This window comes from Synechococcus sp. W55.1 (assembly GCF_047461655.1).
Classification (GTDB): domain Bacteria; phylum Cyanobacteriota; class Cyanobacteriia; order Thermostichales; family Thermostichaceae; genus Thermostichus.
This window is the reverse complement of the sequence record NZ_JANSHN010000013.1, coordinates 1-55044: the sequence shown is the minus strand read 5'-3', so window position 1 is coordinate 55044 and position 55044 is coordinate 1. Positions and strand designations below refer to the sequence as shown.

The 55044-nt window shown below is 59.8% G+C and carries 56 protein-coding genes, 1 pseudogene and 1 riboswitch; of the genes and pseudogenes, 35 read left to right on the top strand and 22 right to left on the bottom strand.

Going from position 1 to position 55044, the window contains the following annotated elements:
• Window positions 1–226 precede the first annotated feature (226 nt).
• Window positions 227–1075 carry an ABC transporter ATP-binding protein gene (locus NW816_RS08085; RefSeq protein ID WP_414408854.1) on the top strand — a complete coding sequence of 283 codons (849 nt, stop codon included), beginning with the start codon at window positions 227–229 and terminating at the stop codon, window positions 1073–1075.
• A gap of 56 nt (window positions 1076–1131) precedes the next feature.
• Here NW816_RS08085 and NW816_RS08080 read toward each other — a convergent pair whose 3' ends face one another.
• Window positions 1132–1851 carry a response regulator transcription factor gene (locus NW816_RS08080; protein ID WP_011433617.1) on the bottom strand — a complete coding sequence of 240 codons (720 nt, stop codon included), beginning with the start codon at window positions 1849–1851 and terminating at the stop codon, window positions 1132–1134.
• A 475-nt stretch (window positions 1852–2326) separates the two neighbouring features.
• On the opposite strand from NW816_RS08080, the gene NW816_RS08075 reads away from it, so the two are divergent.
• The 11 genes from NW816_RS08075 (at window position 2327) to NW816_RS08025 (ending at window position 12079) form a co-directional block, all read left to right on the top strand.
• Complete coding sequence (locus tag NW816_RS08075) at window positions 2327–2710, top strand: hypothetical protein (RefSeq protein ID WP_414408826.1); 384 nt, start codon at window positions 2327–2329, stop codon at window positions 2708–2710.
• 221 nt (window positions 2711–2931) lie between these two features.
• Entirely contained in the window at window positions 2932–3702 is a 771-nt protein-coding gene (locus NW816_RS08070; protein ID WP_414408825.1) for an SH3 domain-containing protein, read from the top strand.
• 299 nt (window positions 3703–4001) lie between these two features.
• Entirely contained in the window at window positions 4002–4799 is a 798-nt protein-coding gene (locus tag NW816_RS08065; RefSeq protein ID WP_414384032.1) for a hypothetical protein, read from the top strand.
• Window positions 4800–4950: 151 nt separating this feature from the next.
• Window positions 4951–5472, top strand: coding sequence for a hypothetical protein (locus NW816_RS08060; RefSeq protein ID WP_414408824.1), 522 nt, complete (start codon window positions 4951–4953; stop codon window positions 5470–5472).
• A gap of 8 nt (window positions 5473–5480) precedes the next feature.
• The gene (cbiM, locus tag NW816_RS08055) at window positions 5481–6143 is read left to right on the top strand and encodes a cobalt transporter CbiM (protein ID WP_414408823.1); all 663 of its coding nucleotides are present in this window, start codon (window positions 5481–5483) and stop codon (window positions 6141–6143) included.
• Complete coding sequence (cbiQ, locus tag NW816_RS08050; RefSeq protein ID WP_414408822.1) at window positions 6130–6951, top strand: cobalt ECF transporter T component CbiQ; 822 nt, start codon at window positions 6130–6132, stop codon at window positions 6949–6951. Before cbiM ends, cbiQ begins: the two co-directional genes overlap by 14 nt.
• Window positions 6952–7084: 133 nt before the next feature.
• Window positions 7085–8485 (top strand): 30S ribosomal protein S12 methylthiotransferase RimO, encoded by a 1401-nt coding sequence (gene rimO, locus NW816_RS08045; protein ID WP_414408821.1) that lies wholly within the window; start codon window positions 7085–7087, stop codon window positions 8483–8485.
• Window positions 8486–8535: 50 nt separating this feature from the next.
• Complete coding sequence (gene rpiA / locus NW816_RS08040; RefSeq protein ID WP_414408820.1) at window positions 8536–9252, top strand: ribose 5-phosphate isomerase A; 717 nt, start codon at window positions 8536–8538, stop codon at window positions 9250–9252.
• Window positions 9253–9537: 285 nt separating this feature from the next.
• A complete protein-coding gene (locus tag NW816_RS08035; protein ID WP_414408819.1) occupies window positions 9538–10875 on the top strand; it encodes a UDP-N-acetylmuramoyl-tripeptide--D-alanyl-D-alanine ligase in 1338 nt (445 codons plus the stop codon).
• Window positions 10876–10982: 107 nt separating this feature from the next.
• On the top strand, window positions 10983–11207 hold the full coding sequence (locus NW816_RS08030) for a DUF3134 family protein (RefSeq protein WP_414408818.1): 225 nt from the start codon (window positions 10983–10985) through the stop codon (window positions 11205–11207).
• A 404-nt stretch (window positions 11208–11611) separates the two neighbouring features.
• Window positions 11612–12079 (top strand): fasciclin domain-containing protein, encoded by a 468-nt coding sequence (locus NW816_RS08025; protein WP_414357395.1) that lies wholly within the window; start codon window positions 11612–11614, stop codon window positions 12077–12079.
• A 124-nt stretch (window positions 12080–12203) separates the two neighbouring features.
• On the opposite strand, the gene NW816_RS08020 is transcribed toward NW816_RS08025, so the two are convergent.
• A complete protein-coding gene (locus NW816_RS08020; RefSeq protein ID WP_011433628.1) occupies window positions 12204–12446 on the bottom strand; it encodes a hypothetical protein in 243 nt (80 codons plus the stop codon).
• Between the two features lie 188 nt (window positions 12447–12634).
• Here NW816_RS08020 and NW816_RS08015 point away from each other — a divergent pair, with 188 nt between their 5' ends.
• Window positions 12635–13543 (top strand): cyanophycinase, encoded by a 909-nt coding sequence (locus NW816_RS08015; protein ID WP_148202746.1) that lies wholly within the window; start codon window positions 12635–12637, stop codon window positions 13541–13543.
• A 10-nt stretch (window positions 13544–13553) separates the two neighbouring features.
• The gene (menD, locus tag NW816_RS08010) at window positions 13554–15374 is read left to right on the top strand and encodes a 2-succinyl-5-enolpyruvyl-6-hydroxy-3-cyclohexene-1-carboxylic-acid synthase (RefSeq protein WP_414408817.1); all 1821 of its coding nucleotides are present in this window, start codon (window positions 13554–13556) and stop codon (window positions 15372–15374) included.
• On the opposite strand, the gene miaA is transcribed toward menD, so the two are convergent.
• A complete protein-coding gene (gene miaA, locus NW816_RS08005; protein ID WP_414408816.1) occupies window positions 15298–16311 on the bottom strand; it encodes a tRNA (adenosine(37)-N6)-dimethylallyltransferase MiaA in 1014 nt (337 codons plus the stop codon). The genes menD and miaA overlap by 77 nt on opposite strands.
• 265 nt (window positions 16312–16576) lie before the next feature.
• On the opposite strand from miaA, the gene NW816_RS08000 reads away from it, so the two are divergent.
• Window positions 16577–17356, top strand: coding sequence for a hypothetical protein (locus tag NW816_RS08000; RefSeq protein ID WP_414408815.1), 780 nt, complete (start codon window positions 16577–16579; stop codon window positions 17354–17356).
• A gap of 149 nt (window positions 17357–17505) precedes the next feature.
• Here NW816_RS08000 and rpe read toward each other — a convergent pair whose 3' ends face one another.
• Window positions 17506–18216, bottom strand: a complete 711-nt coding sequence (gene rpe / locus NW816_RS07995) for a ribulose-phosphate 3-epimerase (protein WP_414408814.1) — start codon at window positions 18214–18216, stop codon at window positions 17506–17508.
• 105 nt (window positions 18217–18321) lie between these two features.
• Window positions 18322–18633 carry a hypothetical protein gene (locus NW816_RS07990; protein ID WP_011433635.1) on the bottom strand — a complete coding sequence of 104 codons (312 nt, stop codon included), beginning with the start codon at window positions 18631–18633 and terminating at the stop codon, window positions 18322–18324.
• 149 nt (window positions 18634–18782) lie between these two features.
• On the opposite strand from NW816_RS07990, the gene NW816_RS07985 reads away from it, so the two are divergent.
• The gene (locus NW816_RS07985; RefSeq protein ID WP_414342431.1) at window positions 18783–19184 is read left to right on the top strand and encodes a VOC family protein; all 402 of its coding nucleotides are present in this window, start codon (window positions 18783–18785) and stop codon (window positions 19182–19184) included.
• A gap of 2 nt (window positions 19185–19186) precedes the next feature.
• A complete protein-coding gene (locus tag NW816_RS07980; RefSeq protein ID WP_414408813.1) occupies window positions 19187–20773 on the top strand; it encodes an NAD(P)H-hydrate dehydratase in 1587 nt (528 codons plus the stop codon).
• 23 nt (window positions 20774–20796) lie between these two features.
• Here the strand turns inward: NW816_RS07980 and NW816_RS07975 are convergent, their stop codons facing one another.
• The 5 genes from NW816_RS07975 to NW816_RS07955 all read right to left on the bottom strand — a co-directional run bounded on the left by NW816_RS07975 (window position 20797) and on the right by NW816_RS07955 (window position 24393).
• Window positions 20797–21630, bottom strand: a complete 834-nt coding sequence (locus NW816_RS07975) for an undecaprenyl-diphosphate phosphatase (RefSeq protein WP_414408812.1) — start codon at window positions 21628–21630, stop codon at window positions 20797–20799.
• A 231-nt stretch (window positions 21631–21861) separates the two neighbouring features.
• Entirely contained in the window at window positions 21862–22380 is a 519-nt protein-coding gene (locus tag NW816_RS07970) for a DUF2808 domain-containing protein (RefSeq protein WP_238376751.1), read from the bottom strand.
• Window positions 22381–22716: 336 nt separating this feature from the next.
• A complete protein-coding gene (psbZ, locus tag NW816_RS07965) occupies window positions 22717–22902 on the bottom strand; it encodes a photosystem II reaction center protein PsbZ (protein WP_011433643.1) in 186 nt (61 codons plus the stop codon).
• Window positions 22903–23044: 142 nt separating this feature from the next.
• Window positions 23045–23737 carry a queuosine precursor transporter gene (locus NW816_RS07960; RefSeq protein WP_414408811.1) on the bottom strand — a complete coding sequence of 231 codons (693 nt, stop codon included), beginning with the start codon at window positions 23735–23737 and terminating at the stop codon, window positions 23045–23047.
• Window positions 23737–24393 (bottom strand): response regulator, encoded by a 657-nt coding sequence (locus NW816_RS07955; RefSeq protein ID WP_414408810.1) that lies wholly within the window; start codon window positions 24391–24393, stop codon window positions 23737–23739. Before NW816_RS07955 ends, NW816_RS07960 begins: the two co-directional genes overlap by 1 nt.
• Window positions 24394–24641: 248 nt before the next feature.
• Here NW816_RS07955 and NW816_RS07950 point away from each other — a divergent pair, with 248 nt between their 5' ends.
• From NW816_RS07950 to ribB, 13 genes and pseudogenes are all read left to right on the top strand, one after another.
• Complete coding sequence (locus NW816_RS07950) at window positions 24642–25760, top strand: class I SAM-dependent methyltransferase (protein ID WP_011433647.1); 1119 nt, start codon at window positions 24642–24644, stop codon at window positions 25758–25760.
• A 161-nt stretch (window positions 25761–25921) separates the two neighbouring features.
• Complete coding sequence (locus NW816_RS07945) at window positions 25922–26392, top strand: hypothetical protein (RefSeq protein ID WP_414408809.1); 471 nt, start codon at window positions 25922–25924, stop codon at window positions 26390–26392.
• 73 nt (window positions 26393–26465) lie between these two features.
• A complete protein-coding gene (locus NW816_RS07940) occupies window positions 26466–26810 on the top strand; it encodes an MgPME-cyclase complex family protein (protein ID WP_414329330.1) in 345 nt (114 codons plus the stop codon).
• A 27-nt stretch (window positions 26811–26837) separates the two neighbouring features.
• Window positions 26838–28502, top strand: a complete 1665-nt coding sequence (locus NW816_RS07935; RefSeq protein ID WP_414408808.1) for an MFS transporter — start codon at window positions 26838–26840, stop codon at window positions 28500–28502.
• Between the two features lie 139 nt (window positions 28503–28641).
• Window positions 28642–29811: a glycosyltransferase family 4 protein gene (locus NW816_RS07930; RefSeq protein ID WP_414374574.1), complete on the top strand. Its 1170-nt coding sequence runs from the start codon at window positions 28642–28644 to the stop codon at window positions 29809–29811.
• A gap of 96 nt (window positions 29812–29907) precedes the next feature.
• Complete coding sequence (locus NW816_RS07925) at window positions 29908–31605, top strand: PP2C family protein-serine/threonine phosphatase (protein WP_414408807.1); 1698 nt, start codon at window positions 29908–29910, stop codon at window positions 31603–31605.
• 471 nt (window positions 31606–32076) lie between these two features.
• A complete protein-coding gene (locus NW816_RS07920; protein WP_414356446.1) occupies window positions 32077–32295 on the top strand; it encodes a hypothetical protein in 219 nt (72 codons plus the stop codon).
• A 153-nt stretch (window positions 32296–32448) separates the two neighbouring features.
• The gene (gene argH, locus NW816_RS07915; RefSeq protein WP_414349809.1) at window positions 32449–33882 is read left to right on the top strand and encodes an argininosuccinate lyase; all 1434 of its coding nucleotides are present in this window, start codon (window positions 32449–32451) and stop codon (window positions 33880–33882) included.
• 458 nt (window positions 33883–34340) lie between these two features.
• The gene (locus tag NW816_RS07910; protein WP_414408806.1) at window positions 34341–34628 is read left to right on the top strand and encodes a DUF6464 family protein; all 288 of its coding nucleotides are present in this window, start codon (window positions 34341–34343) and stop codon (window positions 34626–34628) included.
• A 170-nt stretch (window positions 34629–34798) separates the two neighbouring features.
• Entirely contained in the window at window positions 34799–35287 is a 489-nt protein-coding gene (locus NW816_RS07905) for a M67 family metallopeptidase (RefSeq protein ID WP_011433657.1), read from the top strand.
• A gap of 246 nt (window positions 35288–35533) precedes the next feature.
• Complete coding sequence (locus NW816_RS07900; RefSeq protein ID WP_011433658.1) at window positions 35534–35815, top strand: MoaD/ThiS family protein; 282 nt, start codon at window positions 35534–35536, stop codon at window positions 35813–35815.
• Between the two features lie 2 nt (window positions 35816–35817).
• Window positions 35818–36987, top strand: a complete 1170-nt coding sequence (gene moeB / locus NW816_RS07895) for a molybdopterin-synthase adenylyltransferase MoeB (protein ID WP_011433659.1) — start codon at window positions 35818–35820, stop codon at window positions 36985–36987.
• Window positions 36988–37130: 143 nt separating this feature from the next.
• Window positions 37131–38279 (top strand): annotated as a pseudogene (gene ribB / locus NW816_RS07890) (3,4-dihydroxy-2-butanone-4-phosphate synthase); the annotation flags it as partial.
• Window positions 38280–38339: 60 nt separating this feature from the next.
• On the opposite strand, the gene NW816_RS07885 reads toward ribB, so the two are convergent.
• The 3 genes from NW816_RS07885 to NW816_RS07875 all read right to left on the bottom strand — a co-directional run bounded on the left by NW816_RS07885 (window position 38340) and on the right by NW816_RS07875 (window position 41227).
• Window positions 38340–38822 (bottom strand): hypothetical protein, encoded by a 483-nt coding sequence (locus NW816_RS07885; RefSeq protein WP_414408805.1) that lies wholly within the window; start codon window positions 38820–38822, stop codon window positions 38340–38342.
• Window positions 38823–38936: 114 nt separating this feature from the next.
• On the bottom strand, window positions 38937–39983 hold the full coding sequence (locus NW816_RS07880) for a GntR family transcriptional regulator (RefSeq protein WP_414408804.1): 1047 nt from the start codon (window positions 39981–39983) through the stop codon (window positions 38937–38939).
• Window positions 39984–40135: 152 nt separating this feature from the next.
• Window positions 40136–41227, bottom strand: coding sequence for an ABC transporter ATP-binding protein (locus NW816_RS07875; protein ID WP_414408803.1), 1092 nt, complete (start codon window positions 41225–41227; stop codon window positions 40136–40138).
• Window positions 41228–41534: 307 nt separating this feature from the next.
• Here NW816_RS07875 and NW816_RS07870 point away from each other — a divergent pair, with 307 nt between their 5' ends.
• On the top strand, window positions 41535–42113 hold the full coding sequence (locus tag NW816_RS07870; protein ID WP_414383449.1) for a DoxX family protein: 579 nt from the start codon (window positions 41535–41537) through the stop codon (window positions 42111–42113).
• Between the two features lie 80 nt (window positions 42114–42193).
• Here NW816_RS07870 and ppk1 read toward each other — a convergent pair whose 3' ends face one another.
• The 3 genes from ppk1 to NW816_RS07855 are packed head-to-tail and all read right to left on the bottom strand — an operon-like array spanning window position 42194 to window position 46255.
• Window positions 42194–44368 (bottom strand): polyphosphate kinase 1, encoded by a 2175-nt coding sequence (gene ppk1, locus NW816_RS07865; protein WP_414408853.1) that lies wholly within the window; start codon window positions 44366–44368, stop codon window positions 42194–42196.
• Window positions 44369–44426: 58 nt separating this feature from the next.
• Window positions 44427–45386: a branched-chain amino acid ABC transporter permease gene (locus NW816_RS07860; RefSeq protein WP_414408802.1), complete on the bottom strand. Its 960-nt coding sequence runs from the start codon at window positions 45384–45386 to the stop codon at window positions 44427–44429.
• On the bottom strand, window positions 45386–46255 hold the full coding sequence (locus NW816_RS07855; protein WP_414383445.1) for a branched-chain amino acid ABC transporter permease: 870 nt from the start codon (window positions 46253–46255) through the stop codon (window positions 45386–45388). The genes NW816_RS07860 and NW816_RS07855 overlap by 1 nt, the downstream gene beginning before the upstream one ends.
• A gap of 155 nt (window positions 46256–46410) precedes the next feature.
• Here NW816_RS07855 and lptC point away from each other — a divergent pair, with 155 nt between their 5' ends.
• Together lptC and NW816_RS07845 are read left to right on the top strand one after the other, a co-directional pair.
• A complete protein-coding gene (lptC, locus tag NW816_RS07850) occupies window positions 46411–47409 on the top strand; it encodes an LPS export ABC transporter periplasmic protein LptC (protein WP_414408801.1) in 999 nt (332 codons plus the stop codon).
• 81 nt (window positions 47410–47490) lie between these two features.
• A complete protein-coding gene (locus NW816_RS07845; RefSeq protein ID WP_414408800.1) occupies window positions 47491–49263 on the top strand; it encodes a sulfatase in 1773 nt (590 codons plus the stop codon).
• On the opposite strand, the gene NW816_RS07840 is transcribed toward NW816_RS07845, so the two are convergent.
• Entirely contained in the window at window positions 49264–49758 is a 495-nt protein-coding gene (locus NW816_RS07840) for a DUF3531 family protein (RefSeq protein ID WP_414408799.1), read from the bottom strand. It lies immediately after the preceding gene.
• A 321-nt stretch (window positions 49759–50079) separates the two neighbouring features.
• Here NW816_RS07840 and fabG point away from each other — a divergent pair, with 321 nt between their 5' ends.
• Window positions 50080–50841, top strand: a complete 762-nt coding sequence (fabG, locus tag NW816_RS07835; RefSeq protein ID WP_011433672.1) for a 3-oxoacyl-[acyl-carrier-protein] reductase — start codon at window positions 50080–50082, stop codon at window positions 50839–50841.
• Window positions 50842–50846: 5 nt separating this feature from the next.
• Here fabG and NW816_RS07830 read toward each other — a convergent pair whose 3' ends face one another.
• From NW816_RS07830 to NW816_RS07810, 5 genes are all read right to left on the bottom strand, one after another.
• A complete protein-coding gene (locus NW816_RS07830) occupies window positions 50847–52484 on the bottom strand; it encodes a gamma-glutamyltransferase family protein (RefSeq protein ID WP_414408798.1) in 1638 nt (545 codons plus the stop codon).
• 37 nt (window positions 52485–52521) lie between these two features.
• Window positions 52522–53262, bottom strand: coding sequence for an HAD family hydrolase (locus NW816_RS07825; RefSeq protein WP_414408797.1), 741 nt, complete (start codon window positions 53260–53262; stop codon window positions 52522–52524).
• 26 nt (window positions 53263–53288) lie between these two features.
• The gene (locus NW816_RS07820; RefSeq protein ID WP_414408796.1) at window positions 53289–53951 is read right to left on the bottom strand and encodes a YqiA/YcfP family alpha/beta fold hydrolase; all 663 of its coding nucleotides are present in this window, start codon (window positions 53949–53951) and stop codon (window positions 53289–53291) included.
• Window positions 53952–53963: 12 nt separating this feature from the next.
• A complete protein-coding gene (gene secG, locus NW816_RS07815) occupies window positions 53964–54203 on the bottom strand; it encodes a preprotein translocase subunit SecG (protein ID WP_011433676.1) in 240 nt (79 codons plus the stop codon).
• A 292-nt stretch (window positions 54204–54495) separates the two neighbouring features.
• Window positions 54496–54669 carry a DUF4278 domain-containing protein gene (locus tag NW816_RS07810; RefSeq protein ID WP_083757650.1) on the bottom strand — a complete coding sequence of 58 codons (174 nt, stop codon included), beginning with the start codon at window positions 54667–54669 and terminating at the stop codon, window positions 54496–54498.
• Window positions 54670–54748: 79 nt separating this feature from the next.
• Window positions 54749–54830: riboswitch (Glutamine riboswitch) on the bottom strand.
• On the opposite strand from NW816_RS07810, the gene NW816_RS07805 reads away from it, so the two are divergent.
• Window positions 54822–55044 (top strand): hypothetical protein (locus tag NW816_RS07805; protein ID WP_414408795.1); only part of this gene is annotated, 223 nt, incomplete at its 3' end. (Overlaps the previous riboswitch by 9 nt.)

Here is a 55044-nt window from a genome sequence, read left to right as displayed (position 1 = left end):
GTATGCTATTTGCAGAGCTTAGAGAAAAACCCCAGAGAACGAAATCACAGCCACGCAAAAGCTCAAGAGACAACCCAGACTGCTGCCAGCAGCAGGGATCCCTGATAAGACCTGCAGCTTGCTGACACGGCTGGCGTATGCTGGAGAATAAAGATTTCTTTACACTTTACCGGAGCGGACTGTGACAGCTCTTTCGACGGCCCCAACCTTGCCCCAAACCAAGACGGTGGCGGTGGAAATGCAGGGGGTGTGGAAACGCTTTGGGCAGCAGGTTGCCGTTCAGGATTTGAGCCTGCAGATCCCGCAGGGGGAAGTGTTTGCCCTGTTGGGGCCCAACGGCGCCGGCAAATCCACCACCATTCGCATGCTCACCAGCCTTACCCGACCCAGCCAGGGATCCATCCAGGTGGGGGGGTATGACGTGATGCGGGATCCGGTGGCGGTGCGGCAGCAAATTGGCGTAGTTCTGCAGCCTATCACCCTAGAGGCAGAGCTGACCGTTTGGGAAAACCTGGAGTTCCACGGGCGTATGCACCACATCCCCAACCCAGAGCGGCAACGGCGCATCGATGAATGGCTGGAGTATGTGCGGCTGGCGGATCGCCGGCAAGACAAAGTGAAAACCCTCTCAGGGGGAATGAAACGACGCTTGCAGGTGGCCAGGGCGTTACTGCATCGCCCCCAGATTTTGTTTTTGGACGAGCCCACCGTCGGGTTGGATCCCCAGGCGCGGCGGCTGTTGTGGGAGATCTTGCGGGATCTCAATCGGCAGGGCATGACCTTGCTGATTACCACCCACTACATGGAGGAGGCAGAAGAGCTGTGCGACCGCATTGGCATCATGGATGGGGGAAGGTTGATCGAGTTGGGCAGCACCGAGCAATTGCGGGCTAAGTACGGAGAGGCTCTGTTGGTGCGCTCCTGTCCTGGCCGGGAGGTGAACTACACCTTTTTCCCCAGCTTGGCGGAAGCTCAGCGGCAGTTGGAGGCAGAACCCGACAAAACCGGCCTCATGGTGCGCCCGGCCAACTTAGAAGACATTTTTGTGCGTTTGACGGGCCGCCGCTTGGATTAACGGGCCCTCACCCCTGGCCCCTCTCCCAACGTGAAGAGGGGAGAGTTATTTGGGGGTTAAGGTTTTTCCTCTCCCCATCCCTCCTTCGGAGCGGGGGGCTCAAACTTGTAGCCAACTCCGCGCACGGTGCGGATCAACTCCGGTTGGCTGGTATCGGTTTCCAGCTTCTTGCGAATTTGGCCAATGTGGACATCGACCACCCGCTCATCTCCCTCGTGGTTGAAATCCCACACCTCTTGAATCAGCTCAGCCCGTCGCCAAACCCGCCCCGGATGTCGAGCCATAGCATAGAGCAAATCGAACTCCAGTGCTGTTAAGTTGATCAGGCGCTGCTCGCGGATGACTGCTCGGGTTTCCGGGTCGATTACCAAAGAGGCAAAGGTCAAGACCGGTGCGCTGGCAACTTCGGTCTTCATGCGTTGCCGCCGCAGAATGGCTTGCACTCGCGCCTGTAACTCCGGCAGGCTGAAGGGCTTGGTCAGGTAGTCATCTGCCCCCAACTGGAATCCGTGCAACTTATCAGCAGGGCTGACGCGGCTGGTCAACATCAACACGTACACGCCGGTCTCTTTTTGCATTTGCTGGCAGAGATCGTAGCCGCTCACATCCGGCAAGTTCAGATCCAAAATTACCAAGGCCGGCTGAAAAGCGCGCAACTGCTGTAAGCCCTCGGCCCCCGTCATCGCCACCTCAACCGAATACCCCTGCCGCTGCAAGTACCGCTGCAGTAGAGCACAAATGCTGGGATCATCATCGATGATGAGGATGCGTGACATGGCAGCTTGGCACTCTCGAAGTCAGCAGGAGACAAGGTTGCAGGGCGTTGGGGTGTGGGGATCCCTTCGGCAGCTCATGGGCAACAATCGTGCAGAGGCGATGGGCCCTCGGCTCGCGGGTGAATAAAGAGCCCTCTCAACAGGGCAAGCTTGACCCCAACCTCGGCTGGAAAGGGCCACAGGCGCAGGCAATTCATGAGTGATTGAACACTTAAATCTTATTTCAAGTCTTTACGTATGGGGTCACAGGGGGAGTTCATCCTTGTCAAGGCTGCCCTTCTCTCCAAATTAACGGAGGCTTATCCAAGAATCTTGGGCATTATCTTACTGAGTTGCCCAAGGGGAAAAGTAGCGTAAGGAGGATCCGTCAAGCAAGATCCTTAGCACCTGGAGTTAATCTGGAAGCTGTGACGCTGCTGTTCCTGTCTCAAAGTCTCGCTTTAGTGTGGCAGGTGGCGGTTTATCCCGGAGGCTTATGTACACCAATCCCGATGAAGTCTTCCGCAAAGATGTCCGGTTGGCCCTCTTCACCTGGGGGATCCTAGAGTTGGCTTGTTTCGTGATTATCCCCTTTACCGGAGCCTACGCATTCTCGCAAGTGGAGGCTTGGCTGTGGCCCTCTTTGGTTTTGGGGCCGGTGGGGGCGGTGGTGGTGGCTTTTTGTTCTAAAGTGGTGCTGGCTGCCAACAACATCCCGGATCCCAGGAGAAAACAAGCCCAGCGGCAAGTGGCTCAGGTGGTCAGTCTTTTTGGCTTTCTGGGCTTGGCATTGCCCCTCCTTCTGGCAGGATGGGTATTTGGCCGAGAGATTTTGACGACCGACTGGCAGAATAAGTTCACCGACACCAATAATAAGTAGAAGTTGTAGAAGTTAATCTCTAACGCCCTTGCCCTCTGGAGTCCCGTCGGTGCCTCCTGCAGGTATAGCAAGAGCGCTGCGCAACAATGCTATAGATTGGGATGCAGTCACGTCAGCGTTGCGGAGCCATGGTGCTCTGGCTTTCGTAAGTCCCCGGTTTTGAGGAGGATTCCATTCTTCTTGCGGATTCTTGCCTGCAGCGTTGCGGGGAGGTGTTTTGGATGGCTAACTACCCAATGCGAGGCCGTTCTTCTCCTGCTTCTGGCAGTTTTCCCTTGGGCACCTTGGTGGTGGTGAGTGTCTCGGTTGGGGCTCTGGCCGCCTTGGGTTGGCAGTTGTGGCAGCTTGTTGCCCCGATGTTGGCCCCCCCTGCCCCGCCTCAATTTCCGCAGGCCGTGCGCTTGGATCCCTTGCCCAGCCCGGCAAGTTTTCCCTCTCCCTTGCCTGGCCCTGCTGCAGGCACTGTTGACCCTGAGGGATTTCCCCCCGGCAGCCGCGGGCGGGTGATCGAGCCAATTGGCCTGGCAATCCGCAGCCAACCTTCTGCCGATGGAGCCTACCAAGGGGGAATTGTGGTGGGGGAAACGGTGACGGTGTTGGAGTACAGCGCCGATGGTCGTTGGCAACGGGTGCGGCGGGAGTTGAACGGACAAGAGGGCTGGGTGCGCGCCGGCAATTTGGGCCCTGTGGATGGTGCTTCAGCTTCAACTTCTACAGCTCCCACGGTTGAACCCAACCCTGAATCAACTCCTTTGCCGACTCGACCCCCCACGGCAGCAGTGGTTTCCCCAGGTGAGCGGGGACGGGTGATCGAGCCCATTGGCCTGGCGCTGCGGGCCACTCCAGAGCGGGAGGGAACCTACATTGGCGGTGTGCCCATGAACGAGGTGGTGACGGTGCTGGGCCTCAGCGAAGATGGTCGTTGGCAGCGCATCCGCCGTCAGAATGGGCAGGAAGGTTGGGTGCGGGCGGGGAATTTAGCGCAGGAGTAGCCCTTGCCATAGACATAGCCCTACAGATGCCCTGGTGGGGGATTGTAACACCAGGGAAGCCTGTGTTTCGGTAGAGCAGTGCCGTTTGCGTCATCGGGACCGAGTCCTTGGCAGGGGAACTGGTGAAACACACTCCATTTCGGCTTGGTGCTTCAACAAGGGATCCCTGGGGCAAGGGGTTAGCTTTACCCTTTCTGGCCCTTGGGTTGGCCTTCTCTCTAGGCGCCTGCCGACCGGCTTCTAACGCTGGAGCGGAAAAGGTCAGGCAGGAAGCACCCCTAGCCCAAGCAAAGGCAGAGATGGGTACTCTGGAGTTTTGGGCCAACGGCGAGGACTTCATTCGGGAGGGGTTTGTCTCCAAAGACGGCTGGGAACTGAGCTTTGAGCACGTGTACGTGACGCTGGCGGACATAACCGCCTACCAAACCGATCCGCCCTTTGATCCGGAAGGAAATGCAGATTTGCTGGCACGGGCATTGGTCAGCCTCTCCGGCCCCATCACGGTTGATTTGATCACGGCTCCCCCGGCGGAGCGGGCCTTACTGGGATCCCTAGAGGCACCCCCTGGCCACTACAACGCCCTGGGGTGGCGGCTGGTGCCAGCACTGGAGGGGCCGGCAAAGGGCTATTCCCTCTGGATCGAAGGCCAAGCCCGACCGACAAAGGAAGGGGCTGGGGAGATGCCGTTTGTGCTCAAGTTCAGCCCTGAGGTGGCCTTCACCTGCGGAGAGTATGTGGGGGAGGAGCGCAAAGGCTTTGTGCGCGTCGGCCAGGTGGCAGATCTGGAGGTCACCTTCCATTTCGACCACCTGTTTGGAGATGGAAGCTTGCCCCCCAACGACAGCCTCAATCAAGCAGCTCTGGGGTTTGCCCCTTTGGTGAAGTTGGATCCTGTCTCCCTGGAGCAGCGGCTGGCCGCGTCAGCGGCGCGGAGCACTGGGGGGGGATCCGACCTTCTGGAAGTGGACTGGGGGGATCTGCAGGAGGGATCCCCTGCGGCTAAGGCCGCATTGGAGCTCCTGCACCACTTGGGCCATGTGGGGGAAGGCCACTGCCGCGCTGCCTCTGGCCCTGCCCAGACAGAGTCTTCGCCCTGAAGTCTTGGCTTTTCTAAGACCGGTCGCCTGCAGAGCGTAGAGATTGTCGTCTGTCCTCAGCTAACCAATGAACCGAGTCTGGCCAAAACTTTGGATCCCTTCCTGCCGACTGAGCCTGATTGCGGCGTCGCGTCAGCGATGCGGAGCACGGTTGAGCTTGCTGGCTTTCGGCCTGCTCCTGTCTGCTCCCGCTTGGGGCCACGGGGTGGAGGCCTCTTGGCGGGCAGTTCCCGCTTTTGAGATCCAGGCCCGCTACGATTCTGGCGAACCGATGCGTTCTGCGCAGGTAACGGTGTTTGCGCCAACGGATCCCACTACCCCTTGGCAAGAGGGACAGACGGATGCACAGGGACGATTTTTGCTGCAGCCGGATCCCAACCTGACGGGCCTCTGGCAGGTGCAGATTCGCCAGGCCGGGCATGGGGTATTGGTCAATGTGCCGGTGGGCGAGGAGTTTGCTCAGGCAGAAGGGATCCCCAGCGCTTCCCCACCCTTTGGGCCTTTGCAGCGGGGGGTTATGGCCGCCTGTGTCATTTGGGGCTGTCTGGGCACAGCTCTGTTCTTCTCCAGGCCCCGTCAATCTGGTTACGCAGCGGTGGAGAGCCCACCGGTTTCGGGATCTCCAGGGTCAGGAATCTCAGGCTCCCAGGCTGGCTCCTCTGCTCTGGAGTAGGACTGACCATGCACATCAGCGATGGCATTTTGCCAGCACCGCTTTGGCTAGGGGGTTATGGCATCACCGCCCTGATCACCAGCTACAGCTTGCGGCTTCTCCGTCGCGCCGGCGTTGCCGAGCAATGTCCTTGGTGGGAACGGGATCCCCGCCATCAGTTGCCCAAGGGGGCTCTGCTCACGGCTGCCTTTTTTGTGGCCTCTTCGATTCACCTGCCCTTTCCCCCGGCCAGCCTGCATCTGGTGCTGAATGGGTTGATGGGCCTGATGTTGGGGGCTTTGGCCTATCCGGCCATTGTGGTGGGCTTGTTTTTTCAGGTGGTGGCCTTTGGCCATGGGGGACTGACCACGTTGGGCATCAACGCCGCCATCATGGGGATCCCGGCGCTCTTGGCCGGTGGGATTTTTCGGGCGGGCCGTCGCGTGATGGGGGCCGGGGTGTCTGCCTTCTTGGCGGGAGCTGTGGGGGTGGGGCTGGCGGTGCTGTTGTTTTACGGGGTGGTCATGGCTGCTGTGGTTGACCCCGGCAGCGAAACCAAGCACCTGGCTCTTGGTAGCTTGGTGGTGGCCCACATCCCCCTGATGGTGGTGGAGGGGTTGTTCGCCAGTTGGGTGGTGCTGTTTTTGCAGCGGGTACAACCGGCGCTGCTGGGAGAGTATGGCAAGAGATGAAGCCGGCTCAGGGATCCCTTGCTGCTGGCGCGGTCAACAATCCCATCCTCACCCCTCCAAACCCCTTTCCTGGCTGCACCGGTGGCAACCTCTGCCCAAGGTGCTGGGCCTGATGGCGCTGATGGCGGCTTTCGCCTCGGTGAGGTGCCTGGCCCTCTTGCCGCTCATCTGGGCGCTGGTGGCTGGACTGTGGAGCCTGTCGGGATTGCCTTGGAGCCTCGGGCTGAGGCGGCTGGCAGCCCCAGGGCTGTTGGTGGCAGGGTTGATGGGGATCCTACCCTTCTGGGCGGGGGAAACCATCCTGTGGCGCTGGGGATCCCTGGCTCTGCGTTGGGAGGGGCTGCAGATGGCGCTTCGCATTGGGGGGAGAGGGCTGGCCCTGTTCGCTCTCACCATGCTGCTGCTGGAGACCACTCCCACGTCGGAACTGTTGGCAGCGTTGCGGCAACTGGGGATCCCAGATCTGCTTTTGGAACTGGCCTGGCTCACCCAGCGCTATCTGCAAGAGATGGCTGCTCAGTGGGAGCAGATGCAACGGGCAGCCCGGTTGAGGGGTTGGCGACCGCGGGGATCCCTGTGGCGTCCTGGGCCGTCTCTAAGACAAGATCTGCCCTTTCTGGCCGCTGCGGTGGGCACCCTGTTGGTGCGCAGCTACGAGCGCTCCGAGCGCACCTATCAGGCGCTGCGACTGCGGGGCTACGGACGGGCACCTCTGTTTTCGACGGCGGCTGGCGGGGATCCCTGGAGCTGGGCGGCCAGCGGCCTGGCAGTGGTGGTGTCGGTGGGCTTGGTGTGGACGCAATTTTAGGACTAGCCGCTTGGGCTTAGAAACAGAGGGCCATCTGCTGCCCCCCTGCAAAAGCGAGGGGAAATCCAACTGGGACTAGAATAGGAAAGCCCCATCGATTGTTGTCCGTTTCTGCCAGCTTCTTGGCCTCCTGATGAACCGGTTAGAAAGCACCCTGCCTACGCCCTTCCGCAGCCCCTCCCGTTTGGCGCCGGAGGCCCCGGCCGTTGCCATCTTGCACCTGGGCTGTGAGAAAAACCGGGTGGACACCGAGCACATGCTGGGCCTGCTGGCCCAAGCGGGCTACCGGGTGGATGGGGACGAAGAGAGCGCTAACTATGTGATTGTCAACACCTGTAGCTTCATCGAGGCAGCGCGACGGGAGTCGGTCAGTACCCTGATGGAGCTGGCGGTACAAGGCAAAAAGATCATCATTGCCGGCTGCCTGGCGCAGCACTTCCAGGAGGAGCTGCTGCAGGAGATCCCGGAGGCGGTGGCTATCGTGGGCACGGGCGACTATCACCAGATCGTCCAAATCATCGAGCGGGTGGAGCGGGGAGAGCGGGTCAATGCCGTTACTTCTAGCCTGGATTACATTGCCGATGAGACTGTCCCCCGCTACCGCACCACCCACGCGCCGGTGGCCTACCTACGGGTAGCCGAGGGCTGTAACTACCGCTGCTCCTTCTGCATCATTCCCCACTTGCGGGGCAACCAACGCTCCCGCTCCATCGAGTCCATCCTCCGGGAAGCAGAACAGCTGGCCGAGGAAGGAGTGCGGGAGCTGATTTTAATTTCCCAGATCACCACCCACTACGGGATCGACCTCTACGGGGAGCCGCGCTTGGCTGAGCTTATCCGCGCCCTGGGCCAGATCCCCATTCCCTGGATCCGCATGCTCTACGCCTACCCCACCGGCATCACGCCTGCAGTGGTGGAGGCCATCCAAGAAACTCCCAATTTCTTGCCTTACCTGGATTTGCCCCTACAGCACAGCCATCCTGAGATCCTCAAGGCCATGAATCGCCCCTGGCAAGGGCAGGTCAACGACCGGGTGATCGAGCGGCTGCGCCAGGCGTTGCCCAATGCTGTGCTGCGCACCAGCTTCATTGTCGGGTTTCCCGGGGAAACGGAGGAGCATTTCCAGCATCTGCTGGCCTTTGTGCAGCGTCACCAATTTGACCATGTGGGGGTGTTTACCTTTTCCCCCGAAGAAGGCACTCCCGCCTACCATCTCCCCCATCAGGTTCCAGAGGCCGTCAAACAGGAGCGCCGTGCCCGCCTGATGCAGGTGCAGCAGGGGATCACCTTCCGCCGCAACCGCGAGCAGGTAGGCCGGGTGGTTCCCGTTCTCTTGGAGCAGGAAAACCCCAGAACCGGCGAGTGGATTGGCCGTTCCCCCCGCTTTGCCCCCGAGGTGGATGGAGTGGTGTATGTGCAGGGGCAGGGATCCCTGGGATCCCTGGTGCCGGTGCAGATCACCCGCGCTGAGCCCTATGATCTCTTTGGCCAAGTGGTGGCAGCGCCGGTGGACTTTGACTGGAGCGGGCGGTAGCGGTGCAAAGCACTTTGGTAGGATCTTCATCCACGGGAGAGGAGCTGGGAATGACTACCCTTCGCGTCAGCGGGACAGAGTCTCTAGATGATCTGAAACAAGCAGCAGCCCGAGCCGCGGTTCAAAAGGTGCAGTCGGGGATGGTGGTGGGGCTGGGCACGGGATCCACAGCCGCCTTTGCTGTCAGCGCCCTAGCAGAGCGGATGCAAAGCGAGGGTCTGCAGATCCTCGGTGTGCCCACCTCCGAGCGCACGGCTGAACAGGCCCGCTCCCTGGGGATCCCGCTGGCTACCCTAGAAGAGCAGCCGCGCCTGGATCTGGCCATCGATGGGGCCGACGAGATTGAAGTGGGATCCCTGAACCTGATCAAAGGGGCAGGAGGGGCCCTGTTGCGGGAAAAATTGGTGGAGGCCAGCGCTGCCGAGCTGATCATCATCGCCGATGCCTCTAAAAAAGTCCCGCAGTTGGGCATTCGCTTCCCGGTGCCGGTAGAGGTGGTGCGCTTTGGCTGGAAAACCACCTTGGCCCGGGTGGAGGCCATCGGCTGTGCAGCCACTCTGCGGCTGAATGCCCAAGGGGATCCCTACCTGACGGATGAGCAGCACTACATCCTCGACTGCCAATTCGGCCCCATGGCGGATCCTGCCAAGATCGCCGATCAACTCAAAGGGACGGTGGGGGTTGTGGAACATGGCCTGTTCATCGGCATGGCCAAAGAGGCAATCATCGCCCTCCCGACTGGGATCGAAACGCTGCAACCCAGCTGACAACTTCCTATACCCAGTCGTGTATTGGCGTTGCCCAGGAACTGGGTTTACAGCTTTTTCCGACTTCATGGGAGTTCCGTAGCCAAGCGGGAGCCTTCCCACGCAAGAGATTGATTGACACTGGCTGTGGTAAACAACGCTGAAAAAAGCTGTACAGCTATCCCCAACTCCCCTCTCCCCCTGGGAGAGGGGCTGGGGGTGAGGGGGAGCGCTTGGGAAATGTCTCAATCGGGTCTGAAATGACCATAGACGAAGAGGCTGTAGGCGAATTGGAGTTTCTGCCCGATGCTGACCTTACGAACTGTGGCTGACCTGCTGCAAACTCCCCTGCAGGGGGATCCCCATTTGTTGGGTCTTCCCGTCCAAGCCATTTGCACCGACAGCCGCCAATTGCAGCCGGGGTCAGTCTTTGTGGCGCTGCGGGGGGAACGGTTTGATGGACACGACTTCATTCCGCAAGCTTTGGCCGGAGGGGCCATTGCCGTCATCAGCCAGCGTCCGGTGGCCGGGCCCCATTTTCAAGTCTCAGATACCCTAGCTGCCTACCAGCGCATCGCCAGAGGCTGGCGGGAGCAGTTTCCCCCCTCCGTAGTAGCCATCACGGGCTCAGCAGGCAAAACCACCACCAAGGAAATGTTGGCGGCTGCCCTATCCCGCTACGGCACAGTTCTCAAAAGTGAGGCCAACCACAACAATGACATCGGGGTTGCTCAAACCCTGCTCCAGATGCAACCGGAGCATCAGTTTGTGGTTCTGGAAATGGCCATGCGCGGCCCCGGAGAAATTCGCCGGCTGGCTCAGATGGCTCAACCCACCCACGCTCTGATCACCCATATCGGCACCGCCCACATCGGCAGGCTGGGATCCCGCGCGGCCATTGCTGCTGCCAAGTGCGAGCTGCTGCAGGAGCTAGGGCAGGGGGTGGCTCTGCTGAATGGAGAAGATCCCTTGCTGTTGTCTACCGCCGCCAGCCTGTGGTCGGGACAAACCCTTACCTATGGCCTGGATCAGGGGGACTTACGAGGAGAATGGGATCCCCAAGCCCAAACGGTAACCGTGGAGGGCCTAACGCTGCCGGTGCCCTTGCCGGGAAGACACCATGCCCTCAACTGGATGGGGGTGCTGGCTGCTTTGCGCAGCTTGGGGCTGGATTGGGAGCGGCTCCGAGAACCCATCGCCTTGCCTACCCCTCTGGAGGGGCGCAACCGCCATCTCAAGCTGGCGGGAGATGTGGAAATCTGGGATGAAACCTACAATGCCTCGCCGGAAGCGATGATCGCGGCTCTACACCTGCTGGCCCAAACCCCGGGGAAACGGCGCTGGGCTATTCTCGGCCCGATGCGGGAATTGGGAGAGCATGCACCTCAGCTCTATGCGGAGGTGGGTCGGGCGGCTGCCCCTTTGGGGCTGGATCGGGTCTTGCTCTTGGATCCCGAAGGAGAAATGCAACCGCTGCTCGACCAAAAACCGGCAGCCCAGACAGAACGCTGCGAGGAGGTATCCGAACTGCTGGAAATCTTGCTCCATCACGTGCAAGCCGGGGATCGGCTGCTGTTCAAGGCAGCGCGGGCTGTTGAACTGGAGCGGGTGCTGCACCGCTTTTTGCAGGAGTGGCAGGCATAGGCTAAACTGAGGGATATATCGATGGAAAGCCCGCGTCCCTCGGTTGAGAGGAGATCAATCCAAGCCGAGTTCATTCCTCGTCGATAACTGCCCTTTTTCCGTACGGCATGTACTACCACAATCCCTCTCTGCGCGAAGAACCCCGCGATCAACCGCCAGCGGTGGTGCCCTCCCCCAGCAGCCTTTCCATTCTCGATTGGTTGCGCCAGGAAGGCCGGTTGATTGAGCAGCCTATTGAAGTCCCTGAGATGGCTTTGGAAGAAGATATCGATGATATCGACGATTTGATCGGGGACGACTACGACGAAGACTTCGAGCCCGAAGAAGAATAGCTGCAGTTGTTGAATGCCTCTTCACCCCCTTTGCCCGGCACAGCAAAGCCGCCGGTTCTTAGTGTGCCGGCTCTTGCAATGAAAATGTAAATAAATGTAATAGATTTCTCGGCTTGAAAGGATCCCTTTTCAGGTCGTTGTGGTTGGCTGGCAAACGTACCGGAGTTGTTGTTGCAAATCTAAAAGCAGTGGAGCATAATCCCAAAATCCTTGCGTAGATTACGTTTCGCACGTTGAGAGTATCTTTTTCCAAGATTTTTTTGATTTTTAGGAACTCGAACAGGCTCCCCTACGTCTCTAAGGAATGTAAACCTAATCTTTACGAAGGGTTACAGCATATGATTCGCAATCTCTTCACTCTCTCTTTGGCCGTTGCCTCGGCCACCACGTTGGTTGCAGCCCCTATGGTCAATGCCAGCAGCCAGGGCGCGACTTCTGAAAGCGTGAAAACCGCTGCTGCTAGTAGAACCATTGTGGATGTTGCTGCTGAGGCCGGCTCTTTCACCACCCTGATCCAAGCTTTGGAGGCTGCCGACTTGGTGGAAGTGCTTTCTGGGGAAGGCCCCTTCACCGTCTTTGCTCCCACCGATGAGGCTTTTGCAGCTCTGCCGGAAGGCACTTTGGAGGAGTTGCTCTTGCCGGAAAACCGTGAGCGATTGATCCAAATCCTCACCTACCACGTGGTGCCCGGCAAAGTTCTCTCCACCTCTTTGGAAGCTGGGGAAGTGGTTACGGTCGAGGGATCCCCTGTGGAGATCTCTTTGGCTGATGGTGTCAAGGTCAACGATGCCAATGTGGTAACAGCCGACATTGAAGCTTCCAACGGCGTGATCCACGTGATCGACAAGGTGATCTTGCCTCCACAAGGGTGACCTACCAACGCCATGGATTCTAGGCCCTTCAGGGTCTAGCCCTCTGGCAGCCCCTGCTCTGGTGGCGGGGGTTTTGTATTGGGATCCCCAGCTATTCCGTTCTTTGGGCAAGGGATCCCCAATTTCATAGGTCGATGCCAACGCTGGAAGCGTAGATCGCCTCCACCGACACGCCGGACACCCGTTGAGGACGCACGATCATGTACTCATTGTCCATTTGCTTGGGCAAGGTGATGAACTCTTCGCCGCCCACCATGAGGTTGTTGATCAGCTCGGTGTATTCTCTGGCTTCTTTGACCCGTACCTGCATGGTTTGTCCACCTTCCAGCATGATGTGGACAAGATATCCGTCAGGTTTTCTGGCCATGGATGCTCCTGCTGGGTGAACCGAAGGACGAGACGAGGGGTGTTCTTATGAACATTATTCCCCCTTTTGAGACCCCTAACCAACCCCTGACTCTTCCGTGAAATCTGGAATTGAGCTGCGCCAAACCGAATCCCAAGCCGTAGCATAGTGAAAGTGAAATGTGCTCATTTTAATCTTCCTCGCGCTCCATGCCCCATTTGCCTGATGTCTCTGCTGCCCACCGTGAGCTGGAGTGGAACGGAGTTCCTTCCACCCCGACAAACGACGCCCAACCCCTGAGCCGCTCTACCGTGAAGGATCCCATCACCGCCCGTTCCGACATCATCGCCGTCGGGGGAGCAGAGGATAAGGAAAATGAGCGCCACATCCTTTGGGAGTTCTTCCGCCGAGCGGGGGGAAAGTCTGCCCACATCACCATCGTGCCCGCGGCTTCTGGGATCCCGGCGGTGCTGGGGGAGATCTACGCCAACATTTTTCAGCAGATGGGGGCAGCCAGCCTCCAAGTTCTGGATATCCGCAGCCCGATGGAGGCAAGGGATCCCGATAACGTTGAGAAAATCCGCTTCTCCACCGGCATCTACTTTACGGGTGGGGATCAGGAGCGGCTGGCGGAGGTGCTGGCCCACAGCGAGCTGATGGAGGCCATTCGACAGCAGTGGCAGCGGGGGCAGACGGTAATTGCCGGAACCAGCGCCGGAGCTTCTGCGTTGGGGCAGCAGATGATCTCCCGCGGCTACAGCGGAGAACCGCCCACGCCGGCAATTGTAACGGTGAAGACAGGCCTGGGCCTTTTGCCTCGCGTCATCATCGATCAACATTTCCATCAGCGCAATCGCCTGGTGCGGCTGGTTACGGCGGTGGCCCACTACCCCCAATGTCTGGGCATCGGCATTGACGAGAATACGGCGGTGGTGATCCAGGCCGACGATGTGATGGAGGTGATCGGCTTGGGCACAGTGACAATTGTGGACGGGACACAACTGTACTCGACTGTTCAGGAGGCGGCAGCGGATGAGTATTTTCGGCTGCACAATGCCCGCATTCACTTTTTGCCGCCGGGATCCCGATTCGATCTCAACACCTTGTCTCCACTCTGACTGCTGAAATGTGACTGCTGAAAACTTTGTCCTGCCAAGGCGGCTGGACTGGCGCAACCTCAACACCCTCTGGGGATCCCTGTTGGCCGAAACCTTGAGTCGGCTGGGTTGCCGTTTGGCGGTGGTGTGTCCGGGATCCCGCTCAGCCCCCCTGACCTACGCCCTGGCCCAGCACCCCGACATCGAGGCAATTCCCGTGCTGGATGAGCGGTCGGCAGCCTTTTTTGCGCTGGGATTGGCCCAGCAAACCCGGCGGCCCATTCCCCTGGTGTGTACTTCCGGCAGCGCTGGCGCTCACTTTTTCCCAGCTCTCATCGAGGCGGCAGAAAGTGGCTGGCCGCTTTTGGTTTTGACGGCGGATCGGCCCCCGGAGCTGCGCCACTGCCGCGCCGGCCAAGCGATTGACCAGGTGAAGCTCTACGGCCATTACCCCAACTGGCAGGCGGAATTGGCCGTGCCCAGCGCGGCTCCAGAAGCCCTGGCCTACCTGCGCCAAACCCTAGTGCACGCCTGGGAGCGCACCCTTTACCCCTTCCCCGGCCCTGTGCATTTGAATGTGCCCTTCCGGGATCCCCTGGCTCCCATTGCTGACGGCAGCACTGCGCCTTTGATTCATTTGCAGGAAGATCCGGAGTTTGAGAAGACCTTTTTTCGTGGAGTTGTTCCGCCATGCACCGGCTCTTCCTTCCAGGCGGTGCGGAGCCCTCTGCAGACGGAGACAGCTTCTTTTTGGCAGGAGTGGCGCGGCTGTGAGCGGGGGGTGATCTTGGCGGGGCCGGCTCAACCGGCGGATCCCCAGCGTTATGTGGAGGCAGTGGCCCATTTGGCGACGGCTTTGGGGTGGCCGGTTCTGGCCGAGGGGCTCTCTCCCCTGCGCAACTACGCTTCCCTCAACCCCTATCTCATCACCACCTACGATCTCATCCTGCAGCGGGATCGGCCGCAGCTTTGGCCGGAGCAAGTCATCCAACTGGGATCCCTGCCCACCAGCAAAGCGCTGCGGCAAACCCTGGCCAAGGTTGCTCCCCGCGTTTGGCGGTTGGATCCCCGTCCCGACAATGGGGATCCCCTGCACAACCCCACCACCCATTTGCCTTTTGCCGTGGAAGAGTGGGTCTCCGGGATCCCAGAAGCACCGGCCAAGCAAACAACTTTTCTGCAGGGCTGGCTGACAGCCGAAGCGCAAATCCGGACCGCCTTAGACCAGGCTATGGCTGACCTGCCGGAGTGGTTTGAGGGTAGGATAGCCTGGTGGCTGGCCCGCCACCTGCCGCCAGAGACGCCGCTATTCATTGCCAACAGCACGCCGGTGCGGGATGTGGAGTGGTTTTGGCCCCCCAACGACCGCCGCATCCGTCCCTACTTCAATCGCGGCACCAACGGCATCGATGGCCTTCTCTCTACCGCCTTCGGGGTGGCCCACCGGCAGCGCCCGACGGTGTTGCTAACCGGGGATCTGGCCTTTTTGCACGACTGCGGCGGCCTGCGGCTTGGCCCTCACCTGCAGGGATCCCTGACCATTCTCCTCATCAACAACCAGGGGGGTGGGATTTTCGAGCTGCTGCCCATTGCTGAAGTGGGCCGTCAAGGGCCAGATCCGCCCTTTGAGCCCTACTTTGCTACTCCCCAGTCGGTGGATCTTGCCCTCCTCTGCCAAGCCCACGGCATTCCCCACCGGCGGGTGGAAAGCTGGCAGGAGCTGGCCCAAGCTTTGGATCCCTTGCCTGCCCAAGGGGTGCGGGTGTTGGAGATCCTTACGGATCGCAAGGCCGATGCTCGGCGGCGGCGGCAGTGGTTTCAGCAGGGGTCTGAGCGGTCATCCAGGCGGTAACCCGATCCCAGATCTGCTCCGGCAGATCCTCGACCTCGCAGTCCAGCCACTGGATCCCTGGCAGGGCCCGGAACCAGGTCATCTGCCGCTTGGCAAATTGGCGGGTGCGCCGCACAATCAGGGGCTGCAGCTCGGCTTCCGGGATCCGCCCCTCCAGATAAGCGCCGATTTCCGCGTAGCCCAAAGTATTCAAAAGGGGCAGGTGGGGCCCATAGCGCTCCCGCAGGGTTTTCACCTCCTCGATCCACCCCCGCTCCATCATCTCTGCCGTGCGCCGGGCAATGCGTTGTTCCAAACGGGGCATTGGGCAGCTCAGACCCAAGATCAAGATGGGGTAGTGGGGGGGATGGGCCTGCCGTAGGCTGGAAGCCGGCTTCCCGGTGGTGTAAACGATCTCCAAAGCACGCAGCGTGCGCACTGCGTCATGGGGATGAATGTGCTGGGCGGCAACGGGATCCAACTGCTGCAGCCAGGCGTAGCGGATCTCAGGGGGCCAAGTTTCCAGTTGTCTTCTCAGTTGGGGCTGCGGGGGTACAGCAGGGATCCCCAGGCCGGCAGTCACCGATTGGATGTAGAGACCGGTGCCCCCCACCAAGATGGGAGTCTGTCCCTGCCGATGGGCCGCAGCGATGCGGGCTTGGGCCGCCCGTTGAAACTCAGCCACCGTGTAGGTGTGGCAGGGATCAACAATGTCGATCAACTCGTGGGGCCAGAGAGCCCGCTCAGCAGGGGTAGGCTTGGCTGTGCCGATGTCGAACTCGCGGTAGACCTGGCGAGAGTCCGCATTCAACAACGGGGATCCCAGCCGTTGGGCCAAAAGCAGTGCCTGTCGAGATTTCCCGGTGGCCGTGGGGCCGGCAATGACGATCACTCCCGGCCATCCTGGCCGGTCGGAAGCTGCTGCAGCGGGAATGCCATTCTCGAGAGTTGCACTCATTTCGTTCGCGTCAGCGGCGCGGAGTACCTTAGTTTCGAGACATTCAGGATCTGCAAGAAAATTCACACAAGGCAACAGGTTAAAATTTTCAAGAGGCTTTGGCTCTTTGGCTACAATAGAGCTTCCATCGCGTCAGCGGTGCAGAGCACTCTAGCTTCACCTTTTTTCTGGCTTTTCGGGGTTCTCGGTGATCTCATCTTACGTCCCTGCTTCTACTGGGTTGGGCGGCAGTTGCCCACAGCTCAGGCTACCTCTACAGATACAGATGCTCACCCCTCTGCTGCTTGCTTCGGCAAGACGTGGTCTTAGCTGTCTTGGCCGGGCGGTTGGGGCAGGGATCCTGACAGTTTTGTTGGCGTGGGAACCTTGCCCGGCGCTGGGGGAAACCTTGGTGCTCAAGCAGGGAGAAGTGCGCACTCTGCCCCTGCTGCAAACCCGGGCTCGGCTGCCCTTGCAAATGGAAATGCTCTATCTGGGCATGGTCGAGGAGCGCTTCTTGAGCTACGCCCGCGCCAACAATTGGGAGACCATTTCCAGCGACCGGGAGGATCCCCGCTGGAGCCGCTGGCAACTGCGTCCTGGGGGTGAAGCCCTTTACCTGCCCGATTCCCCTTCATCTCAGAACTCCTTGGAGCCCCCCATCTATGCCCGTGGGTTTTATGTGCAAGCCTATTTTGTCGGCGGGCGCCTGGCGGGAATGCACCTGATTCGCAATCCTGAAGAGCCGGGCTTCAACTTGAAGGCCCTGCAAAGGCTTATCCGCGCCTGGTTTCCCGATAATCGCCTGATGTTGCATTACCAAATACTGCCAGAGGATCCCGAGCAGCAGGTGCTGGGCGCCTATTTGGGCACCATTCCTCCTCCCTACCTTGCCGATATTCAGCGCAATCGCGTGCCTTTTTGTCAGACTTTTTTCAGCCCCACTTTGCCCCAGCCGATCATCCCCCCCTCCGTCGATGTGCCTCCCCATTGCTTGGGCACGACTGCTGCCAGCAGCGGGACGGGGCCTCACGCTGCCCAGAAAGAGACTGCGGCTATGCGCTAGTTGCAACAGTGTTGCGTAGCAATAAGGTTGTGAGGCTAAAACCATTCCCCCTCTGTGGACGAAGAGCCGGGAGTGGGGGGCCAGATTAAGTCAGCGGCGCAAAGCGCCAGGGCCAAGCTGGATTTTAGAAGGGAGCAATTTCCTTCAAATCAAACTGTCACCAGCTCGGGACGGCGGCTGTTGCGAATGCTGCGAATGGCTTCTGCATAGTCTTTGGCCTTGAACACTGCCGAACCGGCCACAATGGCATTGGCTCCTGCCTCGATCACCTGCCAAGCGTTGCTTCCCTTCAAGCCACCATCCACCTCGATCCAGGGATCCAGGCCCCGCTCATCGCACATGGCCCGCAACTGGCGAATTTTGGGCACCACTGCCGGAATGAAGCTTTGCCCGCCAAATCCGGGGTTGACACTCATGATCAACACCAGATCCACCAGATCCAGCACGTATTGGATCAGCTCCAAAGGGCTGGCCGGATTGAGCACCACGCCCGCTTGCTTGCCCAGATCCTTGATTTGGCTGAGGGTGCGGTGCAGGTGAATGGTGGAGCTGGACTCTGCGTGCACGGAAATAATGTCGGCCCCTGCCTTGGCAAAATCCGCCACATAGTTCTCCGGCTCTACAATCATCAGGTGGACGTCCAGGGGCTTGGCCGTCACCGGGCGCAGGGCTTCCACCACCAACGGGCCGATGGTGATGTTGGGCACAAAGCGGCCATCCATCACATCCACATGGATCCAGTCGGCCCCCGCCTCATCCACTGCCCGTACTTCCTCCCCCAACCGGCTGAAATCGGCTGAAAGGATGGAAGGGGCGATCACAATCGGCTTTTGCCCAGAGGTCGCTGACGGCTGCACCATGGTGAGTCCTGGGGATTGAAAACAGAGAAACGGAGAAACCTGCTCCTCTATGGTACGGGGTTTGATCCCCTTTGCAAAGCGTCATATCCCCTCTCAGCTTGGCACTCAAGGCTCCAGGGGGGACGTGGACTCTCGCGACAGGATCCCGTTCGCGTTGGCGGAACGGAGTCCTTTCAAGCTCGCATCGCCGGGCCACAGACCCTGCAAGACTTGGGCAACACGGTGCCAGGGATCCAGCCGTTCCGTTCGCGTTGGCGGGACGGAGCCCTTGCTGCTTTGAGGCTCTGGAGAAGACTGCTCAGAGGGAGCGGGATCCCTTTCTTCCAACTGCAGAGAAAGCTGCTGCAACTGCATGTAGATGCTGTTCACGGCCAACATGGCCAAGACCGTGCCGAAAAACTTGGTGCGGGATCCCATGGGCCAACCCCTGTGCGAAAACAAAGATACGGTTGTCGCGGGTGCGCTAGCTCCACCTTAGCTTACGGGTTTGGCTTGCCGTTCGGAGAAAATATTGATGTTCGCGTCGGCCTTGCAAAGCCCCACGGTCAAGATTTCCCAACAAGACAATGACTGCCCCCCAAAAGCCAACCTATCATCACCTGCACACCGCCCTTTGGGTGAGCGATCTGGCCAGAGCCGAACATTTTTACGGAACGGTGCTTGGGATCCCCAAGGTGGAACGGTTGCCGTTTGACTTTCCCGGCGCTTGGTATCAAGTGGGTTCCTCCCAAATTCATTTAATCGTGGCCGAGGAGCCGATGGATCCACGGCAGCGAAGCGGAACGGGATCCTCAAAGTGGGGGCGTAATCCCCATGTGGCGCTGGGGGTAGATGACTTGGAAGCGGTGAAGGCTCGCCTGCGGCAGGAAGGGTATGAGGTGCAACCGAGCGCTTCCGGGCGAGCGGCAGTGTTCGTCCGGGATCCGGATGGGAATGTGATAGAGCTAAGCTCGATTAGCGCAACTTAGCCATGAGCCATCTCCCCTCAGCAATGCCGCCGGTTGCAACAGCGTTGCGTAGCGATATGGGTTCTCGTTGCCAGTTCGATCCGGCCATCAGCCTGGTCAGTTCCGCACAGATGCAGCGCATTGAGGAGCAGATCTTCTCTGCCGGCATGCCCGTTGCCGCTCTGATGGAGAAGGTGGGGCTGGCCGTTGTTGCTCAGTTGCAGAAGGATTTTCCGCAAGCCCATCGCATTGGGATCCTCTGTGGGACAGGGCACAACGGTGGCGATGGGTTGGTGGTTGGGCGGGAGCTATGGCTGGCCCAAAAGTCGGTGAAGGTGTGGCTGGGCAAGCCGGATCTCAAACCCCTGACGGCAGACCACGCCCGCTATCTCAAGGCGCTGGGGGCAGAGTTTGTGGAGAGTCTTGAAGAGCTGGCCGATTGCGATTTGTTAATTGATGCCCTGTTTGGGATCGGTCTGAACCGGCCTTTGGGGGAGCCTTGGGCGGGGGCGGTGGGGTGGGCCAATGGCAGTGGGATCCCCATCCTTAGCCTGGATTTGCCGTCTGGCCTCAACGACCAAACCGGGGAAGTCTGGGGCTGCTGCATTCGCGCCAGCCATACCTATACCCTTGGCCTTTGGAAACGGGGGCTGTGGCAGGAAGCAGCTCTGCCTTGGGTAGGACGGTTACATCGCGTTGATTTTGGGATCCCCGCTTGGGCCTGCCCAGAGGATGAGGTTCCCCGGTTGTTGCTGCGGCCTTGGCAGCACTTTCCTGCGGATCCCCCTTTGGATACCCACAAATACCGCCAGGGATCCCTGTTGTTGGTGGCAGGCTCGGCAGCCTATGCTGGAGCAGCGGTGTTGGCGGGGCTGGGATCCCGCGCCAGCGGGGTGGGCATGGTGACGATGGCGGCGCCGGCGGAGTTGAAAGGACTGATCCACAGCGCCCTGCCGGAAGTCTTGGTCTATGCCTGGGAGGGGATCCCCGCTTTGCCCCAGGTGGCCGAGAAACCCTTTCAGGCGGTGGCCGTGGGGCCGGGCTTGGGAGAAACCCGTTTGCCCCTGCTGGAGATCCTGCTGCGGGATTGGGCCGGGATCCCCTGGGTGATCGATGCGGATGGCCTCAATGCTCTGGCGGAGATGGGGGTAGAGCGCCTGCCAGAAAACGGGATCCAGGCCATCCTCACCCCCCACCTGGGGGAATTTCGGCGGCTTTTTCCGGGGATCCCGCTTGGGGATCGCATCGAGGCAGCCCAAAGGGCGGCAGCCCAGAGTGGAGCAGTGGTGGTTTTGAAAGGGGCGCGGACGGTGATCGCCTCTCCCACTGGGGAATGCTGGGTGAACCCGGAGAGCACACCGGCTTTGGCCCGCGGTGGCAGCGGCGATGTCTTGACTGGCCTGATTGGTGGCCTGGTGGCCCGCCGAACGGCCCAAGTGGGTCGGCCCTTGGAGATTGCTGAGCTGCTCAGTTGCGCCTGTGCCGGGGTGTGGTGGCATGCCCAAGCGGCTATCCAGCTGGCGCGGGAACGCGGTCTAACAGGGGTGGATCCGGCCCACCTGGCGGAGCACCTGCCCAAGGCGCTGCAGAGCCTGCGGGAGCAAGGGTGAAGGAAGGAGCTGCAAAACCCAGCCTAGGGTTTCAGGAACCCCAGGGCCAACCCCAAGAAAATGAACAGGCCAAAGCCAATCCGATAGACGATGAACAGCCAGGTGCTGCTGCGCTGCAAAAACTGAATCAGCCAATCGATAGAGAGATAGGAAAAGACAAAAGCAGAAAGAGTGCCCAACCCCTGCGACAGCAGCGCCTCTGCCCTGAACTCAGAGATCAACTCTTCTACCCCCGCCAAAAAGAGCGCCGGGATCCCCAGCAAGAAGGAGTAACGGGCGGCAGCCGGGCGTTGCAAATGGAGAAACAGCCCCGCCGTCAGCGTCGAGCCGGAGCGCGACACCCCAGGGATCAGGGACAAAGCTTGGGCCAGCCCCACCCAGATCCCATCCCCAATGCCCAAGCTGTGAAGGTCTCGCTGGCGTTTGCCCGTTTGCTCTGCCCAGCCCAACAACAAAGCCAAGCCAATGGCTGCAGTGGCGATCACCCACAACTGGCGGGGTGGGGATCCCCAAATGGCCTTGATGGCCCAGCCGGCAACCACAATTGGCACTGTTCCCACCAGGATCCCGACCGACAGCCGCCAAGGCTCCTGCTGAAAATCTCGTTCTCGCCAAGCCTTCCAAGAGCCGAGGATCAACTGGCGCAGGTCAGAGGCAAAGTAGATCAGCACCGCCCCCAAACTGCCCAACTGGATCACCGCCGTAAACGAAGCTCCCGCATCCGGCCACCCCACCAAAGCCGGAAACACCCGCAGATGGGCCGTGCTGCTAATGGGCAGAAATTCGGTGATCCCCTGCACCATGCCCAAAATCAGAGCCTGCCACCAATTGGGATACCAGGTGTCAGCAAGCAACAAGGTAAACACTCCCCCACCCAAACTTGCCGGATTTGCACAATCCCCATTCTTAGAAAAACTCAGAACTCCGGCTTTTTCCAGCAGCCCATACCACGGCGAACAAACACTTGCAGAGGGATCCCACCCCAACTGGCCGGGAACTTGGGTGTCGCTGTCCCAGACCCGCAAAAGGGCTGTGCCTATAGGATCGCCGCAAAGATCAACAGTAGGTCAGATCATCGGGTCAATAGATCAGAAGCCAATCCGCTCTGGGTCTTCAATGGTAATCAGCCAGTTGCCCACATTCCGGAAGAGGGGGTTGGGTTCCGTACCCCGTACCCGCGCCTCCACACGGTAGATACCGGCAGATGAAGGGTTGCGCACGTTGGAGAGCACCAGACGGATCTCCTGACCGGCAGCAATGGGTTGACGGGCCACCACCTCTAGAGAGCGAAACTCCTCGTTCCAGTACACTTGATCCAGCTCTACAGGCCGGCCTTCTACCTCCAGGCGGACACTTTCCGGATCGATGCGGCCATCGAAATTCCTGTCCCCGTTGATCTGCACTTCTGCCACCGCCACATTCTGGGGGGGAATGGTCAGGCGATAGCGATCCAAACGACTGCGAACCCCGCCAAAATCGAGCCGATAGCTGAGGACAGGTACCCCTTCACTGCCGGTGATCACCAAACCCGACTGCGCCTCTGCAGAATGGGGCATCACCAGGGATCCCAGGCTCCCCATCACCAGAACCGCCAAGGCCAGCCTCATGCCTCGCCGGGCAAGGCCAAGTTCCTGCGAACATTTCCCTGCTCTCATCACTGCTCTCAACACCCAAACCTCCGCTGGTTGAAACACCTCAGCACCTTCAAAGCTCACTAGCGCGGCCTGTAGACAGCCTGACCGATGGCAAGCAAGGCCGACGCCTCGCCGTCCATTGTAGAGGATGGGATCCTCTCTACCGAGAGAGCCTAGGGCTCACCGGGGTGCGCAAGTACGCAGTTCTGGCAGAGATCTCAACAAGAACTTTGGGCCACTATACCCACAGTGCAGCCCCCCACAGCGCCGATTGTAACGGCAAGATGCCCCTGCCCTTCTACTGCTTCTTCACTTGAGGAAACTCAGCACCCCCACCCCAATCACCATCAGCACCCAGAGCAGGGATCCCACCAGAATCACATTCTTGGCCCGGCTCCAGTCACTGGCTGAGCTGTAGAGCACCGGCACCGCCACCACCAAGAGCAAGCTGTAAAGCACCAACACCAACAAAGCAATTTGGAAAACGAGCATCATCTTGCGGATCCCTCACAAAAGTCTTGTCTTGGATAAAAGCTCCCGGTAACACCGGATGGCAGCAGGATAAATAGGATGACGCTCTGACTATACCAAAATAGGATCCCTCCCAAGGCCAGATCCGTTGAGGCGGCTGATGGATTCATCTAGACACAGGCTGGAGGCGGAAGGGGTTAAAGTCGGTTGCCACATCGAAGTAGTCTTCTTGTTCTTGCTGCTTTAGCCAGCCGGTAATGGCATAGGTCAGGGGCGTAAACGCCACCTCAACGGCACACTTGAACACATAGTTGGAGAGTATTAAGCTGCCCAGGCCAGGGAACACCCCCCAGAAGGCCAAGGTGACAAACAGTCCAGTATCCACCGCTTGGCCCACCAGGGTAGAGCCGATGGTGCGTGTCCACAGCCACCGTCCCCGCGTCCACACCTTCATGCGGGCCAGTACATAGGCGTTGGCAAAGCTGCCTCCCCAATAGGCGATTAAGCTGGCCAGCACAAGGCGGGGCGTCAGGCCCAGAATCTGGTCGTAGGCTTCTTGATAGGGCCAGTCGGGGGCGGCCGGCAGGGATCCCACGATCATGAATGTCACCGACATGAGGGCCGCCGAGAGAAATCCCAGCCAGATCACCCGCCGCGAGCGGGCATAGCCATAGACTTCGGTGAGGATGTCGCCAAAGATATAGCTGAGGGGGAAGAGAATGGTGCCCCCGTCAAAGGTAAAGGGCCCCAGAAGAACGATCTTGGTCGAGGCGATGTTGGAAATCAGCAGCACGGCCACAAATAGAGCCGTCACCGCATCTAGGTGTCGATAAGCTCGCTCAAAAACCCTCTCAGACATCAGGATCCCCCCAACAACTTACGAATGTGCCGCAGCTCCTTGACGATCAAGGCCAAACCCTGGGCATGTCGCTCCACTTCGCCGGCGAGCTTGCTGATCTGGGCCTCCAGATTGCTGCTGCGGGATTCCTGACGCGCCAGGCATTGGTTGATCCCAGAAAGCCGCGCCACCACCTCCCGCTGGATCAAGTTTTCCGTACCTTGAATCAGCAGCGTCTCGATGGCGGTGAGCCGGTTCAGAATCAGTTGGGTGTTGGTTTCGGATCCCGGCTCCGGTGCAGCGGCAGGGGCAACCTGGAGGACCTTTTGGATAAGAGCCAAAAGGGCATCTGCCTCAAACGGTTTCTCGATGAAATCAAAATCGACAAAGGGCTCAGGAATGCGGGCAGTCACCTGTTCCTTCAGCCCCGACATCATGATGATAGGAGTATTTTTCAGACTGTCTTCGCGGCGGATGGCCTGCAAGGTGTCGTAGCCATCCATCTTGGGCATGACAAAATCCAGCAGGATCAGGTCGGGGTGATGTTTTTTGGCCGCTTCCAGCCCTGTCAACCCGTCTTTGGCCTCCACCACTTGGAACTGATCGGCCAAGATGCTGGCCACCATCTTGCGAATCATGATGCTATCGTCAATGACCAACACCGTCTTGGTTGTCATGCTGAGGCGCTCCCTCTTCCCATTATCAAATCGACCTGAGCAGCCCCTTCCTCCAGCTCATAGGGCAATCGGGGACATCCTTTTGAGGACACCACTAGAGTACTCCCCTGCTTGGCCAGATGGGGTGTGCTCAGGGATCCCATTCTGCTGGGTTCTCTTCGATCCCGGCGGTTGTCGGCTTGGCGTGGCTGCCTTGCTATAATTGAGTGTAAACAAACGTTAAGCATTTATTCGCACCTTGCAGGGTTATGAGCCTACAACTGAGTCCTGAGCTGTCGCTGCCGATCCCATCTCCGGTCGGAGAAGCTGCCTACCGCGCTTTTCAGTGGGGCAAAAACATCTTTGGCTTCGCCCACAAAGCGCTCTCCACCCAAGCTTCGGATCTGATGCTCTCGGTGCTCAGGGATCTGCAAAGCTTCTCCTCCGGGAGGACCCCGCCGCCGCGGGCCAAGGTGCGGGTGAGCGCTGACACGCTACAGGTGTTGCGGGCCCGTTACGAACAACTCCTGCAAGCGGACTGGCAAGATGCTGAGGCAGGGTACTACCCTCACGCGCTCCTGTTCGACAACCCCTGGCTGGACTTTGCCCGCTATTACCCACAGGTGTGGTTGGATTTGCCGCAAATTACTCGGCGGGTTCACAGCAAGCGTTACCAAGAGTTTTCTCAAGACATCTCCACCGAGGGCTATCCGAAATACTACCTGCAAAATTTCCATTACCAAACCAACGGCTACCTGAGCGACAGCTCGGCTGAGCTTTATGACCTGCAGGTGGAGCTGCTGTTTGGGGGCACAGCGGACGCGATGCGCCGTCGGGTGATTCGCCTGCTCAAAGATGCCTTGGATCCCACCTTGGTCAGCCCCCACATCCTCGATGTAGCTTGTGGCACGGGGCGGATGCTGCGCCTACTGCGGGGATCCCTGCCCAAAGCGGCTTTGTACGGTCTGGATCTTTCCCCCGCCTATCTGCGCAAGGCCAACCGACTGTTGCAGGAGCTGCCGGGGGAGCTGCCCCAGCTTATCCGCGCCAACGCCGAGGCCATGCCCTATGCCGATGCCACCTTTGACGCCGTCATCAGCGTTTTTCTCTTTCATGAGCTGCCTGGCCCGGCCAGACAAAATGTCATCAACGAGATGAGTCGGGTGGTGAAGCCAGGGGGCGTGGTGGTCATCTGCGACTCGGTGCAACTGCTGGATTCGCCAGAGCTGAAGGAGACGATGGAAGCCTTTATGCAAACCTTCCACGAACCCTACTACCGCGACTACATCCACGACGATCTGGGGGTGCGCCTGCAACAGGCAGGCTGTGCGGTGCTGCGCCGGGAGACTCACTATGTCAGCGCCTACACCCTAGCCCGTAAGGGTTGAGCGCCCTTTCCACAAGCTTAAGAGGAAGAGTAAATCGGCGGTCACTTGTCCAGAGGGTGTATAGTAGTTTTAGACACGAAACCTTGGATGAGAAGACGGGCCACTGACTGGATAACCTTCAGGTGCAAGTCCGTCCGAACTCTTTTCTTGTACTTAGGCTCATGTCCCACTCCCATGGATCCCTCCGCGCCGGTATCACTGCTCTCAAGCAGGAGCGCTACCTGGAGGCGATCAACCTTCTCGAGTCCTTCTGCTACTGCTGTTCCATCCAAGAAAGACAAGAGAGTTTGTCCCGCCGCCTGAGCGAGCGCAATGGCTCTAGGGCAGATCCGGAAGAATGCGTTTTGGCTCGTGTAGCTCTGATCATGGCATATCAGGGCAGTGGTGACTTGGAGCGCTCAACTGCCCTTTGCCAAGAGCTGTTGGAGGAGAAGGAAACTCCTGAGTCCGCTCCCTGGGCTCGGGAATGGGCAGCTCAGGCTCTACCTACCCTCAAGCAGGCTTCAGAACACTCCATGCCCCCTGAGGAAGTCATGGCGCGGCTACCCGTTCTCCGGCAGTTGGAAGACTGTCAGCCGCTGTGTAGCTCCCGCGATCCGGCTCCGCATCTGCTCAAATCTGCCTCTCTCTGAGGGAGAGGATCTGCAAGGAGCGGTGGACGCCCGGCTCTAGCCTTTATTCTCAACACAGTTCCACAGCAATCTTATGTCTGCTGCCGAACCGACTACCTATCATTTTGTCGTTGCCAGCCTGTCTTTCTTACGTTCTGAGCCTCTGGAAGAGGTGCTGGAGGAGCGTCGTCGATACTGCGAGGAGCGCCATTGCCCTGTCGATTTCTTCTGGGTGCCCCAGCCGGCCTTCATGGAAGCTCCAGAGTTAAAGCCCCTGCGGGACAAGTTGAAGGAGCCCCTGGGGGCAGTGGTATCCACCAACGCGGATTTTATTCGTTGGCTGAGCCTGCGCTTAACCTTTGTAGAGAAGGGCAGCTTTGTGGCTCCAAGCGAGTCGATCCCGGATCCCTTGCGCTCCTTGTCTGCCGCAGGAAGCTAGGCCTGCCGATTCCCAAGATTTGGGTTGGTGGATTGGAAGGCGGGCCAAGATAAGATCGGGGCACCCCATTTCCACTTTTGTTTGCTGACGGGATCCCATTCTGTTGTGGGGCCGACGTCGGGGAAATGGGCAGGTCACCTGGGGAGCATGATGACTTTGGAGCAACGATGGGGCTGGCCGGAGGGAGGGGCAGGGATCTGCCACCCCAGTTCCCCTCTCCAGAATCCCCCACCTGCGTCAACGCCAACTTGGGGGCTGAAGTCAGAAGCTCTCTTGCCTGAGCCGACAGCAAGCCCCGCCCTCAGCTCGCCGGAGTGTTCTCCTGGGGATCCCCTGCCGGAGCCACCTCCTGAGGATCCCGAAAAAGGGCAAAAGGAAGAGGAAGATCAAGGTCTGGCTGAGCCGGGCCTGAGAAACTTTCTTGCCGTGCTGCGCCGACGCAATTTCCTGCTGCTGTGGATGGGGCAGGTGTGTTCGCAGTTGGCGGACAAGGTGTTATTGGTGCTGCTGATCGGCTTGGTTGCCCGCGAATTTCAACCCGAAGGGGCTTCCATCAGCGGTCAGGTTTCGGCCATCATGCTGGCTTTTACGCTGCCGGCGATGCTACTGGGCAGCCTGGCGGGGGTGTTTGTGGATCGCTGGCTAAAAAAAGGAGTGTTGGTGCTCTCCAACCTGGCGCGTGGGATCCTAGTGCTGCTGTTGCCGCCGCTGCTCTGGCTCACTGCCGGGCGCGACCTTTGGCCGGGGATCCCCTTGGGGTTTGCGGGGCTGTTGCTGGTGAGCTTTGCCGTCTCGGTTCTGACCCAGTTTTTTGCTCCTGCCGAGCAGGCGACTTTGCCCCTGATCCTGCCGAAGCGAGAGCTGCTGGCGGCCAACTCCCTGTACACCACCACGATGATGGCTTCGCTGATCGTCGGGTTTGCCGTGGGGGAGCCGCTGTTAACCCTGGCAGATCGTTGGGTACGCCATTGGTTGCCGGGCTGGGAAGTGGGGCCGGAGCTGTTGGTGGGGGGAGCCTACCTCTTGGCGGGATCCCTGCTATTGCTGCTGCAACCCCACGAGAAGCTAGAGCCCCGGCGTTGGGAAGTCCCCCACCTCTGGGAAGATCTCCGCTTGGGCCTGCAATATGTCAGCCAGATGCCCCTGATCCGAGCTGCCTTGGTGCAGGTGGTGGTGCTCTACTCGCTGTTTGCGGCGCTGGCAGTGTTGGCGGTGCGCATGGCAGAAGTGATGGCAGAGCTGAAGCCAGATCAGTTCGGGGTGTTGTTGGCCGCTGCCGGCCTGGGCATGGGGATCGGCGCCTTTTGGGTGGGCCATACGGGCCGACGGGTGAGCCGCCGCGCCTGGATTGGGCTGGGATCCCTGCTGCTCTGTGGGGCTCTGGCAGCCCTATCCTGGACGACCCACTGGTTGCTGCCCAGCTTGGGCTGGATTGCCCTGTTGGGCTGTGGGGGGGCTTTGGTGGCGGTGCCGATGCAAACCTTGATCCAAGAGGAAACGCCTGACCATCTGCGAGGCAAGATCTTTGGGCTCCAGAACAACGCCGCCAACATTGCCCTCAGTTTGCCGCTGGTGTTCACGGGATTGGCAGAAGCCCGCCTTGGCCTTCCCTGGATGTTTGTGGCCCTGTCTGTTCTGGCGGGGCTGGCGGGGCTGTACACCTGGAGCCTATTGGGCAGAGAGGTCTCGTAAATCCTGCCGCAGCGCGAGGTTGGATATCCTCTTCCGAGGGGACGGGCCAAGGCAGGAGCTAACTCTGCTACTCTTGTAGAGGCTTGAGCATCGAGACTCCCTTTGCAGCTCAGCGTTTTAGCTCCGCGGGGATCCGCCCATGCACATCGCCTGGATAGGCAAAAAAACACCTTTCTGTGGCAACGTCACCTATAGCCGCGAGGTGACCAACGGCCTTTTGGATCGGGGACATCAGGTTAGCTTTTTTCACTTCACCAACGACGGCCAATCGCCCGCTCTGGATCCCGGTGGTGAAGGCTGGAGGGCGGAGCTGGACCGTCGAGACGTTTCCCTCCCCTGTCTGTACAAATCGCAGATTTACACGATCCCGGCCCCCAACGCCAAGCGGTTGCTCACCCAGGCTCTCAAGGAATTGCAGCCGGATCTGGTGCATGCCTCCTTGACCATTTCTCCCATCGACTTTGTGTTGCCGGAGATCTGCGCTGAGCTCAACCAGCCGCTGGTGGCTACTTTCCACCCTGCCTTCGACCGACGGCGGCGCAACATCGCCTCTCGCACCCAATACTTGGCCTACCAGCTCTACGCACCGTGTTTGGCCAACTATCACCGCACCATCGTCTTCTCGGAAACGCAGCGGGAGATCTTGGTCAAGCTGGGGGTGCGCCCCCAACAGGTGGTGGTCATTCCCAATGGGGTCGATGTGGACAAGTATGCGCCTGGGCCCTCCACCCTCAAACAGCGGTTGGGACTGGAGCGGATCTTCGTCTATCAGGGGCGGGTTTCGCCGGAGAAAAACCTGGAGGCCCTGCTCAAGGCTTGGAAACACTCCCAAATGGGGGAGAAGTGTGGTCTGCTGATCGTGGGGGATGGGCCGCTGCTCAACACCCTCAAGCCCTTCTACACCCTTCAACATGGGATCCACTGGCTGGGCTATATTGCCGACGAGCAGCAACGCATCGAGATCTTGCGAGGAGCCGATGTGTTTATTTTGCCCTCTTTAATCGAGGGGCTCTCTTTGTCCCTGTTGGAGGCGATGGCCTGTGGGCTGGCAGCAGTGGCCACCGATGTGGGTGCCGATGGCGAGGTTTTGGCCGATGGAGCCGGGATCCTGCTGGATCCGACACGGGTGACGGCGGAGCTGCAAACGCTGTTGCCTTTGCTGCGGGATCAACGGGAGTTTACCCAACTGCTGGGGATGAAGGCCCGCCAGCGGGTGCTGGAGCGCTATACCCTCAGCCACAACATCAACCAGGTGGAACAGCTCTACCGGGAACTGTGCCAGGGATCCCGTCAGCCTCGCCGGGTGTGAGGGAAAATGAGGATCTTGATCTTTGTGTGATAAAGCTTGTGAGATTTTTGCTAAGCTGTTTCGTTACGTTTCCAAGGGATTAAGCCAGCCTTCCCGATGGATGATCACAGCCCCCAAAAGGCCGTTTTAGGGCAGCCCCCTGCCGGGCTGTCAGATTCTTTGTGGTCAGAGTCCTTGCTGGCCCAGGATTCGGGCAAAAATCCCCTCCCCCCCAATGCTCCGTCGCTGTCGCCCACGGACAATTCGGGGGACTTGCGCTCAGCTCAGACCGGCCAGGATGAGGATCCCACCTCTTCAGGTGCCGTTGCGTCCGATGATAGAGAGCTGCCGGAGGTCAAGCCGGCCATTGTGCCTGCCCCTGCAATGCCGGATCGGGTGGCAGAACTGGAGAGAGAACACCATCGGATGCAGTATCTGCTGGCGTGGCTGGCTTTTGCTCTGCGCTCTTTTAACAACTTGAACCAGATCCTGGAGCTGACGGCTTTTGTGGCCAGCCAACTGACCGATGCCGAAGGCGGAGCCCTGGTTTTGTTCAATCCCAACGGCACCATCCAGTTGGATCAACTGCATTGCTCTGATCTCAATCACCGCGAGCAGATTCGGGCTGAGATGGAGCAAATTACCCAGACCCTCTCGGCTCAAGAGCCCATTCTCAAAACGGAGGGATCCCTCTCTGTTAAGATCCCTGCCCTTGAACACCTCTTGGACGAACGGTTCCGCCAGAGCTTGGGGCCGGATGTACGCCTTTTCGGCACGCCGCTGCTGATTCGCAACTCTGTCCAGGGTCGCTTGTACGTCTTCAGCCGTCAGCCTGGCTACCACTGGGATGAACGTCGCCAACAACTGTTGCGCTTGGTCGCCGATCAGGCAGGGGTGGCCATCGAAAATGACCGCTTGACGGCAGCCTTGCGCCGCAAGATGACCCTGGAAAAAGAAATGGAGATTGGCTCTTACATCCAGACCCAACTGCTACCTCGGGAGTGCCCTCAAGTCAAGGGGATTCGCTTGGCAGCCCGTTGCCGGGTGGCCAGCAAAGTGGGGGGCGACTACTATGACTTCATCAAGATTCCCGGCGAACGCCTGGAAACATCCGACTCATCTGAAGAAACGGCAGGCTTTCGCTTGGCCATCGTCATTGGGGATGTGATGGGCAAAGGGGTGCCCGCCGGCCTGTTGATGACCATGACCCGCGCCATGGTGCGGGCGGAAGCCCTCAACCGCCATTCGCCGGCCCATGTTTTGCAGCGCTTGAATCGGGCCATGTACAGCGATCTGGAAAACTCCAATCGCTTCATCAGCCTGTTTTATTCGGAGTACGATCCCCGCTCCCATCGCCTCTGCTTCAGCAACGCGGCCCACAACCCCACCCTGTGGTGGCAAGCCCGCACCCGGCAAATTCAACCCCTGGACACAGAGGGGGCGCTGATCGGCTTGGAGGGGAACAGCCACTACTCGGAAAGCTGCGTGCAACTGCAACCGGGGGATGTGGTGGTGTACTACACCGATGGCTACACGGAGACAGCCAACACCCGCGGCGAGCGCTTGGAAACCTCTGGGCTGATGGACGCCATCCAGTATGCTGCCTGTCGCTACGACTCCCCCGAAGACATCTTGGAGAGCTTGTTTGAGCAGATGGATGCCTTCCGAGGCCGCCGGGGATCCCACCCTCTTCCCCTATGGCTGCCCGAGGATCCAGAGCTCCTGTTGCAGGACGAGATTTCCCTGCGGCCTGAGCCCGTGGACGACACAACGCTGGTGGTGTTGAAGGTGTTGCCCGACTCCGAGCCAGCCTAGCTAAAAAAGTTCAAACTCAGGGTTAATGACAGCAGGCCGCAACGCTCACAATAGCTCAAGCAAGCTACTCAACGCTACTGGGCTGGGCAGCAACGGTGGGTTGGTTGACGTGGTTTTGCCGGACTACTAGGCTAGTTGGTTAGTTCTGGCATGCGTTCTGCATGGGCTAAAGCCTGCTCCAGCTTTAGTCTGTGTGGCTCTCTCAGAGAGCAAGGAGCGGCTACCTGCAGCTTGCGGGGAAGTCACGCCTGTGGAGATCCCTCTGGCGGGGCAGTGGGGGTGATCTCTGCTGCCAGCCATAGTTCGTTAAGGCAGGAAGAAAGCAGAAGCGCGGCAGACGCTGAGCACTCCGCGCCGCCGGTGTGAGTGGAAGTGTTTGTTGGCGTTTCGTAGGTCTTTCAGAGCGGTACGCTCTAGCTGGTGGAGCTACCAGGTTGGCTGCACTGTGTTATCTACACCTGAGGTACAACCATGAACTTCTCTCCTTCTGGGTCTGAAACCGCCTCGGTTTACTTGCCGGCCCCCGCGGCTTTCCAGACGGAAATGATTGTCGGGCAGGTGTTCCGACAGGATGTGCTGGGCGATATCCGCAAGGGTTGGAATGGCTTTGTGGAATCGGGCCAAATTTGGGCGCTCTTGGCAGGGATCGTAGTGGGCTACATGCTCAAGAGCATCACCAGCTCCCACTAGGGCCTTGTCACCATTGCTCTAGCTGGATCCATTGGGCCTGGGCCGGCGGGGTTTTGTCCGTCGGCGGTCGGTTTCTGTGTTTTTTCTCCACAACTGCAGTGGGGTCTTCCTACGGTGGTCAATCCTTCTCCCCATTCTTCCGGTTCCCAGCCAATGTCTGAGCCGACGGTAACTTCCACCCCTCGCCCCTGGAGCCAGCGCTTTGAGGGATCCCTGCACCCTGCCATTGCCCGCTTCAACGCCAGTATCGGCTTCGACATCCGCCTGCTGCCCTACGATGTGGCCGGATCCCTGGCTCATGTGCAGATGTTGGCCGCTTGTGGCATCCTGACCCAGCAAGAGGCCGACCAGATCCGGTGGGGATTGGAGCAGATCCAACAGGAAGCGGCTGCCGGCACCTTCCGGCCCGATCCAGAGGCAGAGGATGTCCACTACGCCGTCGAGCGTCGTTTGGTGGCTTTGGTGGGGGAAGTGGGAAAAAAACTGCATACCGGGCGCTCCCGCAATGACCAAGTGGCCACCGATCTGCGTCTCTATCTGCGAGATCAGATCGATCACCTTCGTCAAGCCCTCTGGGAGCTGCGCGGAGTTTTGTTGGACTTGGCTGAGCGGCATCTGGAGACAATCCTGCCCGGCTACACCCATCTGCAACGGGCTCAGCCGATTAGCTTGGCCCACCACCTCTTGGCCTATGAAGAAATGTTCTGGCGAGACTGGCAACGGCTGGGGCGGGTGCGGGAAGAGGTGAATGTCTGCCCCCTCGGATCCGGGGCTTTGGCCGGCACTTCTCTGCCCATCGATCGGCAGCTCACCGCCCATCTGCTGGGATTTGAGCGGATCAGCGCCAACAGCTTGGATGCCGTCAGCGACCGGGACTACCTGGTGGAGTTCCACGCTGCCGCCAGCTTGATTTTGGTGCATCTCAGCCGCCTCTCGGAAGAGATGATCCTCTGGGCTTCCCAGGAGTTCGGCTTTGTCACCCTCACCGATGCCTGTGCCACCGGCTCCAGCCTCATGCCCCAGAAGAAAAATCCCGATGTGCCGGAGTTGGTGCGCGGCAAGGCGGGGCGGGTGTTTGGCCATCTCCAGGCTTTGTTGGTCACCTTGAAGGGGCTGCCGCTGGCCTACAACAAAGATCTCCAAGAAGACAAAGAGGGACTATTCGACACGGTCGATACCCTGAAAGCCTGCCTAGAGGCGATGACCCTTCTGCTGCGGGAAGGGATCCAATTTCAACCTGAGCGCATGGCGGCTGCTGTGCAGGAAGATTTCTCCAACGCCACCGATGTGGCCGACTACTTGGTGCGCAAAGGGATCCCCTTTCGCACAGCCCATGATTTGGTGGGGCAGATTGTGCGCATTTGTTTGGCAGAGGGGATCCTGCTGCGGGATCTGCCCTTGGAGCGCTGGAAAACTTTCCACCCGGCCTTTGAGGCGGACATTTTGACGGCCATTGAGCCCCGCCAGGTGGTGGCCACGCGGCTCAGCGCCGGGGGAACGGGCTTTGCTGTGGTGCGAGAAGCCCTGCAACGGGCCCAGGCCCGCCACCAGCAGCCAGAGCCATCGGAAGAAACTCCACAAACTTAAACTGAACTCAAGGAGAGTTTGCAATTCTTGGGTTCTTCTCGCCAGTGTGTGCCATCCTGAGGTTCTCAGCCATCCAACTTGACATGCTCCCCTGCCTAAAGGCAGGAGATTCTGGTTCCTGGTTCTGCGACAGCACTTATCGTGTTGGGTTGCCCCTCCACGGCAGCGGTGCTCGTCTCCCCAGGCGTTCCCCCAAGCGCTGCGCAAGCTCTAGCACCCAGAGCGGTTCCCTAATGCCCTTAGGTACCGTTGCAAACAACAACCACAAAGCCTGCTGAGGCTGTATCCAGTCGTTAGACTGTTGGGTTTTTAGAGCGGTTGACTACCCTGCCGCTGCGGGCATCATAGCACAAAGCCGCCCTAGTCGCGTCAGCGGGCCGTAGGCCTTAGGGCGGGGCTTTAGACCCAGTTTTTTGGTAACTCCCAGCCTGTTGGCCTCTTCCTTGGGTGATCGTTCCATGTTGGATAACCTTACCGTCCGTGTCCTAGAACATGCGGCCAAGCGTCGCTGGCGGGAACGCGCCTACAGCCGGTTTTTGCAAGATTGGCGACGGCAAGTGGTGCTGCTGCGCCGTCAACGGGCCGGCGAATTTGGCCCACCCCTGGGGGATCCCTCTTGTGTTTTCAGTGCCCACTCGGCTTGGTTGCGCTGTGCCGTCCATCCCCAAGGGCCGTGCCAGGGTTGCCCCCACTATGCTCCTGTCGCCCCTTCAAAGCCAGAGCCACCTCTGGGTTCACCCGATTGACAGGTCTGATCGTGCCACACCGTTCGCCGAACATTTGCAGCGCCGGAAGCCTGCCCATTGCGCCCGAATGACATCCGAATTGAGACCGCCGCTGTAGCCAGGTTGAGGGATCCCCGGCCAATTTGTGCCAGAATAAAAGGACGGTAATTCCATCGGCAAAGGCGAGATTCATGGCCCTCTACCTCTCGGCAGACCACCTTCACAGCATCCGCCAGCACGGCGAACAAGCCTTTCCCCACGAGAGCTGCGGCATTTTAATTGGGGAAATCCGGGGATCCGACAAGATCATCCACGAGCTTTGGTCGGTGACCAACACCTGGGATCAAGCGGAAAACCCTCTGGCAGACGGAGAATCCAGCCGCCGCCGCTTCTTGATCGATCCGGCGGATTTCAAGCGGGCCAACGACCATGCGGTGCGCAAAGGGCTGGGGATCCTGGGCACCTATCATTCCCATCCCAACCATGCGGCCATTCCCTCCGAGTTTGATCGGCAGCATGCTTTTCCTTGGGGCTTTTCCTGTGTGATCGTCAGTGTGCGCGAGGGCAAGGCAGAAGAGGTGGTGAGCTGGGTTTTGGATGAGCAGGAGCAGCCCCAACGGGAGCCGATGCAGATGCTGGAAGACATTCGCATCCCCCCGCTCCCGGCTTTGGCAAGCTAGAGTCGTTTGGGCTTTGCCGCTGTTTGAGGCTGAAGTTCACGGCTAAGTTCAGTTGGGATCCTTGAAAGCTGGGATGGGTACCACCGGAAAAAGCGGTAGTCTAGTGCTGAACCTTGTCTGTAACATAGCTGAATCCTCAAAGTCAGTAGACAGCCCCAACAAGATCGACAAACGGATAGGTCAGCCCAGATCCTCTGGATCCTCAAAAGTCTCCAGTAGATACCCAAGATCTCTCCCCGAACTCCCATGGCAACCAAAGTTCTGATCCCCTCTCCCCTGCGCCCCTACACCGACAACCTGGAGGCTGTCGAGATCGAGGGCAGCAATGTCGGCGAAGTGATGGGCAACCTCATCGCCCGCTATGGCGAGCTGAAGCGCCACCTCTACACCGAGGATGGGAAGCTGCGCAATTTTGTCAATGTCTACCTCAACGACGAGGATGTGCGCACGTTGCCCCAAGGCAACAACACCCCCGTGGGAGAACAAGCCGTCATCAGCATCGTTCCCGCTATTGCTGGAGGGTTGTGAGCATGTTGAACCTGGATACCAGCCAAGTCAGCCTCTCCCGCGAAGAGATGGAGCGGTTTTCTCGGCATTTGATCCTGCCCGAGGTGGGCCTAGAAGGACAGAAGCGGCTGAAAGCGGGCAAAGTGCTGTGCATCGGCACAGGCGGCCTTGGCTCGCCCCTGTTGCTGTACTTGGCGGCAGCCGGCGTGGGGCGGATCGGCATTGTCGATTTTGATGTGGTGGATGTGTCCAACCTGCAGCGGCAGGTGATCCACGGCACCTCCTGGGTGGGCAAGCCGAAGGTGGAATCGGCCAAGAACCGCATCCTGGAGATCAACCCCCACTGTCAAGTGGATGTTTACAACACCGCCCTGAAGGCCCACAACGCACTGGAGCTGTTTGCCAACTATGACGTGATTGTGGATGGCACCGATAACTTCCCCACCCGTTACCTGGTGAACGATGCCTGTGTGTTGACGGGCAAGCCCAATGTCTACGGCTCGATCTTCCGCTTCGAGGGACAAGCGACGGTCTTCAACTACGAAGATGGGCCCAACTACCGGGATCTCTACCCCGAGCCGCCCCCACCAGGACTGGTGCCCTCCTGCGCCGAAGGGGGAGTGTTGGGGATCCTCCCCGGCATCATCGGTGTTATTCAAGCTACCGAAACCGTGAAGATCCTGCTGGGCGTGGGCACAACCCTAAGTGGGCGGCTGCTGCTTTACGATGCCCTGAACATGAGCTTCCGGGAGCTGAAGCTGCGCAAAAACCCCGCCACTCCTCCCATCACCCAGCTTATCGACTATGAGCAGTTCTGCGGGATCCCGCCAGCCCAAGCCACAGAACAAGCTGGCCAGACAGAGATCCCCGAGATCACTGTGGCCGAGCTGAAAGCGCGGATGGATGCTCACCAAGACTTTGTGTTGGTCGATGTGCGCAACCCAAATGAGTGGGAGATAGGCCGGATCCCTGGTGCTCACCTGATCCCCCTGCCCCAAATTGAAAACGGCGACGGGGTGGAGCAGGTGCGTCGCCTCCTTAACGGCTCAGAGCTGATCGTCCACTGCAAGAGTGGGGCACGCTCGGCCAAAGCCCTGAAGATCCTACAAGCTGCTGGGATCCAAGGAAAAAACCTGCGCGGGGGGATCCTCGCCTGGGCAGAGGCTTACGATCCCTCGATTCCCAAGTACTGACTCTGCCTTGGGATCCCTACCTGTCGCCCGGTTTGCTCTAGCATAGATCCGGCAGATCCGGTGCCCAGAGCCGGCTGTGCCAGGTTTTCCCTTTTTGCGTCCCCTTTTCCATGAGTGCCATCCCGCAGGCCGAGACAGAAACGATCTTCCACTCCATCCCCGAAGCCCTCGAAGACCTCAAGTGTGGTCGCATGGTCATCGTGGTCGATGACGAAAACCGAGAAAACGAAGGGGATCTGGTCTGTGCTGCCCAGTTTGCCACGCCCCAAGCTATCAACTTCATGGCCACCTACGGGCGGGGCCTTATCTGCCTGGCCATGCAGGGATCCCGCCTCGATGAGCTGAAGATCCCGCTGATGGTGGGGCAGAACACCGACAGCAACCAAACTGCCTTCACCGTCAGCATTGATGCTGGGCCAGAGGCTGGAGTTTCCACCGGCATTTCCGCTGCCGATCGCTCTCGCACCATTCAGGCGGCCATTCACCCGCACACGCGACCGGAAGATCTGCGCCGGCCTGGGCATGTCTTTCCGCTGCGGGCACGGGAGGGCGGAGTACTCAAACGGGCTGGCCATACGGAAGCAGCGGTGGATCTGGCGATGTTGGCCGGGCTGTATCCGGCAGGGGTGATTTGCGAGATCCAAAACCCGGATGGCTCCATGGCCCGCCTGCCCCAGTTGATCGAATATGCCCGTCAGCACGATTTGAAGATCATCACCATCGCCCACCTCATCGAGTACCGCTTGCGCACCGAACAACTGGTTCACCGAGAGGCTGCCGCCACCCTGCCAACGGAGTTTGGCCAGTTTCGGGTTTACGGCTACCGCGATAGCCTCAACCAAGTCGAGCACCTGGCCCTGGTGAAAGGGGATCCGACCCAATTTGCCGCTGAGCCCGTCCTGGTGCGCGTCCATGTGGAGTGTCCCCTAGGGGATGCGCTGGGATCCCTGCGCTGCGATTGTCGCCGCCAATTGACAGCGGCCCTGAAGATGATCGGCCACCAGGGCAAGGGGGTGCTGGTGTACCTGCGCCGGCAAGAGCAGGAGCTCAGCCTTATCCAGCAAATTAAGTCCTACGCCCTGCAAGATCTGGGCCTTTCTGAAACCGCGCCGCCGGTGGTCATGGATTTGCGCGATTACGGCATCGGCGCCCAGATCCTACGGGATGTAGGGGTGCGCAAAATGCGCCTGATCAGCAACACCTCTCGCCACATCAGCGGCTTGAAAGGATTTGGCCTGGAAGTGGCCGAGCGCGTGCCCCTGCTGGTGGAAGAGCCGGATCTCAATTTGCATGTGGAGCCGTCCTGTTCCCTGAAACTGTTGCTGCACGACGCTGGCGCAACCGATCCCGGCTCAAGCCTGTAGCGCGTTGTAGGGCCGAGGGCTATGGTGGAACAAAGACTGGGGTGCAGCCGGCTCGCCATCCACCACATAAGCCTTGGATCCCCAGCCCCAGAAAGACCAGAAAGGACGTTCGGGTCCCGATGGAGCCGTCATTGCTATGCGACGCTTCCGCGCTGGTGACAGGGGTGCGGAGCACTGGCGCGCCGGCGAGACGGAGTCCCTGGCTGTGGGGCTCAAGAGTTGCTTCGGCAAGACGGGAATGTCGGATCCCACCTGCGACCACACTTCATAGCCCTGAGGGCGCACCACCACCAGGCTGATCAGGGATCCGTGATCCATGTCGTAGCGGCAACTGGCGATGGCCTCTTGCAGCTGAGAAAAGCCCCGGTTGAAGACGTAAAAATGGTCTTGGAAGCGGATGGCCTCCCAGAAACCTTCCCCTGTAACCGCCACATAGTCGTGATTGGCGGAGGCGTAGTCGAGGATCACCATGCGTGTAAAGACTGATCAGCGATGAATCAAAATGAGAGAGCTTTTACCGTATTTTCACTTAAGCACGATCTTGGGCAGCCTGTCATCCGCAAAATGGCTCACCTGCAACAAGGCTTAATGCGTTTCTTTACTCTGCAAACCGCTGCCGCCCGCCTCTCTATCCCCTCCGGATCCAGGGATCCCACCCAGTTCCCGTCGCAGCTCGGCCATGGCTGCTTCTCCGATGTGGGGGGTGGCGCAGACTAGGTTGGGTGTGCGGATTAGATCGGCTCGGGCTTGGCGCACCAAGACCCGCAGGGTGGGGTAGCTGGCCTCATCGCAAATCAGCGTATGGGCGCGGCGGATTAGGGATCCCACCCGTTCCGTATCCGAGATCACTGCCGTCAGCACCAGCAGGTCTCCCCGCAGACTGTAGACAATCACCTCGGCAACCTCCAGCAGGGCAGTGCTGATGCTCACCAGCCCCAGACAGGCGTAGGAAGGCAATTGGCGGATCAGGGCAATTTCGCGGGCGTAGTCGGACACCTCCACTGTCAGAACACGGGCCCCCCGGGGTTGGGCAATGGCCTCGACGGCGCTGAGAAAATAGTGCAGCGTCACCACAGTGCCGGAATGGATCTGATCCAGAACGGTGGCCAGCTCCTCCAGGGGCACCAACTGTACCCGGATGCCCAGAGTTTGCTGGATTTGCTGGGCCATCAGTTGTCCTGTACCCAAATCCCGGTTGGGCACACACACCAGCACTTGAGCACTGCAGCGCAACCGCCAATCGATCTCCGCCAGCAGCAGATCCCGCACCTGCTCCAAAGAAAACCCCTGCTGCAGCAGCTGGTCGATGCCCTGGCGCACCTGCTCCAGGACCTGTCGGGATCGATCCAGGTTTTCCCCCAGGCCGCGAGAGTAGTTAACCACCTGGCGGGCGGAGCGGCTCACGTAAATGCCAGATCCAGCGCGGGTTTCCACCAGGCCCATAGCCTCGAGTTGGTGGTAAACCTTGTGGATGGTATTGCGGTGCAGGCCTGTTTGCATAGCCAATTGACGGGTGCTGGGCAGGCGGCAGCCGGGAGGAAACTGCCCACAGGCAATGGCGAAGCAGAGCAAATTAAAGAGCTGCACGGAGCCAGGGATCCCGCTCCCCGGCTGGATGGAAATGCGCATCATGGCCCGTTTTTCTCCCTTTGACAACGCCGTTGCGAGCCCGTTTCTGGGCTACGTAAGAATCCCTCGACTTCAGTCGGCGGGAGTGTCAACTGCCTGCAAGATAGCGCCGACGCCGGATAGACAAGCTCCAGAGGAGATTGGGATTGAGAGCCCTATTCGGGGATGCGGTGCATCCGGCTGGGATCCCAACTTAAAGTCACCTCCGTCCCTTCCGGCAACTGCTGCAAATTCAGGCCGGGGTTGGGTTGCACAGCCAAAAGTTTCACCTCACAGCCCGACACCCATACCTGATAGCGAATGAAAGCCCCTAGATAAGCAGTGTCGCAAATCCGTCCCCGCAAGCGGCAGTGGCCATCGGGGATCCCTTCTTCAGATAAGTCAATCCGAATGTGCTCCGGGCGCAAAGCAAACAGGGCCGCTTCTCCCACGCATCGTTCCGCCAGGGATCCCTCGATCAAGTTGGTTTGGCCGATAAAACCGGCTACAAACCGGGTGGCAGGTCGCTCGTAGAGCTCTGCCGGGGATCCCACCTGTTCGATGCGCCCGCGATTGAACACGGCAATACGATCGCTCATGGTCAGGGCCTCTTCTTGGTCGTGGGTGACGTACAAAAAGGTGAGACCAAGGCGGTGTTGTAGGGCCTTGAGTTCAAACTGCATCTGTTGGCGCAACTTCAAATCCAGCGCCCCCAAAGGTTCATCCAGCAAGAGCACCTGCGGTCGGCCAACCAAAGCCCGCGCCAAGGCCACCCGTTGCCGTTGCCCCCCTGAAAGTTGGCTGGGTTTACGGGATCCCAGATCGGGCAGTTGTACCAGCTCCAGCGCCTCTTGCACTCGCTTCTGGCGCTCCTTCGGCGGTATGCCGCGGATCATCAAGCTGTAGCCAACGTTCTCCGCCACCGTCATGTGGGGGAAGAGAGCATAGTCCTGAAACACCGTGTTCACAGGCCGTCGGTAGGGCGGCAGACCCAAAACATCCTGGCCGTTCAATTCGATCTGCCCCTCATCCGGACGCTCAAAGCCCGCGATCATCCGCAGACAGGTGGTTTTGCCCGAACCCGACGGCCCCAACAACGTAAAAAACTCCCCCTGCTGCACCTCCAAATCCACCCCGTCCACCGCTTGGATCCCGGAAAAGTTGCGGCTGACCCTCCGCAAACGAATGGCAGGCGGGGATCCCTCCTCTCTCCCGGCTTGGGATTTGGCGGAGCTGACATCAGAGGCGAGGACAGATTCGGCAACCATATCGACACAGGCAGCAAATGAACCCATTATGAGGGATCCATTTACAGAGGTTGACAGGTCTCAGCAAGGCAGGAAAGGTTCCAGGCCAAGAGCAGAGGTGGTGTGCGAGGGTGAAAGCTCGCCGGAAACCCACCCGACCGGTCGCGAAAGCGGGCCGGAGGCCTTTCGCGAAAGCGGGCCGGAGACCTTGTTTCTGGATGGGATCCCTTGACCACTGGGGATCTGAGTCCCACCCTTGTTACAGAAATTTAGAATCGTTACAATAAGTTAGAATCTTTGCTCATCTTTGCATTGCAGGTTTTATCCTATGGCACTCACTCAGCAGTTTCCCGTGCTGCTTGCCTCGGCTTTGCGTCACGACAGCGTGGCCCCGCGCTGGTCTCAGGTGGCGTGGACCGTTTTGCGGGTGGTGGCAGGGCTATTCATGATTCACAACGGCCTTGACAAGCTGGCAGATATTGAAGGGTTTGCGACGGCTTATGTAGAAGTGATCGGGTTGCCCTTCCCGATCTTCTTCGCTTATGTGGCTGCCTATACCGAGCTGATCGCAGCTCCGATGGTGGCGTTGGGTTTGTTGACCCGAGGGGCAGCACTGGGCTTGTTCGCCACGATGGCGGTGGCCATGTTCCATCACATTAAGGTGGCCGGCTTCAGCGTTCCCTACTTGGAGCTATCCGCCATCTACGCAGCGATCTTCCTGGCCTTTGCGGTGAATGGGGGGGGCTGGTTCTCTGTGGATCAGCTCTTGGTGAATGCAATCGAGTCGTGGCTGAACCGCGCCAGCCGGGAAAAGTTGGAGAGCTTGCAGTCTTCGTTGCAGGCCACGGAACGGGTAATTGCGCTGGGCGAGGAAGAGGCCGAGGCCGCCAAGACCACCGGATCCTGAGCTTTGGTGGCCATTCCCGATAGCGGCGAGGCTGCTCCTCTCTCCCTCTGAGAGAGAGGTTAGCAGTGAGAGTCATCCTGCTAAACGCGGCTGGCGGCCCGCTCCATTAGACGTTGGTGGGTGGAGCGCACAGGCTCTCCTGGCTTGGGTTGCCGCTGCACGTAGGTGCCATCAGGGCGCAATTCCCAGGCCTGCCGGTTGTCCGTCAGGCAGATGTCCAAGATCGCCTTGAGCTCCCGCTGCAACGCGGGATCCTCCACAGGGGTAACCACCTCAACGCGCCGATCCAGGTTGCGGGTCATGTAGTCGGCACTGCCGATGAAGTACTCTTCCTGGCCGCCATTGTAGAAGTAGAAGATGCGGGAGTGCTCCAGGAAGCGCCCGATGATGCTGATCACGCGGATGCGTTCGCTTAGGCCTGGGATCCCAGGCTTGAGGCAGCACATGCCGCGCACAATGAGGTCGATCTCCACCCCGGCTTGGCTGGCCTCGTAGAGCAGCCGGATCATTTCCGGGTCGGTGAGAGAGTTGATCTTGACGATGATACGCCCCTGGCCCCCCGCTTGGGCATGGCGCATCTCGCGGCGGATCAGGGCTTCCATGCCTTGGCGTAGGGTTCTGGGGGCCACCAAGAGCTTGCGGAATTGCCGTTGCCGTGAGTAGCCCGTCAGTAGGTTGAACAATTCCGTAACATCGTTGCAGAGGGTCTCATCGCAAGTGAACAGCCCTAGGTCGGTATAGATACGGGCGGTTTTGGGGTTGTAGTTGCCGGTACCGATGTGGACGTAGCGGCGCAGGGATCCCTCCTCTTCCCGCACCACCAAAGCCAGTTTGCAGTGGATTTTCAGCCCCGGCAGGCCGTAGGCCACGTGGACCCCGGCTTTCTCCAGCTTTTTGGCCCAGAGGATGTTGTTTTCTTCGTCGAAACGGGCTTTGAGCTCCACCAGAGCGGCCACCTGCTTGCCGTTTTCGGCGGCCTGAATGAGGGATTTCACCACCGTCGAGTCGCCGGAGGTGCGGTAGAGGGTTTGCTTAATGGTGAGCACTTGGGGATCGTTGGCGGCCTCCTCCAAAAACCGTTCCACGCTGGCGGCAAAAGAATCGTAGGGGTGATGCACCAACAGATCCCCTTCCCGGATGACGGCAAAGATATCCACCGGCTCATCGCTGACCGAGGCAGTGCGCAGGCGGGGCGGGGTGACCGGCCCCCAAGGGGGATCCTTCAAATCGGGCCGATTCAGGCTGAGAAACGCCATCACCCCCCCCATACTCAAGAGGCCATCCACTTCGTACACCGAGTCACTGTTGAGGCGCATCTCTTCGCTGAGCCGTTGTCGGATGGCTGCCGGAGTTTGGCTGGCAATCTCCATGCGCACCACTGAGCCGAAGCGGCGCTTGCGCAGCTCTTCTTGAATGGCAGCCAGCAGATCGTCGGCCTCGTCCTCTTGGATTTCCAGATCGGCATCCCGGGTGATGCGGAAGGGGTAGTACTCCAGCACCTGCATGCCGACAAACAGCGCTTCCAGATGGTGGGCAATCACCTGATCCAGCGGCACAAAGCTCACCCCATCCCGCAGCGGCACAAAGCGGGGCAAGGTGTTGGGCACCTTCACGCGAGCAAAATGCTCCTTGCCAGTCTCTGGATCCCGCACCACCACCGCCAAGCTGAGGCTGAGGTTGGAGATGTAGGGAAAGGGATGGCCCGGATCCACTGCCAAGGGGGTGAGCACCGGAAACAAACGCCTCTCAAAGTAGTCCCGCAGCTCCTGCCGTTCCAGCTCGTCCAGCTCGGAAAAATCGCGGATGTGAATGCCCTGTTCCGCCAGCTTGGGCACCAGTTCCTGCCGGAAGCAAGTGTGCAATTTTCGAATCAGGGGGCGCAGGTGGCTCGAGATCTGCTGCAACTGCTGCTGCGGTGTAAGGCCATCCGGGGTTAGCACCAACACGCCCGTTTCCAACTGACGACGGATCACCGCCACCCGCACCATGAAAAATTCGTCCAGGTTGCTCTCAAAGATGGCCAGAAACTTCAGCCGCTCCAGCAGAGGTGTGCGCTCATCCAGGGCCTCGTGCAAAACCCGGGCATTGAATTCAATCCAGCTCAGCTCCCGGTTGAAATACTGCTCCGGCAGAGCATAGCCCTCTTGGATGGGTGTAGTCCGGATCCCTGGTTGTCCGGCATCCGGGGGGCAGCCCGTCGTGTCAGGGTTGCAAGGTGGCCAGGAAGGGTCGGTTTCCTTGGGGCGCGGAGTCATGGCGGCAGAGGGCTGGGTTGTCTCAAACACGTCAACAACGGCTGGAGCCGACCCAATCCTATCCTGCTGGGTTCTGCTGAGGCGAAGGGGAAGGGCCCAAAACGGGCTTGGGCGGACGTTCAGGCAGCAATCCTTGAGAGCGCGTCAGAAGAATCACCTGGAGCAGGATCCCAATCAACAGAATACGCAGAGGGCCGGCTCGGGTGGCCCATTGGGGCGGCAGACGGTTGGTGAGCCACTCGCTGCCCGACCACACCCCCCAAATCACCAGCGCTCCCAGCAAGGCGCCGCGATTGTTGCCACTGCCCCCTGCGATCAACATCACCCAAACGATGAAGGTGGCAAACTCCGGTTGAAAGGCTTCTGGGCTGATGAAATTGACAAAATGGGCGTAGAGGGCCCCCGCCAACCCCATCAGCATGGATCCCAGCACAAACGCCTGCAGGCGAAACTGGAGCACATCTTTGCCGGCGGCCATGGTTGCCGGTTCATCCTCGCGAATGGCCCGCAGCACCCGCCCCCAGGGGGAGCGATAGGCCCGCTCCGCAGCCCAATAGACCACCGCCAAAATGACCAGCACCAAGCCCAAGTAGAGAAGGGTATCCTGACCTGGGATCCAGCCGCGAAAGGGTCGCGGAATGCGGGTAATTCCCCGCACACCGTTGGTGAGCCAGCCCTCATTCCTCAGGATTTGGCTGATGATCTCGGCAATGCCGATGGTGGCGATGGCCAGGTAGTCGGAACGCAGCTTCAGGGTAATCAAGCCGATCAAAAAGGCAATCGCTCCGGCGACGGCCACAGCCACGGCAAAACCCACCCAAAAGGGTAGATTGAAGCCGCCCAGATGTTCGGCACTTGGGGGTGTGGTGACAATGGCGCTGGCATAGGCTCCCATGGCAAAAAAAGCTCCCACCCCGATGTTGAACATGCCGGCGTAGCCCCACTGGACATTGAGGCCCAGCACCAGCACGCCGTAGATCCCCACCAAAACCAGAAAGAAAATGCCGTAGCTCAACATCAGACATCCCCCCCACCCGGGGATCCCAGTAATCCTGTGGGTCGGAAGATCAGCAGCAATACCAATATGGCGAAGGCCACCCCGGTTTTATAGGCCGGGTTGATCACCAAGGTCGAGAATTCTTCCGCCAGGCCGATCACCACTCCTCCGGCAATAGCCCCGTAAGGGCGACCGATGCCGCCGAGAATGGCCGCTGCAAAAATGGGCAACAATAGCCGCCAGCCCATGGTGGGGTGCAGCCGGGTATCCATACCCAGGAACACACCTGCTGCACAGGCCAAAGCTGCGCCGATGGCCCAAGTCCAGAGAACGATTCGCTCCGTATCAATGCCGGTAACCTTGGCCAGCTCAAAATTGTCGGCCATGGCCCGCATCGCTTTGCCCACCCGTGTGCGTTGTAAGAAAAGATGCAGGGCCACCACCAACAGGGCTGTTCCCACCAGGATCACTGCCCAATCGGGCTTGATGCGCAGCTCTCCAAGCCGCCACGGCAACTGGATCCCGCTGCGGTACACCTGATTGTTGGGCCCCCAGATGATCTGCACCAGGCTGCGCAGAATCAGGGCGGTGCCAAAAGAAGAAATGAGCAAGATCACTGGTGCCTCCCGGCGCAGGCGGCGATAAATGAGTTGGTCGATCCCAACTGCACAAAGTACCGTGGCCAAAGCTGCCGGGAGCAGGCTGACCCCAATTGGCCAACCCAACCCAACAAATGTCAGGCCGAAGTAGGCCCCCAGGGTCATCAGATCCCCGTGGGCAAAGTTGGCAAAGCGCAAAATGCCAAAGGTCAGCGACACCCCAATTGCTCCCAGGGCGTAGATGCTGCCCAAGACAAGGCCGTAGATGAAAAGTTGCAACAGTTGGGTCACGCTTGCCCCCGAAAACCCCTTGCCCTGATGATGCCACGGGTTTGCCGAGAGCGGGATCCGGCTCAGCGCAGCGGAAGGATACGGCTGATCGCGCCAGCGGGACGGAGTCCTAAGAAAGCTAGGGTAGGGGAGAGCGCCCACAAGGAAGAAGATCCATGCAGTCCAGGTCTTTGTCCATCCTCAGCTCCCTGGCAGCTTTGGCCCTGTTGAGCCTTGCCTGCGGAGCGCTGGAGCCATCCCCAGACAGGGATCCCACACCTGCGGATCCCATTCCCACTCCCCAGTTAATCTACGAAGACATCACCCTCACCCAAGCCAGGCCCGACGGCGGCATTCTTTGGCGCTTACAGGCTCGCCTGGCCGAATACGAGCCCCCCTCCGAAGGCAGCGCCACTCCTGTGCAGTTGGGATCCGCCCATTTGCAGGCCGTTCAGGGGGAATTCTTCGACGAAGACAACCGCGCCATCCGCACCCGCGCCGAGCGAGGATCCGCGTACCCCGGCGAACGACGGCTGGAATTGACGGGTCAAGTCGAGGTGGAATCAGAGCGGGATAATCTGCGTCTGCAGGCCCAACGGGTGGAATGGCTGCCGGAACAGCGCCGCCTCCAAGCCGAGGGCCAGGTGAAAGTGGAGCTGTTGGATGGGCAGGGATCCCTGCAGGGGGAGCGGCTGCTCGTCGACTTTGGCCAAGCCCAGATGCAGTTGGAGAACCTGGATCCCACTCAGCCTGTGCGGGCAGAATATAGGACTCCGTCCCGCCGGCGCGATCGGGATCCGGATCTGGAGCTGGCTGCCAGCCGTTTTCTGTGGCAATTTGGCGTCGGGGAAGTGCAGGCAGTAGGGTCTGTAGAGGTTTACGCTCCCTTACAAGCTTTGCGCCTCAGGGGCGAGCAGTTGCGGGCTCCCCTGCCTCTAACCGAGTTGCGCATATTGGGCAACGGGCAAGCCAAAGCCGAGCAAACCGGTCAAGAGCTGCAGGCCCAGGAGATCCGCTGGCGCATCGGCTCCACCCAGTTGCAAGCCCGAGGCAACGTGCGCTACCGCCAGCCCGGCCAGGCTTTGACTGTCAGAGGCAACCAAGGGATCCTGGATTGGCAGGCCAACACTGCTCGGATCCAAGGCAACAGCCAAACCCAGCTCACTTTGCCCTAAGGGGGGCTGGGGGGAAGCAGAAAGCTGGCCGAGAGCATGGCAGGATAGGGATACTTTAAGAAACGTATCAGGTGGGTTGTGGTGAGTTTTAAGGACTCCGTCTCGCTGACGCAAACAGGATGTTTCCCCGCCAGGGCTGGCGCTGCTGCAGAACGCCCCAACATCCTGCTGATCGTGCTGGATACCCAGCGGGCAGATCGTCTCTCCTGCTACTGGTCGGAAGCGGAGCGTGCCCGCCAACTGCCCACCAGCCCCAACCTGGATCGGCTGGCTGCCGAATCCACCCTCTTCGAGCGGGCCATCGCCCCTGCCCAATGGACCATCCCCTCCCACGCTTCCCTCTTTACGGGGGAATATCCCAGCACCCACCAGACTGTCCAAGCAGATCTGGAGCTGAGCCCCGCCCTGCCCACCCTGGCAGAGCTGTTGCAGCTGAGCGGCTATACCACTGTGGGCTTTTGCAACAACCCTCTGGTGGGGATCCTGAAAAACGGCTTGCGGCGCGGCTTTGAAACCTTTTACAACTACGGTGGCGCTCTGCCCACCCGCCCCCCCGAGGGCAACCCCTTGCCTGCCCCCCTAAACCGCTGGCTGGCCGCCTACACCCAATTTTGGCGGCGGCTCTCCTACCCGGTGCAAAACGCCTTTGCCCGCTCCGACACCCTCTTCCAACTGGCGCTGCACCCCTGGTTTGCCTCCCTCTGGACCCGCTTGGTGAACTTCAAGGGCAACACCGCCGCCTCGATTGCGGACTTAAATCGCTACTTGCACCAGATGGCCCGCCGCCGGTCGGATCCTAGAGCACGGCCCTTCTTTTGCTTTGTCAACCTGATGGAGCCCCATCTGCCCTACTGGCCGCCGGAGCCCTTTGTGCAGAAATACGCCCCCTATTTCAAAAGCAACCGCGAGGCCCGCGACTTTCTGCGCCAATACAACGCCCAACCCTACCGCTGGATGGCGCCCCTGCCGGAACCCCTCTCCCCGCTGCAAGCTCAGGTGCTTCGGGATATCTACGATGCAGAGGTGGCCTACCAAGATCATCTGCTGGGATCCGTCTTCGACACCCTGCGCCACACCGGCCTGGAGCAGAACACGCTGGTGGCCATCGTCGCCGATCACGGCGAAGGCCTGGGAGAACACGACTTCGTCGGCCACGCCTTTGTGGTCTACGAAGAGCTGATCCGCGTGCCCCTCATCCTGCGCTATCCCGGCCACTTCCCGGCAGGAAAACGCATTGCCACCCCCGTTTCCACCCGCCGCCTCTTCCATACCCTCCTGGAAGCTGCCGGCTTTAGCCCCAACCTTTCCCCCAACGGTGCCCCCTGTGTCAGCCTCAAGCTCCGCCGCGAGGTCGCCCGCCTCAGCTTGGCCCGCACCTTGGCAGGGGAAGATCCCGAGCAGGGAACAGTGCTCAGCGAAGCCTTCCCGCCCCACCTCCTCATTCGGGCTATGGAAAGCCGTAACGACAGCCTGCTGCGGGCGCGTGCCTGTTACGACATCCGCCGTGCCTTCTATGAGGGGATGACCAAGCTCATCCAAACGGGGGATCGTCCCAGCCTCTACAACTTGGAGCAGGATCCGGCGGAGCTGCGGGATCTGCTCTGGGTCGGCGACGGGGATCCTGTCTCCTCTCTCCCTGATGCTGATCCGCAACGCTGTCACGACGGGTCGGCGGGGGAAGCCGGCTGGGGATCCCTTTCCCCCCAGGCTTGGCTGGCTCGCCTGCAGCAGGGGCTGAGAACGTGGGTGAGCTGGGCAGAATCCCGACAGCCCAGCACGGCTCCTCGCAAGGTGAATGTGGAAAGCGATGCCGACTTGGTGCGGCAGATGCAGGAGCTGGGCTACTTGGAGTAGCTATTCCAGCCCTCCTTCCTCCTCCCTGTGATCCCGCACATAGCCGTTTAGATCGTAGTCATCCATGTCATCTATCTCCTCCGGATCCGCCGTTGGCCAATCCTCATTTTGCCCGCCGATAATCACGCGGCTGAGGCCGATGTATTCCAGGCTGAGGGTGCGCAGGGCGTTGATCAACACATCCAGCGCCATCGCATCGGCGGTGCCCAGATCAAACCAGCAGCGGGCCCAGTTGTCCTTCTCTTCCAGGGATCCCATGTTGTGCATTAGGGAAGGCAAGGGCTCCGATTCGTTGGGATACTCCAGATAGCTCAGATCCACCTCGGCCTCTTGGGCCACCAGACGCTCGGCGTTAAATCCGCCCAGCTTGCCCAGCACGTACCATGACTCCAGCACCTCGTTGAGGTACTCCAGCTCAGCTTCGACCGGCGGCTCGGCAAACTCAAACCAGATCCACAGATTTCCCGGATCGCACTCGCGAAACTCCACTTGCATGGACAGTTCCTCTGCAAGGCCTACGGCCCGCTGACGCGATGGGGCCCAGCTTCTGATCTTAATCTGGCTCTGCTCACCCATTGGTGCAACGCCCAAAGCTCCTGCACTTTTGTGCCATGCGAATCCCTCCAGCAACAAATCTTGCCGTCAGGGTGGCCGCTTGGAACCACGGGATCCCTCCTGCCGAGGCCATCGGCGGTTAGGACGGACATGGCGCAGGCGGTTGCCGGGAAGTCCGTGGCAGCCAGACGGCCCCAAAGCATCCTATACTGTTGCGGCTGTCCTAATCACGCTGTCCGAATCACGAGGAACCTGCCGCTTATGTCTGAGCTTCTCCCTTTGCCTTCCCTCCAAGACCGGGTGGCTGTGGTCACCGGAGCCAGCCGGGGCATTGGCCGGGCGATTGCCCTGCACCTGGGGGCCATTGGAGCAAAAGTGGCGATCAACTACGCCCGCTCCGCTGCCGAAGCCGAGTCCCTGGTGGAAGAGATCGCAGCCCTGGGGGGAGAAGGGATCCCTGTGGCCGCCGATGTGTCTTGCCCAGAGGCGGTGGAGAGCCTGTTTGCCCAGGTGATGGAGCGGTGGGGTCGGGTGGATGTGCTGGTGAACAATGCCGGCATGGCCCGCGACACCCTGCTGCTGCGCATGAAGCCAGAAGATTGGCAGGCGGTGCTGGATCTCAACCTGACGGGGGTCTTTCTCTGCCTGAAGGCAGCCGCCAAGATCATGGTGAAGCAGCGCCAGGGGCGCATCATCAACATCACCTCGGTGGTGGGCTTGGTGGGCAATGCCGGCCAGGCCAACTACAGCGCCGCCAAAGCAGGGGTGGTGGGCCTCACCAAGACAGCAGCTCGCGAGCTGGCCAGCCGCAACATCACCGTCAACGCCGTGGCACCGGGGTTCATCACCACCCAAATGACCGAAAAACTGGATCCTGGCCCGATTTTGGCGCAGATCCCCCTGGGGCGACTGGGATCCCCGGCAGAAGTGGCAGGGCTGGTGCGTTTTTTGGCGGCAGATCCGGCGGCGGCCTACATCACAGGACAGGTTTTCGCCATCGATGGCGGCATGGTGATGAGTTGAGCCTTCTACCACGCCAGGGCTAGGCCATCGGCACGAGGTTCGGAAGCTGCAATGAAGTGATCCCCATCCCGCAAGAGGATCTGTCCCCGGCCAAAAAGGCCGTAATCCTCTTCTGCCTCCACCACCTGCACCGCATGGCCGCGGGCAGAGAGTTCGCGCACCACCTGGGGCGGCACTGTGCTCTCCAGGGCCACTTGCGGGATCCCTTGATCCAACAGCACTCGCCAGCGGGGCGCATCCAGGGCCGCTTGGGGGTTTAGGCCGTAATCCACCAAGTTCACCACCACCTGCACATGGCCTTGGGGCTGCATCGTCCCTCCCATCACACCAAAAGGGCCGAGAGGGATCCCTTCTTTAGATAGAAAGGCGGGGATAATCGTGTGGTAGGGGCGCTTGCGGGGGCCCACCTGGTTGGGATGGCCGGGCTCCAGGGTGAAACCGGTGCCGCGATTGTGCAGGGCAATGCCCGTGCCCGGAACCAGCAGGCCGCTGCCGAAGCCATCGAAATTCGACTGAATCAAAGACACCATCAACTCCCTATCGGCTGCAGCCAGATAAACCGTTCCCCCCTCCGGCAGCCCTGGCGGAGCCAAGGAGATTGCCTCAGCCCCGATCAACTGCCGCCGCCGCTGCGCATAAGCCTTATCCAGCATCTGGGCAGGACTGACCCGCACATACTCCGGATCTGCCACCTGTCGGCTCACATCGGCAAAGGCCAGCTTCATCGCCTCGATCTGCAGGTGATAGCGCTCGCCGATGGGGATCTGCCCCAGCTCAAAACCCTCCAAAAGGTTGAGCGCCATCAGAGCGGCAATGCCCTGCCCGTTGGGGGGGATCTCCCAGACGGTGTAGCCCCGGTAATCCGTATGGATGGGTTCCACCCAATCGGCCCGGTGCTCAGCCAAGTCGGCGGGGGACAGGAAGCCGCCCGTGGCCTCCGAGAAAGCCAGCAACTTCTCCGCCAGCTCCCCCCGGTAAAAACTCTCCCCACCGCTACGGGCAATCTCTTCTAGGGTTTGAGCATGCAGGGGGCTGCTCCAGCGCTCTCCAGCCCGTGGGGCACGCCCTTGGGGAAAGAAAACGGCCTTGAAGGCGTCGTGGCGGGGATCTGGCAGGGGCAAATAGATGGCCTCCGCCGCCTGCCACAATTGAGCAACTCGGGGAGAGACCGGAAATCCCTCTTGCGCCAGACGAAGGGCAGGCACAAACAGACGCTCGAACGGCAGCTTTCCCCAGCGCCGGTGCAGGGCCTGCCAAGCGGAAACTGCCCCCGGCACCGTCACCGCCGGCCAATCGTAGGGGGGGATCTGCTCATGATCCCGGCAGCGCTCCGGCGTCAGGGCGGCTGGGCTGCGACCGGAAGCATTCAACCCATACAGCCGACCCTTCTCTCCCCCCTCCCACACCAGGGCGAAGGCATCACCCCCAATGCCGTTCGAGGTTGGCTCTACCACCGTCAGAGCCACCGCTATCGCCACCGCTGCATCCACGGCATTGCCGCCCGCCCAGAACATCTCCATGCCCGCCATTGCTGCCAGAGGTTGGCTGGTGGCCACGGATCCCTGCCTACCCATTACCACCCGTCGCCGCGAAGCAAACGGATAGCAATCCAGGGCCTGCCGCAAAAAAATGGGTGCTTGCATATCGCTACGCGACGCTCTCGCGAATGGGCTGTGCTTCCTACACAGGCAGGTTATCGCTACGCGACGCTCTCGCGAACAGGAGTGTGGCCAACTCCGCAAAGCTGTCCACCACCACATCTGCCCCAGCGTGGCGCAGTTCCTCGGCGGTGAAAGCCGTGGTAAGGCCAACCGCAAAACAACCGGCTCCCTTGGCGGCGCGGATCCCGTAGGTGGAGTCTTCAATCACCAAACACAACGCCGGATCCAGCCCCACGGCGGCAGCCGTTTTCAGGTAGGGCTCTGGGTCGGGCTTGGCCCGCTGAATATCTTCGGCGGTAATCACCGCGTCAAACCAGCGGTGCAGGTCGAAGCGCTGGAAAATCTGCGCCTGATCTCGGCGGATAGCTGAGGTAGTGACGGCCAGGGCAGAAAAGCGCCGGCGGCTGGCCGCCAAAAACTCCAGCACCCCCGGCACCAGTGGTACCTCTGCCAGCAGCTCGCCAAAAGCCTTGGCCTTTTCCTCGATCAGGCGCTGCACCAGCAGGGGCTGTTCCGCAGGCGGGGTGTCCGTCTGGTGTTGGACGAGGTACTCGAACATATCGCGGTCGGTGCGCCCTTTGAACTGTAGGGAGATGGGGGCCAAATCCAGAGATAGGTGGCAGCGTTGCAGGGCAATGGCTCCGGCGCGGGCATGGATCGGTTCTGAATCCACAATCACCCCGTCCATATCGAAGAGCAGGCCGGCAGTCGCATCAGCGATGCGGTTCCCCTGCCGCAGGCGTAGCACTTTGGGTGGCATAGACAGTTGGGCTACAGGGATCCCCTTTAACAACCATACTGCCCCGTCTCCATCCCCCACCCGCAGAAGCGGCTGGTGATCTGCCAGATGGGATCCAACACATCGGTCAGGGCGTGGTCGCTCTCCACCGCCACCAGTTGGGCCCAGGGGCGACGGGCCACGTAGTCTCGGCTGGCTTGAATGGGGATGGTTTCATCTTGGATCCCATGCACAATCAAGGTGGGCACAGGCCGTCGCAACGCCCCATCCGGGTAGCGTTGGGCATCGGCAACAAAGCCGTACTCCAAAGCGAGAGGACGGCCTTCTCCGTAGTGAAACACCATGAGCTGTCCGGTTCGCTGCCAAGTCTCCACCGCCTCTGCCCCCAACCGCGGTAGCCAATGGCCCAGAAAGCCGAAAGCCGGCGCCAAAAGCACCAAGCGCTGCACACAGGGTTGTTGTTCGGCAACCCAGGCAGCCACCAGCCCCCCCAGGCTAGAGCCGATGAGAGTGACAGGCGGGTAGTTCATCTCGGCGAGCTGATCAGAAACCTGCTGGATCTGGCGGGTCAGGGTGAGCTGGGCAAAATTGTCCTGGTTCAGATCGGGCACCTGAACAGGGATCCCCACCTGCTGCAGCCGCTGCCGAAAAAAAGTCGCCTTGGCCGACTGGGGCCCAGAGCCGAATCCATGCAGGTAAATGGCCAACACGGAAAGGGATCCCTATGGCCCTGTGGCTGCCGAGAGCCAGCCCGCTCCCAACACCACGCTGATGGAGAGGAAAAGGGTCGCTACCGTCCAGGTGATGCGGTTGAGGTTTTGCTCAGCACTCTTGGAGCTGGAGAACAACTGAGCCTGCCCGCCAATGCCCGCCAACCCATCTCCCTTGGGGCTGTGCAGCAGCACCAAGATCACCAGCAAGATGGCTGAGGCCGACCAGAGAAACTCGAAAAACGCTTCCATCGCAGCGGATCCCCGTAGGGCAAGTTGCCAAAGCCATTATCGCTTGGAACCTCATCTTAGCGCACCCTGCCTCGGCATCGCTCCCATTTCAAACTCAACTCGTTCAAACTCAACTCGGCAGGCCCAGACCCATCTACTTGCTTCTCAGGTGGAACGGGTGCTGCTCCTTCTGGGGGTGTTGCTTTGCCTCAAAAAACGACCCCAAACGGGGCCGCTCGGTCTTTTCCGAATCTCTATGGAGATCTCCAGTGGATCCCCAGCTCACCTAGAACAAGGGTGAAAAGCATCCACCTCAGTAGCTTACACCCCGGTAAGTCAGGGGCTGATGAGGGTGAGGCATCGCTTTCTTGCTGGTGTGGTGCACACAGAAGGTTTGACCGCGATACTGAGCTTGCAACTCCTCATCACTGAGCTGAGTATGCGCGGGAACGTAGTCAAAGGTGTTGCCACGGAAAGAGAGTTTCATAAGTCGCCTCCATCAACGAAGGGTTGAGTTTGTTGTTGTTGAACCGTAAGCCACGGAGAGAGTGGCGCGATTCAGTTGAGGCGCGTTCCTTCGGGAAGACCCCTACTTCCGTCTCTGCACAGCTCCCAACCAACGGTGAGCCAACTGCAGAGATGAACGATTTATCCTATGTCTGTATCATAACTTACGGTTTTGCAGGTTTTTGGGGGATTTATAGAAATTTAACAAAACGCACGGAATTCCCCACCCTCTGTAGGGTGGGGATGGATAGCGCCACTGGATTTGTGGAGCACTCAGAACTAGGTTGTGTTGATCTTTCATTTGAGCCAAAAGAGAGCACTGACGAGATAGAGAAAACTCAAGAAGTTCCTGGCC

What these genes read in the sequence shown, in the direction of transcription:
- NW816_RS08080 (WP_011433617.1), bottom strand. Translation starts at nt 1,851, where the DNA reads ATGTCACGCATCCTCATCATCGATGATGATCCCAGCATTTGTGCTCTA.
- NW816_RS08075 (WP_414408826.1), top strand. Translation starts at nt 2,327, where the DNA reads ATGTACACCAATCCCGATGAAGTCTTCCGCAAAGATGTCCGGTTGGCC.
- NW816_RS08070 (WP_414408825.1), top strand. Translation starts at nt 2,932, where the DNA reads ATGGCTAACTACCCAATGCGAGGCCGTTCTTCTCCTGCTTCTGGCAGT.
- NW816_RS08065 (WP_414384032.1), top strand. Translation starts at nt 4,002, where the DNA reads ATGGGTACTCTGGAGTTTTGGGCCAACGGCGAGGACTTCATTCGGGAG.
- cbiM (WP_414408823.1), top strand. Translation starts at nt 5,481, where the DNA reads ATGCACATCAGCGATGGCATTTTGCCAGCACCGCTTTGGCTAGGGGGT.
- cbiQ (WP_414408822.1), top strand. Translation starts at nt 6,130, where the DNA reads ATGGCAAGAGATGAAGCCGGCTCAGGGATCCCTTGCTGCTGGCGCGGT.
- rimO (WP_414408821.1), top strand. Translation starts at nt 7,085, where the DNA reads ATGAACCGGTTAGAAAGCACCCTGCCTACGCCCTTCCGCAGCCCCTCC.
- rpiA (WP_414408820.1), top strand. Translation starts at nt 8,536, where the DNA reads ATGACTACCCTTCGCGTCAGCGGGACAGAGTCTCTAGATGATCTGAAA.
- NW816_RS08035 (WP_414408819.1), top strand. Translation starts at nt 9,538, where the DNA reads ATGCTGACCTTACGAACTGTGGCTGACCTGCTGCAAACTCCCCTGCAG.
- NW816_RS08030 (WP_414408818.1), top strand. Translation starts at nt 10,983, where the DNA reads ATGTACTACCACAATCCCTCTCTGCGCGAAGAACCCCGCGATCAACCG.
- NW816_RS08025 (WP_414357395.1), top strand. Translation starts at nt 11,612, where the DNA reads ATGGTCAATGCCAGCAGCCAGGGCGCGACTTCTGAAAGCGTGAAAACC.
- NW816_RS08020 (WP_011433628.1), bottom strand. Translation starts at nt 12,446, where the DNA reads ATGGCCAGAAAACCTGACGGATATCTTGTCCACATCATGCTGGAAGGT.
- NW816_RS08015 (WP_148202746.1), top strand. Translation starts at nt 12,635, where the DNA reads ATGCCCCATTTGCCTGATGTCTCTGCTGCCCACCGTGAGCTGGAGTGG.
- miaA (WP_414408816.1), bottom strand. Translation starts at nt 16,311, where the DNA reads ATGAGTGCAACTCTCGAGAATGGCATTCCCGCTGCAGCAGCTTCCGAC.
- NW816_RS08000 (WP_414408815.1), top strand. Translation starts at nt 16,577, where the DNA reads ATGCTCACCCCTCTGCTGCTTGCTTCGGCAAGACGTGGTCTTAGCTGT.
- rpe (WP_414408814.1), bottom strand. Translation starts at nt 18,216, where the DNA reads ATGGTGCAGCCGTCAGCGACCTCTGGGCAAAAGCCGATTGTGATCGCC.
- NW816_RS07990 (WP_011433635.1), bottom strand. Translation starts at nt 18,633, where the DNA reads ATGGGATCCCGCACCAAGTTTTTCGGCACGGTCTTGGCCATGTTGGCC.
- NW816_RS07985 (WP_414342431.1), top strand. Translation starts at nt 18,783, where the DNA reads ATGACTGCCCCCCAAAAGCCAACCTATCATCACCTGCACACCGCCCTT.
- NW816_RS07980 (WP_414408813.1), top strand. Translation starts at nt 19,187, where the DNA reads ATGAGCCATCTCCCCTCAGCAATGCCGCCGGTTGCAACAGCGTTGCGT.
- NW816_RS07970 (WP_238376751.1), bottom strand. Translation starts at nt 22,380, where the DNA reads ATGAGGCTGGCCTTGGCGGTTCTGGTGATGGGGAGCCTGGGATCCCTG.
- psbZ (WP_011433643.1), bottom strand. Translation starts at nt 22,902, where the DNA reads ATGATGCTCGTTTTCCAAATTGCTTTGTTGGTGTTGGTGCTTTACAGC.
- NW816_RS07960 (WP_414408811.1), bottom strand. Translation starts at nt 23,737, where the DNA reads ATGTCTGAGAGGGTTTTTGAGCGAGCTTATCGACACCTAGATGCGGTG.
- NW816_RS07955 (WP_414408810.1), bottom strand. Translation starts at nt 24,393, where the DNA reads ATGACAACCAAGACGGTGTTGGTCATTGACGATAGCATCATGATTCGC.
- NW816_RS07950 (WP_011433647.1), top strand. Translation starts at nt 24,642, where the DNA reads ATGAGCCTACAACTGAGTCCTGAGCTGTCGCTGCCGATCCCATCTCCG.
- NW816_RS07945 (WP_414408809.1), top strand. Translation starts at nt 25,922, where the DNA reads ATGTCCCACTCCCATGGATCCCTCCGCGCCGGTATCACTGCTCTCAAG.
- NW816_RS07940 (WP_414329330.1), top strand. Translation starts at nt 26,466, where the DNA reads ATGTCTGCTGCCGAACCGACTACCTATCATTTTGTCGTTGCCAGCCTG.
- NW816_RS07930 (WP_414374574.1), top strand. Translation starts at nt 28,642, where the DNA reads ATGCACATCGCCTGGATAGGCAAAAAAACACCTTTCTGTGGCAACGTC.
- NW816_RS07925 (WP_414408807.1), top strand. Translation starts at nt 29,908, where the DNA reads ATGGATGATCACAGCCCCCAAAAGGCCGTTTTAGGGCAGCCCCCTGCC.
- NW816_RS07920 (WP_414356446.1), top strand. Translation starts at nt 32,077, where the DNA reads ATGAACTTCTCTCCTTCTGGGTCTGAAACCGCCTCGGTTTACTTGCCG.
- argH (WP_414349809.1), top strand. Translation starts at nt 32,449, where the DNA reads ATGTCTGAGCCGACGGTAACTTCCACCCCTCGCCCCTGGAGCCAGCGC.
- NW816_RS07910 (WP_414408806.1), top strand. Translation starts at nt 34,341, where the DNA reads ATGTTGGATAACCTTACCGTCCGTGTCCTAGAACATGCGGCCAAGCGT.
- NW816_RS07905 (WP_011433657.1), top strand. Translation starts at nt 34,799, where the DNA reads ATGGCCCTCTACCTCTCGGCAGACCACCTTCACAGCATCCGCCAGCAC.
- NW816_RS07900 (WP_011433658.1), top strand. Translation starts at nt 35,534, where the DNA reads ATGGCAACCAAAGTTCTGATCCCCTCTCCCCTGCGCCCCTACACCGAC.
- moeB (WP_011433659.1), top strand. Translation starts at nt 35,818, where the DNA reads ATGTTGAACCTGGATACCAGCCAAGTCAGCCTCTCCCGCGAAGAGATG.
- NW816_RS07885 (WP_414408805.1), bottom strand. Translation starts at nt 38,822, where the DNA reads ATGGTGATCCTCGACTACGCCTCCGCCAATCACGACTATGTGGCGGTT.
- NW816_RS07880 (WP_414408804.1), bottom strand. Translation starts at nt 39,983, where the DNA reads ATGATGCGCATTTCCATCCAGCCGGGGAGCGGGATCCCTGGCTCCGTG.
- NW816_RS07875 (WP_414408803.1), bottom strand. Translation starts at nt 41,227, where the DNA reads ATGGTTGCCGAATCTGTCCTCGCCTCTGATGTCAGCTCCGCCAAATCC.
- NW816_RS07870 (WP_414383449.1), top strand. Translation starts at nt 41,535, where the DNA reads ATGGCACTCACTCAGCAGTTTCCCGTGCTGCTTGCCTCGGCTTTGCGT.
- ppk1 (WP_414408853.1), bottom strand. Translation starts at nt 44,368, where the DNA reads ATGACTCCGCGCCCCAAGGAAACCGACCCTTCCTGGCCACCTTGCAAC.
- NW816_RS07860 (WP_414408802.1), bottom strand. Translation starts at nt 45,386, where the DNA reads ATGTTGAGCTACGGCATTTTCTTTCTGGTTTTGGTGGGGATCTACGGC.
- lptC (WP_414408801.1), top strand. Translation starts at nt 46,411, where the DNA reads ATGCAGTCCAGGTCTTTGTCCATCCTCAGCTCCCTGGCAGCTTTGGCC.
- NW816_RS07840 (WP_414408799.1), bottom strand. Translation starts at nt 49,758, where the DNA reads ATGCAAGTGGAGTTTCGCGAGTGCGATCCGGGAAATCTGTGGATCTGG.
- fabG (WP_011433672.1), top strand. Translation starts at nt 50,080, where the DNA reads ATGTCTGAGCTTCTCCCTTTGCCTTCCCTCCAAGACCGGGTGGCTGTG.
- NW816_RS07830 (WP_414408798.1), bottom strand. Translation starts at nt 52,484, where the DNA reads ATGCAAGCACCCATTTTTTTGCGGCAGGCCCTGGATTGCTATCCGTTT.
- NW816_RS07825 (WP_414408797.1), bottom strand. Translation starts at nt 53,262, where the DNA reads ATGCCACCCAAAGTGCTACGCCTGCGGCAGGGGAACCGCATCGCTGAT.
- secG (WP_011433676.1), bottom strand. Translation starts at nt 54,203, where the DNA reads ATGGAAGCGTTTTTCGAGTTTCTCTGGTCGGCCTCAGCCATCTTGCTG.
- NW816_RS07810 (WP_083757650.1), bottom strand. Translation starts at nt 54,669, where the DNA reads ATGAAACTCTCTTTCCGTGGCAACACCTTTGACTACGTTCCCGCGCAT.